A 57064-nucleotide genomic window follows, 5' to 3' on the forward strand; every position below is an offset into this window, starting at 1 on the left:
CTCGTCGATGACGTCCTGCGTGGTCAGGGCGCCGAGGGTGTCGAAGACCGCCTGTGCCCAGGGGTTCATCTTCTCCGACTCGTTGCCGGGCAGGTACCCGAGGTCCTGGCCGCCGACGGCGTACAGCGGCCGGAACACGACCACCTTCTTGTGCACGCGGCGCTCCATAACCGCCTCCAGTCCCGCGCACAACGCCAACGCCGACTTGCCGGTGCCAGCCCGGCCGCCCAGCGAGACGATGCCGACCTCGTCGTCGAGCAGCAGGTCCAGCGCGATGCGCTGCTCGGCGGAGCGGCCGTGCAGCCCGAACGCCTCGCGGTCGCCGCGGACCAGGCGGACGCGCTTGTCCGCGGTCATCCGGCCCAGGCCGCTGCCGCGTTCGCTGTGCAACACCAGGCCGGTGTGGCACGGCAGTTCGCGGGCCTGCTCGAGGTCGGCGTAACCGGACTCGTACAGCTCGTCCAGCACGCCACCGGGGACCTCCAGCTCGGCCATCCCGGTCCAGCCGGACTCGATGACGGTCTCCGCGCGGTACTCCTCCGCGTGCAAGCCCACCGAGGAGGCCTTGACCCGCATCGGCAGGTCCTTCGAGACGAGGGTGACGTCGGCGCCGTCGGCGGCCAGGTTGCGGGCCACGGCGAGGATGCGGGAGTCGTTGTCGCCCAGGCGAAAGCCTGCTGGCAGCACCTCCGGATCGGTGTGGTTGAGCTCGACACGGACCGTCCCGTCATCGCCTACCGGCAATGGAACATCGAGGCGACCGTGCTCGACGCGCAGCTCGTCGAGCAGGCGCAACGCGGCACGGGCGAAGTACCCGAGCTCTGGGTGATGCCGCTTGGCCTCGAGTTCGGTGATCACCACGATCGGCAGGACGACCTCGTGCTCGGCGAAGCGGAGGATCGCGTACGGGTCGGCCAGCAACACGCTCGTATCGAGCACGTAGGTGCGGCGGGCCGGCTCAGGCCGGGTGGTGCGACGACGGGTCTGGTTCCTGGAAGAGGCCACGTCCGTCTCCCTCACGCCTGAGTGCACCCTGACGGCTCAGGCGTCTGTGTCGCGCGGAGTGCCGGGACCGAGCCCACTGGGCCGGGTGCCGGCCCTCCGTTCGCGCCTAGGTATCAGCACGTAGGACGGGCCTCCCGGACGGTCGGCTACTCACCGACCGCCGAGACCAAGATTAGCGCCGCGCCCTTCACCCGCGATAGGACACGCCTTGACCGTGACGTGAACGATGTGTTTCACGCGCGCCACCGCGCGTAAACGATCACGCCGGAGGAGCGACCGTCCGCACCTCCGGCGTTGCACGAGACCGAGACGACGTGGCGTCGCGGTCCGGCAGACAGCCCGACCAGCAGACCCACCTGGCGTGCCTGAGTTGACGCTGACCAGTCAGCGCTTGACCCCGATACCGCCCGCGATGCACTGCTGAGCCTGGTTCAACTCCTTGAGCTGCGGGCCGTCCGGCCACCACTTCGCACACAGCGTGACACCGGGCTCCACCAACTCCAGCCCATCGAAGAGCTCCTCGATCTCGCCCTTCGTCCGGAACGTCCCGGAGCCCATCGGGCTGGCGCGGAAGTGCTCCTCCATGTGCCGCGCGACCTCGGTGTACTCGTTCTCCGGGTCCAGGAAGTGCGAGATCGCCACGTACGAGCCCGGCGCCAGCGCGTCGATGAACGACTTCATGATCTGCACTGGACCCCCCTTCGGGCCTTCGAAATGGTGCAGCGTGCCCATCTGGAGGAACGCGACCGGCTCGGAGAGGTCGAGGTGCTTGCGCACCACCGGGTTCTCCATGACGCTCTGGGGGTCGAAGATGTCCGCCGACACGAAGTGGGTGTACTCGTTCTCCTCGAGCAGCGCTCGACCGTGTGCCAACACCACTGGGTCATTGTCGATGTAGACGACTCGCGCCTCCGGGTGGAACCGCTGGACGACCTGGTGGACGTTTTCCGCCGTCGGCAAGCCCGACCCGCAGTCGAGGAACTGCCTGATGTTCGTCTGCGCCGCCAGGAAGCGGCACGCCCGGATGAGGAAGTTACGGTTCTCCACCGCGAGGTCGTTCACCTCGGGCGCGGCCGCCGCCACTCGACGCAACACCTCGCGGTCGATCTCATAGTTGTCGTTACCGCCGAGGGCAGCGTCGTACACGCGAGCGATACTCGCGCGGCTCGGATCCACACCGACGGGCACGCGGCCGGTTTGAGGAGCACCAGGCATTGATCAATCCTTGCTGTAGACCCAGCAGTTCAGTCGCCCATAGCGTAGGTGCAGGTGATCAACTGCGCAACGGTCCGATTCGCCGATCGCGAGGGGATTTTCATCGGCATCTACCGTTGGGTCTGGATCATGAAGCGATGGCTCCGTAGGATGATGAGGTCTGCGGCAGGAAGGGCTCGGCCTCATCCGGTCCGAGTCGTCTCACGGGCGACCAATGAGGAAGGTACGCAGATGACGGGCGGCGACGCAGTGGGCACCAGCCCGCTAGATGCGCGCGGTAGCGCGCCAACAGCACGTCGGATGGTGCTGGGCGCGCAGCTGCGGCGCCTGCGTGAGGCCGCCGAACTGTCACGCGCCGATGCCGGCTTCACCATCCGCGCCTCCGAATCCAAGATGAGCCGCCTCGAGGCCGGCAAAGTCGGGTTCAAAGAGCGGGACGTCGCGGATCTGTTGACCACGTACGGCGTCAACGATCCGGCCGAACGTGAGGTGTTCCTCGAGATGGTCAAGCAATCCAACCAGCAGGGCTGGTGGCATCGCTACAACGACGTGATCCCGGGGTGGTTCAACGACTTCGTCGGGCTCGAGGAGTCAGCCTCCCTCATCCAGTCGTACGAGCACCAGTTCGTGCCTGGTCTCCTGCAGACGGAGGACTACGCCCGTGCGGTGATGACCCACGGGCGTCCGGAGCACGCCACGGATGAGACCGAGCAGCGGATCGGCCTGCGACGGCGTCGGCAGCGGATTCTCGCCCGGCCGGGCGCCCCGCGCCTGTGGGTGGTGCTCGATGAGTCGGTGCTGCACCGCCCGATCGGGGGCCGCAGTGTGCTCAAAGCGCAGATCAGTGCCATGCTCGACGCGACCAGCATGCCGCACATCACCGTGCAGGTCCTGACCCACGACCGCAACACCAACGCGGCCGAAGGTGCCTTCACCATGCTCCGGTTCGCCGAGAAGGATCTCCCCACACTCGTCTACATCGAGCATCTCACCGGGGCGCTCTACCTCGATCGACTTGACGAGGTGGAGACCTACGGGCGCGTCCTCGACACCCTCTCGGTCGATGCTGAGACGCCCGAGGACAGCCGGCAGCTCCTGGCGAAGCTCCGCGCGGACATCTAGCGACGCGCCGGTTGGCCGGCGCACGACATCAGGCCTTTCTCGCCCTCAACCCGGCCTGAGCGCATGGTGATGTGCTGAAGCGTCGGGCGGCTCGCAACAGTTTCCCGGATCCCCTCGCGCAGGCGTGCCTGGCTGGCGTGCAACAGACACGCCGACACCGATCGGGCGTGCAGCTGCACATGCAGATGAATCGTGCTAGATTCGTCTGCAACGCGCAGCTGCACGTGTAGACGGGTCGGCACTCTGGAGATGAGGCGGCATGGACAACATCGTCAATGGCATGTCGGCCTCGGACGTCCCCCACGCCGTGTGGCGCAAGAGCACCCGGAGCGGAGCGCAGGGCAACTGCGTCGAAGTGGCTCCGCTGCCCACCGGCACGATCGCGGTGCGCAACTCACGCCATCCCGACGGTCCCGCGCTGATCTTCACCCACGACGAGATAGCGGCATTCGTCGACGGCGCGAAGGCTGGCGAGTTCGATCTCCCCGCCGCACCTGAGGCGTCGCACGAGGCAACACCGGCACCGGGCGAGCCGGCGACCACGGACGATGACGGCACGCCGTCGCGCTACCAGGCGATCGGGAACGAGCTGCAGAATCTGACTGGGCGGCTGCTCGAGGGCGACAGCGTTCTGGACCGCGAGTCGTCGGAGCGGCTGCTGCGCATCCTCAGTGCTGTCGCCATGCTCCAGCAAGCGCACCGCGTCGACCGCAACGGCAACTGCACCATCTGCCGTACCAAGGCACGACGATGGCACCGGTCCCGGCACGACGTGTGCTCGGTCTATGCCGCACTGAGCATCTACTTGGGCCGGTCGCTGATGGTGCCCGCCACGCCGGACGAGACGGCCGAACAGCTCTGGCCGGCAGCCGGCGCTACCAGCAGCTCACCGGTGGTCGTCACGCCGCCGCACGGCAGGGGATCCCGGTCCCGGCGATGAGTGCCTCGAACGGGCTCCGCGACGTGAACGCGAGTCGTGACGCGAAGAGGATCACGACACCGAGCTCGCCGCCCGGCCGCGGACTCGTCGACTGGTCGACCGAACGGGTGGACGCGTACGCGGACGAGCTGCTCGCGACCCATCAGCAGGGCCGGTCGTGGCCGCCGCGCAGCACGCTCACCTGCCGACGGTGTCACGAACCCTGGCCTTGTTCGTCGGTCACCTGGGCCCAGCACCGGGCGGAGCGTCAGAGCCGGACCAGGCCATGAGCACCACGGGGAAAGAGACACCGGAGCAGCGCTGGGCGCCGGCGTACCGCGCTCACTGTCCGACCTGCCGCGAATCGGGGCGCGAGTTCTCGTCCTACGGGAACGCGGAAGAGGCGGCGCGGGGCCATGCCGGCAAGCACACCCACACGACGTACGTCGTCGACCAGTACGGCATCCGGATCATCGGATCGTTCCAGCGGCCGGGCGAACTCCAGGTGTGACGCCACACATGGAGCCGCGGCGACGCTGACCGGGCGGGCCGCTACCAAGCCCGCCCGCGCGGACGGCGTGCTCACCCCCGCCACGCACCCCGGGCCGCGGCCTCGGCCGCGTACGTCGCGAACCGCTTCGGCGCCCGCCCGGTGACCTGGCGCACGGCGTCGCTGAGCTCGGGGTCGCCCTGTGCACGCAGCGCCGCGAACGCCGCCACCGCCTGCTCGGCCTCGGCTCGCGGTACGCCGAGGGCCGCCTGCGCCACCAGGTACTCCTCGGCCGACCCGCGATACTGGACGCTGCGCCCGGCGGCCTGCCCGACCAGGTCGGTCGCGGCACCGAAGGACAGCGCCTCCGGTCCGGTGACCTCGTAGCCGCGGCCGGCGTGGCCGTCCTCGGTGAGCGCCGTGACAGCCACCGCCGCGATGTCGTCGGCGTCGACGAAGCCCTGCCGGTGGTCGTCGAGAGGTATGGCCAGCTCGCCGGCCATGACCGCGGGGCGGAAGAAGCCCTCGTCGAAGTTCTGGTCGAACCAGTCGGCCCGGACGATGGTCCACTCGGCGCCGGAGTCGCGAACGGTGCGCTCAGCGTCGAGCAGCCGCTGGTCGCCCATCGCCTCGATGCCCCGGCTGGACAGCAGGACGATGCGGCGCACCCCGGCGCCGACCGCGACGGTGACGAACGCGGGATCGACCGGCAGCTCGTGGGGCGCCATCAGATACATCCGGTCGGCGCCGCCGACCGCGGGCTCCCACGTCCGCGGCTCGGTCCAGTCGAAGCGGACCTCGCCGGTGCGCGCGGCCGCCCGGACCGGCACCCCGCGAGCACGTAACAGCCCGGCGACCCGCCGGCCGGTGGAGCCGGTGGCGCCGAGGACGAGCACGGGCGATTCAGTCATAGCCACAGTCAACCAGCGGGCTCCGACAAAGTTCGCCGGCGCCGATGAGTTCCGCCGGCCGCGGCGGTCTGTACCCACGAGGAGCCCGACGAGAAGGAGATCATCATGAGTGGAGCCGTCCTCGGCAGCATGCTGCTGTCCAGCACCGACCCCGAGCGGCTTGGTGCCTGGTACGCCTCGGTCCTGTCCCCCGTCGACGACGCACGGGTGGAGAACTACCGCATCCTCAGGTTCGGCGAGTTCTACCTGATGATCGACACCCGGGACGACATCGGTGCCACCAACCCCGAGCCTGGCCGCTTGATCCTCAACTTCGACGTCGCCGACGCCCGCGCCGTCGCCGGCCGGCTGGATGAGCTGGGTGTGACCTGGGTGGCGCCGCTGGAGGACCGCGACGGCAGCCTGTTCGCCACCGCCGAGGACCCCGACGGCAACTACGTGCAGATCATCCAGATCAGCCCGGAGCACCAGGCGCAGATGGCGGCGACGTCGGAGCGGTCGTGATCGGCGCCGGGGTCCGCGAACGTCGAGCGGACGTCGCTGGGACGACGTCGAGCAGACCTCGAGCGGACGCCGTCGTCGGCGTAGTGTCGACCCGGACGAAGGAGGCGACGGTGCCGACCACGACCGACCAGACCGCGGGCGACTTCCAACAGCTCGCCGATCCCTACCGGCGCGAGCTGCTGGCGCACTGCTACCGGATGCTCGGCTCCGTGCACGACGCGGAGGACCTCGTGCAGGAGACCTACCTGCGCGCCTGGCGGGCTTACGACCGGTTCGAGGGGCGCTCGTCCCTGCGGACCTGGCTCTACCGCATCGCCACCAGCGCCTGCCTGACAGCGTTGGAGAGCCGCGGCCGCCGGCCGATGCCGACCGGCCTCGGCGGGCCGAGCACGGAGCCCGCGGGCGACCTGATCGAACGCACCGAGGTGCCGTGGCTGGAGCCGCTGCCCGACGTCGCCGTCGGCGGCGACAGCACCGACGGCGTCGACCCCGCCACCGTCGTGACATCCCGCGAGAGCGTCCGGCTCGCGCTGGTGGCAGCGCTGCAGCACCTGCCGGCGCGGCAGCGCGCCGTCCTCGTGCTGCGCGACGTGCTGCGGTGGAAGGCCGCCGAGGTGGCCGACCTGCTCGAGACGTCCACCGCCGCGGTCAACAGCATGCTCCAGCGCGCCCACGCCCAGCTCGACAAGATCGCGCCGTCCGAGGACGACCTGGTCGGCGAGCTGACGCCGGAGCTGCGGGAGAAGCTCGACCGCTACACCGACGCGTTCGAGCGCTACGACGTCGACGCGATCGTGCGTCACCTCACCGCCGACGCGGTCTGGGAGATGCCGCCGTTCGCCGCCTGGTTCCGCGGGCCGGCCGACATCGGTGCGCTGATCACCATCGCCTGCCCGGCGAAGGCCTCCGGCGACCTGCGTATCGTGCCCACCTCCGCGAACGGGCAGCCGGCGCTGGCCCAGTACCTGCGTGGCCCGGACGGTGTGCACCGGCCGTTCGCCGTCCAGGTGGTCACGATGACGCCGGCCGGGATCTCCCACGTCGCCCAGTTCTTCGATGTGAGCCTGTTCCCGCTGTTCGGGCTGCCGGACACGCCGCCGGACACGCCGGTCCGATGACCGGGCCGCCGGGTCCGGAGGACGGCTCGGGCCCGGCCGGTGCCGGCCCTGCAGGCGCCGACGCGGCCAGCGGGGTCGAGCTGCTGGAACGGGCCGTCGCCTACGCGCTGGGCAGCCTCAACCTGGTCGCGCCGGCTCTGATGGTGCGGCCCACGCCCTGCGCCGGCTGGGACTTGCGCACGCTGCTGTGGCACGTCGACGACTCCCTGACCGCGTTGTGCGAGGCCGCCGGCAGCGGGTCGCTCGCCGTCGACGCCGTGCCCGCCGCTACCGGTGACCTCGACCCCGTCGAGGCGGTCAAGGCCAGCGCGTGCCGCCTCCTCGGCCGGTGCGCCGCCGCGGATGGCCCCGCCGTCGTCTCCGTCGGGGGACACCGGCTCGGGCTCGACGTCGTCGCCGGTACCGGCGCGCTGGAGATCGCCGTGCACGGCTGGGACGTGGCGCGCGCGTGCGGGCACGACCGGCCGCTGCCCCCGTCGTTCGCGGCGGACCTGCTGGAGCTGGCACGGCTGCTGGTGACCGACGCCGACCGGCCGGCCCGGTTCGCCGCGCCGATCACAGTCGCGGCGACGGACGGGCCCGGCGACCAGCTGGTCGCCTTCCTCGGCCGATCCCCCCGGCCTCAGCGGCCGTAGCGGCGCTCCCGCTCGCTGTACGAGCGCAGGGCACGGAGGAAGTCGACGCGCCGGAAGTCAGGCCACAGCGCTTCGCAGAAGTAGAACTCGGAGTTGGCGCTCTGCCAGAGCATGAACCCGGACAGCCGCTGCTCGCCGCTGGCCCGGATGACGAGGTCGGGGTCGGGCTGGCCCTTGGTGTAGAGGTGCGCGGCGATGCCCTCGACGGTGATCACCTCGGCCACCTCCTCCAGCGAGGCACCCTTCGACGCGTGCTCCTGCAACAGCGCCCGGACGGCGTCGGCGATCTCGTGCCGTCCCCCGTAGCCGACGGCGACGTTGACGTGCATGCCGGACAGGCCGCGGGTGCGGTCGGCCGCCTCCTTGATGACGGAGGCGGTGCGGTCGGGCAGCAGGTCGAGCGCGCCCATCGGGTGGACGCGCCAGCGGCCGGTGGCGGCGATGTCGTCGATGAGGTTCTCGATGATGCCCAGCAGCGGCACCAGCTCGTCCTCGGGGCGGTCGAGGTTGTCGGTGGACAGCATCCACAGCGTCACGACGCCCACGTCGAGCTCGTCGCACCAGCCGAGGAACTCCTGCGCCTTCTCCGCGCCGGCCTGGTGGCCGCTGGAGGTGGGCGCTCCGAACGCGCGCGCCCACCGTCTGTTGCCGTCCATGAGGACCGCGACGTGGCGAGGCAGGCGGTGCCGGTCAAGGCGCCGCCGAATGCGCTTCTCATAGAGTCGGTAGACCAGGTCGGATAGACCCATCGACCGCTGCACCTCCAGCATCGTCGCCCGCCGGGGGATGTCCCTTTCTCAGCCGAGAGACTACTCTCACCCGGGGCGGGCGCCCGAATTCGCGGGTACGGTGACATTCATGACGTTCGACGAGCACGTGCGCGAGGCAGTCGCGGCGGTCAAGCCCAGATTACGGGGCTGGCTGCATGCGGGGACCTTCCCGGTCGCGGTGCTCGCCGGCCTGGTCCTGGTGATCGTTGCGCCGTCGACGCAGGTGCGGGTCAGCAGCGCCATCTACACCCTGACCGCGGCGCTGCTGTTCGGTATCAGCGCCATCTACCACCGCGGCCGGTGGTCGCCGCGCACCCAGGCCGCCCTGCGCCGGCTCGACCACGCCAACATCTTCCTGATCATCGCCGGCACGTACACGCCGTTCACCGTGCTCGTCCTCCCGGATGGCCAGGCTCAGCTGCTGCTGTCACTGGTCTGGGCCGGTGCGCTGCTCGGAGTCGGTTTCCGGGTCCTGTGGGTGAGTGCGCCGCGCTGGCTCTACGTGCCCATCTACCTGGCGCTGGGCTGGGCGGCGGTGTTCTGGCTGCCGCAGTTCGCCAGCAACGGCGGCGCCGCGGTGGTGACGCTGATCATCGTCGGCGGCCTGATGTACACCGTCGGCGCCATCGTGTACGGCACGCAGCGGCCGAACCCGTCGCCGCGCTGGTTCGGGTTCCACGAGGTGTTCCACGCGTTCACCTTGGCCGGGTTCGCCAGTCACCACGTCGGCATCTGGCTGGCCGCGTTCGGTGTCGGGGCCGGCGCCGCCGTCACCACCTGAGGGCCGGCGGTACGCCCCCCGCCGGTCTGAGGTGGGCGCCCGCCCTCGTCGGGATTCGTGCGCCCGGCTCACCCGACGTGTCAGCCTGTGATCATCGACGATGGCTGCGGAAGCTGTCGCACAAGTCGGGGACCGATCGGTCGAGTGGAAACCAGTAGCGTCGCCAACTGTTGATGATCATGGGTCGGGGGTGGGGCCGGCCGAGCGCACCTCCTCGACGTGGGTCAGCGCCTGACGCAGGTCGGCCAGCCAGGTGTCGGCGTTCTTCGCCACCAGCTTGACGCACCACGCGAGGGCCTCGGACCGCGACCGCGCCACGCCGGCGTCCACCAGCGTGTCCAGGACCTGACGCTCCGGCTGGCGCAGCCGGGTCATGACCGGCGCGGCCAGCCGGGTGAACAGCTCCTGCCGGTCGCCGCACTCGACACCCCAAGCGACCTTGCGGCCGCTGCGGTGCTCGAGCTCACGGGCGATCTCGATGCGCCGCTCCCGAGTGCTCTCGCGGAACGCGCTGACCCGGCCCGAGAGCGCCGCTTCGCGTTCGACGTCGGAGACGCCCTCAGCCGTCGGCGGCGCCGGGATGCGGCCGACGATCGTGATCTCTTCGCGGTCGATGGTGACCTCGACGGGTCCTTCGAACCAGTCGTCCGGCAACCGGCCGGTGAGCCAGCCACGGACCTTCTCCACCTGTTCGTTGCTCATGTTGCGATGATTACATGATTACAGGGTTGCGGCCAGGCTCGTTTGCTCTGGGCGTACTCGGTTGTCGCGATCAGGGCGCGGCGACGCGTGCGGCCAGCCGCTCGGAGTCGGTGAGCGGCAGGTCGCAGACGAAGCCGCGGCAGACGTACGCGGCCGGCACACCACCGATCACGTCGCGGTCGCGCAGCAGCGGAATCGACCACACCGCGGGATCAGCGGGGTCGCCGGCCACCACGACCGCACCCGGCGAGGTGCCGCGCAGCGCGGCGGCGTGCAGCTCCCCGGTCCGCTCGTCGCCAGCCGGTCCAACGACCGCCACCTCGAGCGGCCCAGCCAGGTACGCCTCCGCCACCGCGAGCCCCCACCCGCCGAACCGAGGCGCCCGGGCGGCCAGTGCGTCGTAGATGTGCAGCGCGTCCGCGGCGGCCTCGCGGTGCCGGGCCGAGCCGGTGTACGCGGCGAAGCTCAGCAGCGCCCCGGCGGCGGCCGACCAGCCGGCGGGGGTGGCGTTGTCGGTCGGGTCCTGCGGCCGCCGCAGCCCGGCCAACCGCACGTCGGTGACGTCGGCGCCAGTGTCGAAGAAGCCGCCGACGGGGTCGGAGAACGCAGTCAGCACGACCTCGAGCAGCTGCTCGGCCAGCGACAGCCAGGCCGGATCGCCGGTAACCGCGAGCAGGGCGAGGAACCCCTCGGCCAGGTCGGCGTAGTCCTCGAGCACGCCCGGGTGACCGCCGGCGACGCCGTCACGGGAGACCCGTCGCAGCCGGCCCTGCTCGTCCAGGTGCATGCGAACCAGCAGGTCGGCGCAGGCCACCGCGGCGTCGATCCACGCGGGCTGGTCCAGCAGCGCGCCCGCCTCCGCGAGCGCCGCGACCGCCAGCCCGTTCCAGGCCGCGACCACCTTGTCGTCGCGACCCGGTCCCGGGCGCCGTCGCCGCGCCTCGAACAGCGTGCCGCGCACCCGTTCCCACCGGCCGACGTCGTCAGGCTCGGTGAGCAACCGCAGCGTCGACGCGCCGTGCTCGAACGTGCCCTCGGCCGTGACCCCGAACAGTGCCGCCGCCCAGGCGCCGTCGTCGTCACCCAGCTCCGCACCGAGCTGCTCTGGGGTCCACACGTAGAACGCGCCCTCGACCGGGTGCGCGCCGGGCGCTGGCGGGGAGTCGGCGTCGAGCGAGCTGGCGAAGCCGCCCTCCGCGGTGCCCAGGTCACGCAGGAGGAAGCCCGCGGTCTCGCGGATCACCCGCTCGGCCAGCACGGACCCCGTCGCGCGCCAGAGGTGGGTGTAGACCCGCAGCAGCAGGGCGTTGTCGTAAAGCATCTTCTCGAAGTGCGGAACCACCCACGAGGCGTCGACGCTGTAGCGTGCGAAGCCGCCGCCGAGCTGGTCGTAGATGCCGCCGCGGGCCATCCGCTCACAGGTCAGCTCGACGGCGGACAGCGCACCGCCGTCGCCGGTGCGGGCGTGGTGACGCAGCAGGAACTCCAGCGCCATGGACGGCGGGAACTTCGGCGCACCGCCGAACCCGCCGTCGACGGGGTCCAGCTCGGCCATCAGCCGGCTCGCCGCGGCGTCCAGGCGCTCCGGCGTCGGCGGCGCCTCGCCGGTGCCGATCCGGGCGCCGCCGCCGAGAGCGTCGGCGATCCGCGCCGCCGACTCCGTGACGTCGCCGCGCCGCTGCGTCCATGCCTCCTCGACCGCCTGCAGGACCTGCCGGAACGACGGCATGCCCAGCCGCGGCACCGGCGGGAAGTACGTCCCAGCGTAGAACGGCCGCCCGTCGGGCGTGAGGAACGCCGTCATCGGCCAGCCGCCCTGCCCGGTCAGCGCCTGCACCGACTCCATGTAGACGGCGTCGACGTCGGGCCGCTCCTCGCGGTCGACCTTGATGGAGACGAAGTGCTCATTGAGGTACCGGGCGACGTGCTCGTCCTCGAACGACTCGTGCGCCATGACGTGGCACCAGTGGCAGGCCGCGTACCCGACGCTCAGCAGCACCGGCACGTCCCGACCGCGCGCCTCCTCGAAGGCGTCGTCGCCCCATTCCCACCAGTCGACCGGGTTGTCGGCGTGCTGGAGCAGGTACGGGCTACGAGCGTCGCGCAGACGGTTCGTCATCCCACCCACGCTAGCCGCCATGTGCCGCGGCGGACGTACCGGCGACCGTAGCGCGGCAACGCGTCGACGGGTGAACCCGGCATGCCCGAGGCAACACGGCCACCGGAGCGCCATATTCGACAAAAGTCGAACATGCCAATCGCCCTTCGGCGTCGATGACGACACAATTCATGCCGACAGCATGACTAGTCGAGACCGACACCGAAGGGCGAGTGCCCCCCGGCTCTTGGCTTCTCAGCACCAATCAACGGTGCCCGTCAGGCCCTCGAAAGGCCGACGCGATGACCTGACGTCGGAGACTATGCACCATGTGATCGCTCTGTGTCAACGCAGGCCAGTCGCCCAGCGAGGCGTCGGGAATGTGACGGCCAATGTGACGAGAATTCAATTCGCCATCACAATTTCCCGACGCTCGGCGGGTCCCTTCTCAGCCCAATCGCAAGAGTGCTCCGGGGCCGAATACCGGCGCGGCCACATAGAGCTTTCCATGCAATCCGACGTCGACTCCGCCGGGCAGGATGAACGAGCCGGGGGCGATCTCGGAACGCGAACCGCCCGGCCGGACCTTGATCAGACCGCCGACCGGCGGGTCGACCAGACCCAGCTCCCACTGCAGCCAGCTCTGGTTGACCAGCTGGACCGCGTAGATGGTGCCGTGCTTGCCGCTGGCCAGATCGACAACGGAGGTCAGGCCGTCGGCGAAGCGCCTGCAGTCGCCCCTGTTCGGACGCTCGGGGTCGCAGACCGCGTCGACCGAGCCTGGCTTGATCCGCCAGATCTGCGAGGTGCCCGGCGTGGCTGGGAAGCCGCGTAGCTCACCGACGTACCAGTAGCCGTCGGAGCCGACGGTCACAGACGTCGCGACACCCTCGGACGGGATGCGCGCTCCGGCCGGCGGCAGCGGCTCGCCGTCCACCTCGTCCGGCAGTTCCTCCGGCACCTCGACCACCCGGTTCGCCAGCCGGGCCACCGTGACGATGTGCCCGTTCGGGTAGACGCGCAGGAGGTCGTTGCCGGCCGCGTCGGCCACCAGCACGCTGCCGTCCGTCAGCGCCGCCAGCCCGAACGGGTTCGTCTCCGTCGGGTTGTCCTCGAGGTCGAACGGATCGGGATCGTCCTGCTGGTAGGCGCCGATGTCGGCGATGACCTTGGGTGAGCGGCCCGGCCGCACCTGGTAGAGCGTTGCCGCGCCGGTGCCAGGCTCGCCGGCCGTGGTGAGGGCGAACACCCGTCCAGCCCTCGACACTGCCACCGCCGGCGCGATGAAGCCGGCTGGCACCTGGCCGAGCTCGTGCACCTTCGGCTCGCGCCCGCGATCGATGACGAGGCTGATGGTCCCGTCAGCTTCACCGACGACGATGCGTCCGGCCTGGTCGACCGCGACTCCGCGCGGACCGTCCAGCTCGACGACCGGCTTCGGCTCGGAAGACCCGTGCCAGCCACCGCCGGAGGCGTTGGCGGCGACCGATGCTCCGACCAGGACTCCACTGACGGCGACCACACCGGTCGCGAGTGCTGCTGCGGCACGAGCGCGCGACAAACGCACCATGACATTCCCCCCGTTTCCCCGTGACGCCCGCGCCCCCCTTTTGGGGCCGAAACCCCATGGCGCAAGCCCGCCAATGCCTAACACGATGATCATGGGGCGTCAAGAGAGGTCAGTGCCGCACGGCCACCGACCTCTCTTCGGATGGTCAGGAGTCGCCGGGCTCGAATGCCTCGCGCATGGCCTTCTGGTCCAGTGCCTTGTCGTTCAGCTCGTTGAGGCTGTACCAGTTCCCGGAGTTGTCGCGGAACACCGCCTCGACGCCGTACGGCCGGTCGGCCGGTTCCTGCAGGAACTCCACTCCCCGGGCGGTGTACTCCTCGAACGTTCGGCGACAGTCGTCGGTGTTCCACGCGCCCGCGCTCAACGCGCCCTTGGCCATCAGCTCACGCAGCGTCGCCGCCGTCTCCTCGTCGTGCATCGGCGGACCGGGGACCGTCAGGGAGAGCTGGAAGTCCGGGCTGGCCGGCGGGCCCACCGTCAGCCACCGGTAGCCGTTTTCCATGCGCACGTCGGAGCGCAGCTCGAAGCCCAGTTTGTTGATGAAGAAGTCGAGTGCTTCGTCGTAGTCGTCGACATACACGCCGGCGACACCCAGCTTGGTGATCATGATTCCTCCGTTCGCTCGGCACTTCGTCGTGCACGACGCTACGGGGCACCGTCGCCGTCGGGCTTCTCCGTCGTTGCTCTCTTCGACCGCGATGCCACCGATTGCTGGTGCGGCCCACTCCACATGAGGATGTAGCAGCCCGGGATCAGCGGCGGACCGGCTGCGTGGGCGTCGCGCTGGAAGCGCGACGGCGACACGCCGACCAGGTCGGTGAAGAGGCTGCTGAACGAACCCAGGCTGGAGAAGCCGACCAGGTGGCAGATCTCCGTGACACTGAGATCGGCGACGCGCAGCAGCTCCTGCGCACGCTCGACGCGCCGACGGGTGAGGTAGCGGCCCGGTGTCTCGCCGTACGCGGCCTGGAAGGCGCGGACCAGGTGGAAGCGCGAGTATCCGGCCGCGGCCGCGATGTCGGCCAGCTCGACGGGATCGGCGTACGAGCGGTCGATGAAGTCGCGGGCCCGCCGCACCGCGACCAGCGTCTGGACGACGGCGCTGCCGGCTCCGGTGCCGGCTCGCCGGCCGGACCGCGTCGCCATGCGGTCAGTCCGACGGCTCGCGGTGCCCGCGCATCCGCTCGGCGTCGGTGAGGCCCTCGTCGTCGAAGTCGACCTTGCGGATCTGCTTGCGCATGCTGCGGTACAGCACCAGCAGCGCCACCAGCAGGAAGATCACCACCAGGAATCCGAGCAGACCGGGGCCGATCTCGGCGTTCTCGGACTCTGCCTCCGCGGCGGCCGCCATCAGGTACACGGCGCCCACCTCCTCGTCGTCACGCCTTGCAGGCTCATTGTCGCACCGTTGGTCGTCAAAGGTCAGCGCAGCCCGGCGAAGAGGTCGTCCTCGGGGAGGTCGGTGGGAACGTGCGACGTGACCAGCTCGTAGTCCTCGGTGGGCCAGGCCGCCTGGTGGACCTCCAGCGGGACGGCGAACCACGGGCCGTCCGGATCGATCTGGGTGGCGTGCGCCAGTAGCGCGCGGTCGCGCACCGGGAAGTACTCGGCGCACTCCACCTTCGTGGTCACGCGGTCGTCCCAGGCCGTGTCGGTCCACTCCTCGAGCCTGTCCGCGTACGGCGACCGAAGACCGCGCCGCTCCATCTCCTCGTGCAGCGCCAGCATCCGGCCGCGGCTGAACGCGTGGTGGTAGTAGAGCTTGGCCGGCTGCCACGGCTCGCCGGTGCCGCTGTACTGGCCCGCGTCACCGGCAGCCTCGAACGCGGCCACAGTGACCTTGTGGCACATGATGTGGTCCGGATGCGGGTAGCCGCCGTTCTCGTCGTACGTGGTGACGACGTGCGGGCGGAACCGCCGGATCACCTCGACCAGCGGCTCGGCGGCCTTCTCGACCGGCATCAACCCGAAGGTCCCCTCTGGGAGCGGCGGCAGCGGGTCACCCTCGGGCAGGCCGGAGTCGACGAAGCCCAGCCACTCCTGCCGCACACCGAGGATCTGCCGCGCCGCGTCCATCTCCTGCCGGCGGATGGCGCTCATGTTCGCCAGCACGTCGGGCCGCTCCATCTTCGGGTTGAGGATGGAGCCGCGTTCGCCGCCGGTGCAGGTGACCACCAGGACGTCGACGCCCTCGGCGACGTAGCGCGCCGTGGACGCCGCGCCCTTGCTGGACTCGTCGTCGGGATGAGCATGGACGTGCATCAGCCGCAGCGGCTCTTTCACCAGGACCCCATCGTTCGCGTCGTATCCCGTGGACGGCTCGGTGCGGGGGAGGCTCGCCCCTCGGAACCATCCACGGGATAATGGTGCCGCACAGCACCGACAACCGATCCGCCAGCCCCTTGGACGCAGCCTGATGGCCGACAACCAGACCGAGCCGAGCGATCTCCTGGCCGAGCGGTACGGCCGCCGCCACGGCCGCGGCCGTGGCCCGATCGTCGCCGTCTCCGCCGCGTTCGTCGTCCTGGTGGCCGTGGCCTCGTGGCTCATCGTGCGTACCGTCAACTCACCGCTCGATGCGAGCCTGCACTCCTGGGACCCGCCACGTGGCGACGTCCTGCCCGTCACCGTCGAGCTGCGCCGCGACGCCGGCCTCGCCGTCACCTGCGAGCTCGTCGCCGTCGACGTGCGGCAGATCGTCGTCGGACAGCTCGAGCTCGACGTGCCGGCCGGGCCCGAGGAACACCTGCGGGTCGACGCCGAGATCCCTCTCCAGGGCGACGGCATCGCACCGGAGCTGACCGGGTGCAGCGCAGCCTCCGACTAGCCCGCTGAACTGCGAAAATCGTCGGGCCGCCACAAACCTTGTATCCTTGTGGATTCCCCCGTCACCTTCCTCCGGGCGGCTGGCCCGGCGGTGCAGCACACCCACGACGAGTGCGCACCGAACCCGATTGAACCCGAGGAGCAGTTGCCGTGACCGCTACGAGCGAAAACGTCGCCTGGCTCACCCAGGATGCCTACGACCGCCTCAAGCAGGAGCTGGAGCATCTGATGGGCCCGGCTCGGCTCGAGATCGCGAAGCGGATCGAGGAGGCGCGCGCCGAGGGCGACCTGTCGGAGAACGGCGGGTATCACGCGGCCAAGGAAGAGCAGGGCAAGCAGGAGGCCCGCATCCACCAGCTGCAGCAGCTCCTGCAGCGGGCACAGGTCGGCGACCCACCCGACGACGGCGTCGTGGAGCCCGGCATGATCGTCGAGATCCGCTTCGAGGGCGACGACGACGTCGAGCGCTTCCTGCTCGGCTCCCGCGAGCTCGCGTCCCTGGACAACTCCGTCGACCTCGACGTCTACTCGCTGAAGTCGCCGCTCGGCGCCGCCATCAGCGGCAAGAAGGTCGGCGACACCGCCTCCTACCAGGCTCCCAACGGCAGCACCATTACCGTCGAGGTCGTCAGCGCCAAGCCCTACGGCGCTTGACGCCACCGAGAACGCGGACGAGGTGCCGCTCGCGAAGATCGCGAGCGGCACCTCGTCGCGTGTGGGGCTGGGCCTCTGGTTACTTGCTGGAGGCGGCCTTGTACTTGCGGATCGCCAGCGGCGCGAAGACCGCAATGATCAGCAGGCACCACAGCAGTGCGGCCGCGACCGGGTTCTCCATCGGCCAGGCGTCGGAGTCGATGATGCCCTGGTTGCCGAACAGGTCGCGGGCACCGGCCACCATGGCGCTGACGGGATTCCACTCCGCGATGGCCTGAACGACGGACGGCATCGTGGACGGCGGCACGAACGCGTTGGACATGAACACGACCGGGAACAGCCAGATCAGCCCGGCGGACGCGGCCACCTGCGGGTTGCCGACCGACAGCCCGATGTAGGCGCCGACCCAGAGCATCGCGAACGCGAACAGCATCATCAGCCCGATCGCGGCGAGGAACTGGCCGAAACCGTTGTGGAACGTCCAGCCGACGATGAACCCGCAGACGATCATGATGACCAGCACGATGAACTGGTTCACCAGGTCGGCCACGACACGCCCGGAAATCACCGCGGAACGGGCCATCGGCAGCGACCGGAACCGGTCGATCAGACCCTTCTGCATGTCGTCGGCGAGACCGACACTGGCCGGCGCACACGCGAACGCCATGGTCTGGACGAAGATGCCGGCCATCAGGTACTCGGTGTAGTCGACACCGGGGGCCTGGATCGCGCCGCCGAACACGTAGGCGAACAGCAGCACGAACATGATCGGCTGGATGAACATGTAGATCTGGTTATCCGGCACCCGCAGGCCGGCCCGGATGTTCCGCCAGGTGATGGTCATGGCGTCGGTGAACGCCTGGCTGAGCCCGACCCGACTGGCGCTCGGCATGAGGTCGGTGGTGGTCACGATGCCCTCCCTGCCGGCTCGGTGGCCGGCGTCTCTTCTTCGGCGTGACGGCCGGTGAGCTTGACGAAGACGTCGTCGAGCGTGGGCCGGCGCAATGCGATGTCGTCGATGGCCACGCCGGCCTCGTCGAGGTCGCGGATCACCTGGATCAGACCCTTCGAGCCGGTATGGGTGGGAACGATGAGCTTGCGGGTGTGGTCGTCGCGCACACACTGCCCGCCACTGCCGAGGTTGAGCACCTGCTCGGCGGTGTCGAGCGCCTCGGCGTCACGGACCACGACCTCGATGCGCTCGCCACCGATCTGCGCCTTGAGCTGGTCGGCGGTCCCCTGGGCGATGATGTGGCCGTGGTCGATGACGACGATGTTGTCGGCCAGTGCGTCGGCCTCCTCGAGGTACTGCGTGGTCAGCAGGATGGTCGCGCCGTCGGCGACCCGCTCGCGGATGACGTCCCACAGGTCGAGCCGGCTGCTCGGGTCGAGGCCGGTGGTGGGCTCGTCCAGGAAGAGGATCTTCGGGTGCACGATGAGGCTGCCGGCGAGGTCGAGCCGCCTGCGCATGCCACCGGAGTAGGTCTTGAGCGTCCGGTCGGCGGCCTCGGTGAGGTTGAACTGCTCGAGCAGCTCTTCGGCCCGCTGGGACGCCTGCTGCCGGGAGAGCTGGTAGAGCCGGCCGAACAGCCAGAGGTTTTCGCGACCGGTGAGGTTCTCGTCGACGGCCGCGTACTGGCCGGAGAGGCCGATCTTGGACCGGACGGCCTGCGGCTCCTTGACGACGTCGTGGCCGGCGACGATCGCGCGTCCGGCGTCGGGCGCCAGCAGGGTGGTGAGCATGCGGACGGTCGTGGTCTTGCCCGCGCCGTTCGGACCGAGCATGCCGACCACGGTGCCCTCGGGCACGACCAGGTCGACTCCCCCGACGGCCTTCACGGCCTTCTCCCCGGAGCCGAAGGTCTTGACCAGACCCTCGGCGGTGATGGCGTTCACGGTGGTGTCCTCTCGTGTGAGTGGTGTGGGCATGGTGACAGGTGCCTCCGACAGGGTCAGGTCGCGACACCGCACCGCTCGGACGAGCTACCGGCACGCGCCAGAATGCCCGCCAACGCTTATATAAGTCAATCCTGATTTTTAACTGTTCGCGCTCAGCTCAACAGTTCGGTCGCCTGGTCCAGATCGAGCTCACCCGCGGCCAGCCGCCGCAGAACCGCTTCGCGATCGACGGCGTCCGCCTGGCTCGCGCCTGCCTCCACCGTCTCCTCCAATCCAAGCCGCGCCAGAAGCTCGGCGAACCGCTGCCGGGCCGTCGGGTAGCTGACGCCCAGCTCGCGGGCAAGCTCCTTCATATTGCCCCGGGAGACCAGGAACGTGCTCAGAATTTTCTGGTCCTGCGCGTTGAGCGCGCAGTAGGGGCACGACGCGAAGCGTCCGGACAGCTCCGTGCCGCACGAGTCGCAGCCCAGCCTGGTGACGTGCAGTTTCACGCCGCAGACCGGGCAGTCGGCGGGTGCCTGGTGATGCAGTGCGTGGGCGTCGGGACGGAGGTCGGAACTCATCGGCGGCCACCCGCCGGCAGCGTGACCGTGACGTCGCCCATGACGACCTCGACGTCGATCTCGGCGGCGCCTGTGCCGAGGACGACGTCACGGTCGCGGTCGCGTCCGGTGCGCTCGGGCACCGTGCGCAGGCGGCCGAGCTGGACGTCGGAGCGCACCCGGACATCGGACCCGTCGAGCAGGGTGAGCTGCAACGAACCGGACTCGCACCGCATCCGCGAGCGCCCGGCGAGCTGACGGGTCTCGACCTGTCCGGAGCCGGCCTGCACGAGCAGGTCGACCGGGCTCTCCAGGTCGTGGACTCGCAGCGACCCGGCGGTCACGCGGACGTGGTCGACGGCCGGAACCCTGCTGACCTGCAGCGACCCGGCGATGACCTCCACGCCGACGGCGAGCTCGGGGTTCACCCGGACCCGCAGGTCGAGAAGCTGCCCGGGGTTCTGGAACCGGGCGGCGACGTCGCGCCAGCGGCCGCCCGCCAGCAGGACGAACGCACCCTCGGTGGGCACCAGCTCGGACTCACCGCTGATGTGGAGAGTGGTGCCGTCGCGCCGGACGGTGTGCTGGCCGTCGACGGCGACGGTGGCGACGCTGGGGTCCCCAGTGACGACAACGCGCCGCGAGGTGGCCTGGACCTGGATGCGATCGATCTTCGGCGCGGCCACCGCCCTGCCCCCGCCGACGCGGCTGCCCGCGCCAGGCTCCGCGCTTCCGGCGGCCGTGCCGTCGTCGGCGGTGTCGTCGGCAGGCGCATTCCCCGACGTGTCGTCGACCTGGTCGAGCAGGACGGCCGCCTGGGTCGGATCGAGCCGGCCGTCGGCCACCTGCTGGAGGATCTCACGCACGCTGAGGGTGTTCATGCATCACATAGTGGAACTCGAACTATCAAATCGTCAAGTCCGATTGCCAGATTGGAAGGTCGACGCTCTGAACGGGAGACTCTCCGAACCGCGGGTTCGGACATCGCGAGGAAACCGCGTGAGGGTTCGTTCGCGCCGTGTTTCGAGCCTGCCCGGCCGGGCTGGGGCAACCGTGTGAGATCACTGTGAGCACCGTATGAGGGTGCGATCGCCCTGATCACGGCGATCTCACCGCGTCGATGCAGCGACCTCACATCGTCGCCTCGAACGGTCGGCGATTGATCGAGCGGGACGCTTCCACACCCATCACCATGCGTGCCCGACCCTCATGAGGCTTGCAAGCATGGTGCGACACGAGATTTCGTGCTGAACGTGATCATTTCGGGGGTCCGGTCCCGCGTCCGCGGGTCGGGATCAGCGCTCTGAAATGGCCACCGCGTAGCCCGACTCGCGCAGCTTGGCCAGCACCCGGTCGCAGTGGTCGGGTCCCCTGGTCTCCAGCTGCAACGCGATCTCGACCTCCTCGATCGACAGGCTCGCGCCGGTGCGCTCGTGCACCACGTCCAGGACGTTGGCGTTGACGGAGGCCAGCTCGGCCAGTAGCCGGGCCAGCCCGCCAGGGGCGTCGGGCACCCGCACCCGCAGCGACAGATAGCGCCCGGCGGACGCCATGCCGTGGCGGATCACCCGCAGCAGCAACAGCGGGTCGATGTTGCCGCCGGACAGCACGGCGACCACCGGCGGATCGTAGGACGCTGGATCGTCCAGCAGCGCGGCCACGGCGGCGCCGCCAGCCGGCTCGACCACGAGCTTGGCCCGCTCCAGCAGCAGCACCAGCGCCCGCGACAGCGACTCCTCGGACACGGTCACGACGGAGTCGACGTACTCCTGGATCATCCCGAACGGCACGTCGCCAGGGCAGCCGACCGCGATGCCGTCGGCCATGGTGGTCATCCGCTCCAGGGCCAGCGGCTGGCCCGCCTTGAGCGACTCCGGGTACGCCGCGGCACCCTCTGCCTGCACGCCGACCACTCGAACGCCTTGCTTGAGGTGGTGCGCCGCCAACGCGATGCCCGCCGTCAGCCCGCCGCCTCCGGTGCCCACCACGATGGTGCGCACGTCTGGGCACTGCTCGAGGATCTCCATGCCGACGGTGGCCTGGCCGGCCACGACGTCCGGGTGGTCGAAGGGGTGGATGAGGACGGCGCCGGTCTCGGCCGCGAAGGCACGGGCGGCCAGCAGTGCGTCGTCGATGCTGGCGCCGGCGAAGCGGACGTCGGCACCGTACGCGCGGGTCGCCTTCTCCTTGACGATGGCCGCACCCTCGGGCATGAAGACCGTCGCCTTGGTGTCGAGCATGCTGGCCGCGAGCGCGACGCCCTGGGCGTGGTTGCCGGCGCTGGCCGCGACGACACCGGCGGCCCGCTCCTGGTCGGAGAGCCGGGCGATGCGCACGTACGCGCCCCTGATCTTGAACGAGCCGGCACGCTGGAGGTTCTCGCACTTCAGGTGCACCGGGCCGCCGACCCGTCCGGCCAGCCAGCGGGAGTCCTCCAGCGGGGTGGGCCGCACGACGTCGCGCAACAGCTCGCGCGCGGCTTCGACGTCTGCCATCGAGACGGTACTCATGCCCGAATCCTGTCACTCCTGGTGCCTGACCGGTTGCCGGCCGCACCGTCCTCATAGAGTTGCCAGGGTGAAGCTTGCCTGGTTGTGCAGTCATGAGTCTTATCAGCCCGAGGCGCTGGTCCAGCACGCCGTCCTCGCCGAGCAGTCCGGCTTCGACGTCGTCACCGGCGCCGACCACTTTCACCCCTGGGTCGACGATGCCTCCGCGGCCAGCTTCGTCTGGACGTGGTTCGGCGCCGTCGCCCAGGCCACGACACGGGTCCAGTTGGCCCCCAGCGTCACCACCCCGCTGTTCCGCTACCACCCCGGCCTGATCGCGCAGGCCGCCGCCACCGTCGACCGGCTGTCGAACGGCAGGTTCATCCTCGGTGTCGGCACCGGCGAGGCCATCAACGAGGCACCGCTGGGCTACGAGTTCCCCGGCTACACCGAGCGCATCGCCCGGATGCGCGAGGCGCTGGTCATCATGCACGGGCTACTGGCCGGCGAGAAGCTCGACCTCCAGGGCGAGTACTACACCGCCCGCACCGCCAAGCTCTACAGCCCGCCGATCGGGCGGGTGCCGGTGTGGATGGCCGCCGGCGGCCCGAAGTCGGCGACGTTTGCCGGCGAGAACTGCGAAGGCCTCATCACCAGCGTCAAGGACCCTGACGAGACCGTCGCCAAGGTCATCTCGCCGTACCGCGAAGCCGCGGCCGCTCGCGGCGCCGACACCACGGTCATGGCGACCCGCTGGGTCGTGCTGGCCGGCGACGACGACGAGGCCTGGGAGGCGCTGGCGGCGATGCGGGGCCTGCGGGCGCCCGGACGGCTCGAGGTGGCCGATCCCGCCGTGCTGCGCGAGCGCGCGGACGCCATGGACCGGCAGGAGATCCTGAGCAAGTACACGATCGTGCGCGACCTGGAGCAGCTGGCTGAGGCGTACCGGCCGCTGGTGCGTGACGTCGGCGCCGACTACGTCGCGATCCAGGTGGCCAGCACCGACCCCGTCACGACCATCCAGAAGGTCGGAGCCGAGGTTCTGCCGGCCCTGCGCGACTGGGCCGCCTGACGATCCCTCTCGGTCGCTGAGCGTCCGCGAGGGAACATGATCATGGGGTGGGGACGGTGTAGACGTCCAAGAGCCGTCGCTCGGCGTCGGCGAGGGCGAGCCGCACGGCGCCCAGCGCGACCGCGTCGTCACCGAGGCGGGACAGCTCCAGCCGCGGCACCACCAGCGCGCGCCGGGTGAGATGCCGGCGGATGCCGTCCAAGATCGCATCGCCGGCCAGCGCGACGCCGCCGCCGATGATGACCAGCTCGGGGTCGATCGCCGACACGAAGGAGGCGAGGCCTCGCGCCAGCCGTGCGCACGCCTCGTCGACCACCCGGCGTGCCCGCGGGTCGCCGTCGGCCGCCGCCGTGAGGACGGCGGCGGCATCAGGGCTCTCGTCGTCGCCGAGGCTGCGCGCCCGGCGCAGCATCCAGGCGGTCCCGACCGCGGACTCCAGCGGGCCGAGCCCGTCGGCCTGCACGCCCTGCGGTTCCTCCTCGAGCTCGACGAAGCCGATCTCACCGGCCGCCCCGTGGGCGCCACGGTGCAGCTGCCCCTGCACCAGCACGGCCGCACCCACCCGGGCGCCCCACTGCACGAGGATCAGGTTGTCGGCATCACCGCCGGCACCGTTCCACCGCTCGGCCATGACGGCGAGGTTGACGTCGTTCTCCACGTGCACGGGACACTCGACACTGCGTCGGAGCAGGCTGCCCAGCTCGAGCGAGCTCCATCCCGGTACCGACGGTGCCTGCACGACGGCACCACGCCGCTCGTCCACGATTCCCGGCGTACCGAGGCCCACCGCCGCGAGCGCGGAAGACGGGACCGGCACGGCATCCAGCACCTCTCTCATGGTCGCTTGGACATGGTCGAGCAGTCCGGCCTGCGTGCTCGCCTCGGTGACGTCACGGCGCACGCGGGAGACGACGGTCCCGCTGAGGTCGGCGACCGCGCAGTAGATCTTGTGCGGCCCGACGTCGATCCCGAGCACGTACCGGGCGTCGGCGCGGAACCGCAGCACCCGCGCCGGCCGCCCCATGCGGGGCAGGTCGATGTCGGGTGCCTCGGTCTCCTCGACCCACCCGTCGGCCATCAGCGTCGAAACCGCCGCGCTGACCGTCGGACGCGACAAACCGGTCGCTCGCACGAGCTCCGTCACGCGCGCCGTCCCCGCGTCACGGATCGCGTCGAGCACCGCCGCGCAGTTCATGAGCCGCAGTACCTGCGGCCCACTGCCATGTCCGGATTGTGCCACTGTTAACCCCTTGACATCCGACGTCTGGTGCCAACATAGTGATCTTCCAGCAACATAGTGAAGGAAGTTTCTTTACTAAGTCTAGGTGGTGCTCTTCGTAGCCGTCAGCGGCCGACAACCCTGGGAGAGACCATGTCTGGTCAGCGATCCGTGTGCTTGCCGTTACTCCTGACGATGTCGATGTCGGCGCTGGGAGCGCACTCCTTCCGCCGCGGCTACAGCACCGGCCGATCCTCGGGCTCACTCCGCGGCCCGAGGGCCCAGGCACCCCGACATAACGAACCTGATCTCGGCGCAACTCGACATATGCAGGCAGCTTCTCTACTAAGTCCCCGCAGCGACAGTACGTCGGCACGGTGGTCATCGAGGTAGGACCGGCACCCCCCGGAGGAAGCCATGTTGCGTAAGCGATCCGCATCGTTGCTGTTGTTCCTAGCCCTGCTGTTGTCAATCATCGTCAGTCCGCCGGCCACCGCTCAGACGGTCGAAGCTCCGGAGGACTCCGGCGGCACCTTCGCCGAACTGTCCGCGGACGACCAGTTCGAGAAGGTCCTGCTGACTCCCGATGTCCCGCAGCCCATGTCGATGGACATCGCGGACGACGGCCGGGTGTACATGACCAGCCGTGACGGCGTGATCAGGGTTTATCACCCCGATACCGGCCAACTGACCGTCGCGGCTGAGCTGGACGTCTTCGACGACCACCCCTTGCCGCAGAATCCTGACTTCGAAGGGTCGAAGAACCAGGAGGGCGGACTCCTGGGACTGGCGTTGGATCCGGCATTCGAGACGAACGGCTGGGTGTACGTCTACTACACGAGCCGCGACGAGAACAGCCATTTCCTGTCCCGGTTCGTCGTCGTGGACGACGTGCTCGACGTGGCGTCGGAAATCGTCATGCTGAAGGTGCCGTACAACAAGACGCACTGCTGCCACGTGGCCGGAGACGTCGATTTCGACTCCGCGGGCAACCTGTACCTGAGCACCGGTGACGAGTCGCCGCCGGACCTGAACGAGCAGTACTCGCCACTCGACAGCCGCCCGACCCACTGGTACAACGACGACCGCCGGACCTCCGGCAACACGAACGACCTGCGCGGAAAGGTCCTGCGGATCACGCCGCAGTCCGACGGCACCTACACGATCCCGGAAGGGAACCTGTTCACGGGCGAGGAAGAGGGCGGCGGCAAGACGCGGCCGGAGATCTACGCGATGGGGTTCCGCAACCCGTTCCGGATCTCGCTCGACCCCGCGACCGATCGGCTGCACATCGGCAACTACGGCCCCGACCGGCTCGGCGAGTGGACCGAGCGTGGGCCGTGGGGCTTCGATCAGTACATGGTGACGTCGGAGCCGGCCAACTTCGGGTATCCGTTCTGCATCGGGAACAACTATCCCTACCGCCCGTGGGACTACGCGACGAACGAGCCGCTGGGCGACTTCTATGACTGTGCGAACGGCCCGATCAACGACTCGCCGAACAACACCGGGCTCGAGCAGACGCCGCCCGTGAAGCCGGCGACGATCTATTACCCGCGGAGCTGGGCGGGCTGGCCCGAGAGCTGGGTCGGTTGGCCGGCCCAGGAGATCAACCCGATCCCGGAGCCCTTCCTGAACATGGGTTCCGGCGCCGGTGGGCCGATGTCAGGGCCGGTGTACCGCTACGACGAGAGCCTCGAGTCCGAGACCAAGTTCCCCGAGCACTACGACGGACGCTGGTTCCTTCTCGACTACCACCGCGGCCACGTGAAGACGGTCGAGCTCGACGAGAACGAGACGGTCACCGCGATCGACGACTTCATGCCCGGGCAGACCTGGTCGGGTCTCATGGACGGGGAGTTCGGCCCGGACGGCTCGTTGTACGTGCTCGAGGGAGGTTCCTTCGGGAGCAGCCCGAACGCGGGGCTCTACCGGGTCGACTACGTGAGCGACGACGATCCCCCGCTCGGTGAGTGCGTGACTGACGAGTTCGCCGGGACCGAGCTCGATCGTGAGATGTGGTCGTCGATCGTCCGGGAGAACCCTGATGGTTATCGGCAGGTCGACGGCGCGCTCGAGATCGACATGCTGCAGGGAGACATGATCAGTAACCATCTGAGCGGCAACATCAACACCGACGCGCAGAACCTGATCATGACTCCGGTTCCCGATGAGCCATGGGTGGCCGAGGTGACCGTCGATCTGCCGGCGGAGTCGGTCAGTCATGACCAAGCCGGGTTCATCATCTACGAGGACGACCAGAACTTCACCAAGGCGGCGTTCTTCCCGCCGTACGTCGGCCAGGCCGATGGACGGATGGAGTACCTGTACCACGAGAACGGCGAGATCCGGTATCAGGGCGGTATCGACAACGCCACCATCACGAACGCGCCGCTGACGCTCCATCTCCGGCTGACCAGTGACGGCGACAACGTGCGGTTCGCGTACTCACGCGACGGTGAGACGTGGGTCAACGTCGGGCGACCGGCCCCGATCTCGCAGTACGAAGCGCCCCAGTTCGGCTTCATCGCGGCACATGGTCCGAATGCGATCCAGACTCCGCTGACCGCGACGTTCTCCGACTTCTCGCTGTGCGTTCCGGAGGAGCCGGCGTGCGCCGCCCCGACCGTCGACGACGGGTACCGGCCGTTGTGGGACGGGTCCACGCTGACCGGCTGGAACCAGGCCGGCCCAGGTGGGTTCGCCATCGTCCCGGACGCGGACCGTGCGGGTTCGTGCGCCCTCGAGTCGGTCGGAGACCCAGCCGGGCTGGGGATGCTGTGGCACGAAGAGGAGTTCGAGTCCTACCGGCTGCACGTCGACTTCAAGGCCGTGGCCGAGGAGGACAACTCCGGCGTGTTCATCGGGTTCCCCGATCCTGGCGACGACCCGTGGGTCGCGGTGCGCCAGGGCTACGAGATCCAGATCGACGACACCGGCGGCTCCCCTGGTGCCGCGGACAGCTCGAAGACCGGGTCGATCTACACCTTCCAGGCACCGACGTCGTTCCCGACCGTCGCCGGTCAGTGGAACGAGATGGAGATCGAGGTCGACGACCCGATGATCCGGGTGTGGATCAACGATGTGCTGGTCAACGAGTACCACAACCCCGAAGGCTCCGGACGTGACCTGGCCTCCGGGTTCGTCGGAATCCAGAACAACCGCGTGTCGGACAACGTGTTCTTCCGCGACATCTGGATCCAGGAGCTCGGCGGGGACCAGTGCCCCGAGCCGGAGACACCTCCGGCGGGCTTCGTGCCGTTGTTCGACGGCGAGACGCTGAACGGTTGGACTCAGGCCGGTCCCGGCGGCTTCGAGATCGACGAGTGCGGGCTGCTCCAGCCGCACGGCGGGATGGGTCTGCTCTGGTACGACGAGCAGACGTTCAGCGACTACGTCATGCGGGTCGACTTCCGGGTCCAGGCGCCCACCGACAACGCCGGCGTGTTCGTCCGCTTCCCCGGCCCACAAGGTGATCCGTGGAACCCGGTGAACGAGGGCTACGAGGTCCAGATCTACGAGGGCACCGACGACCCCCTGACCCGGACCGGTGCGATCTACACCTTCGCCCCGGCCGAACCCCTGGCCACCAACCCCATCGGCGAGTGGAACACGATGGAGATCGAGGTGATCGGCCAGGAGTACCGGGTGGTCCTCAACGGCACCGAAGTCGCCACCTACACCGGTGACGGCAGCCGTGGGCTCGAGGGCTACGTCGGCCTGCAGAACCACTCGGCAGGTCAAGCGGCGGGCGAGAGCGTGGAGTTCCGCAACGTCTGGATCAAGGAGATCGAAGACGAGCTGACGGTCGACGCCTCCGTGGAGCCGGCCGAGCCCGACGGCGACAACGGCTGGTACGTCTCGCCGGTCACGCTCGCTCTCGAGTCCAACAACCCCGATGCGGAGCTGCAGTGGCGTCCGAGGACCGACGAGACCGAGTGGCGGACGTGGACCGAGCCCGTGGTGTTCGACGCGGACGGCGTCTACAACATCGACTACCGGGCCGTGGTGGCTGGCGACGACGAGCCGGCCGAGAAGGAGATCCTGGTCGGCGCGGGCGGGTTCGGTTTCAGCGAGACCGAGTTCAGCGTGGAGCAGGGCGACACGGTCAAGTTCCAGTACGTCCCCGGATACCCACATGACGTGGTCGTCACGGACGCGAACGGCGTGGTGCTGGCATCTCGACCGCTGGGATCGGACTGGGAGGACGACCCGTTCTACTTCGAGGCGGCGGACGTGGGCACGTACTACGTGTATTGCACCCCGCATTCGAACCGGCCGGACCCGGGTGATCCGACGACGTGGACCGGAATGGTGTCGACGTTCGAGGTGACTCCGTCGAGTGGCGAGCCGCCGGTGGAGACCGGGATCGAGGAGATCGAGTTCCTGATCGACCAGACGGTTCCGGCCACCACGGCATCCCTGACGGGCGAGCAGGACGGCGACGTCTTCACCGGCCCGGTGACGGTGACGCTCGACGCCCAGGACGCCACATCCGGCGTGGCGGCGACGCACTACCGGATGGCCGGTGAGGCGGAGCCGACGGCCTACGAGGAACCGGTCGTCGTGAGCGAGCCCGGCACGCACACCGTCGAGTTCCAGTCGGTGGACCTGGCCGGCAACGTCGAGGACTGGCAGCCAATCGAGTTCACCATCTCCGACGGCGGGCCGAGCGCCTGCCCGCAGCCGGACCTGCGCGAGACCGTTATGATCGGCCAGCTCGACAGCGGAGTGGTCAACCACGCCCGCGACGACGGATGCACGGTCAACGATCTCGTCCTCGACGACGGTGACTGGACGAACCACGGAGCCTTCATGAGACATGTCAGGGAGGTGACCAACCAGCTGGTGACCGATGGCGTGCTCAGCACCAGGCAACGAAGCGCCATAGTCAGCACCGCGGCACGCAGTGACATCGGACGCCAAGGAGTTCTGAGCCCAATGTGGCTGTCCATGCCCTGAATCCACTGACAGCCGACGTCCGGTGCCGGTCCGCCCCGTGGTGGCCGGCGCCGGACAAAGGCTTTCCAGCCCTTTTGAGCATCACGGGAGGTCTCATGTCGAACCGACTCGGCTGGCTCGCACCGGCGGCGGGCGCCGTCCTGGTCCTCGCCGCCTGTGGCGAGAGCGTCGATCCGCGAGATAACACCGACGCCGCCGACAGCGAGGACACCGGCGGCGGTGGCCAGGTCACGCTCCTCATGGAGAGCTGGCGCAACGACGACCTCGCGATCTGGGAGGACGTCATCTTGCCGGCCTTCCACGAACAGCACCCGGACATCCAGGTGAACTTCCAGCCGACCGCGCCGGACGAGTACGATGCCGCGCTCGACGCCAAGCTCTCCGGAGGAACGGCGGGCGACCTGATCACCTGCCGTCCGTTCGACGTCGCACTGCGCCTGTACGAGGAGGGCCATCTCGCGCCCTTGACGGACCTGGAAGGTATGGAGGCCTTCGACGACGTCGCGCGCAGCGCGTGGTCGACCGACGACGGCTCGCAGACGTTCTGCGTCCCCATGGCGTCGGTGATCCACGGTTTCCTCTACAACACGGAGATCTTCGACGAGCTCGGTATCACGCCGCCGGAGACGGAGGAGCAGTTCCACGAGGTCCTCGACCAGATCGCCGCTGACGGCTCGTACTCCCCGCTGGTGATGGGGACCGCGGACCAATGGGAGGCGGCGACCATGGGCCTGCAGAACATCGGCCCGAACTACTGGAACGGCGAGACCGGCCGTCAGGGCCTGATCGACGGGACCGAGAGCTTCGACGACGAGCAGTACGTCGCCGCCTTCACCGAGCTGGCTTCGTGGGCGGACTATCTGCCCGATGGCTACGAGTCGACCACCTATCCGGACGCGCAGAACCTGTTCACCCTCGGCAGGGGTGCGATCTTCCCGGCCGGTTCCTGGGAGATCGCGCTGTTCAACGAGCAGGCCGACTTCGAGATGGCGGCGTTCCCTCCCCCGCTGCCGGAGGGTCAGGACACGTGTTACATCAGTGACCACACCGACATCGGCATCGGCATGAACGCGGCCACCGACCATCCGGAGGAGGCCAGGACCTTCCTCGAATGGACGACCTCGGCGGAGTTCGCCGACCTGTACGCCAACTCGCTGCCGGGGTTCTTCCCGATGTCCGACCACGACGTCGAGGTGGACGACCCGTTGGCGCAGGAGTTCCTCAACTGGCGCGACGAGTGCGAGTCGACCATCCGCAACTCGTACCAGATCCTCTCGCGCGGCGAACCCAACCTGGAGAACCAGCTGTGGGACCTCAGCGCACAACTGCTCAACGGCACCGTCGAACCGCAGGAGGCCGCCGCTCGGGCCCAGGACGGGCTGGAGCGCTGGTACCAACCGCAGCAGCCGTAGGTCGGGGGGTTCCGAGTGTGGGGCGGTCGCCGGGCGGTCCGCCCCACACCCTCACCTCCGGGAAGGAGCACACATGAGCCGACTGCGGACAACGAGTCAGCCGGCCGGGACAAGTGCCGGCACCACAACGGCAAGCACCGAGGCCGTCCCGCCCGCGGGCCCCGTCGCCCGGTCACGTCGACGCCGGTTCCCCACGCATCTGGTCGTCTTCATCGCGCCGGCGGCCGCGATCTACACGGTGTTCATGGTCTACCCGTTGCTCGACTCGCTGCGGCTGAGCATGTTCGCTCCGCGCGACGGCGTCCAGGTCTTCGTCGGACTCGACAACTTCGTCCACCTGCTCACCGACGATCTGCTGTCCGACGCCTTCTGGAACGCGGTGTGGAACAACCTGGTGTTCTTCGCCGTGCACTTCCTGGTGCAGAACCCGATCGGACTGCTGCTCGCGGCGTTGCTGGCCACGCCGACGCTCAGCGGACGGGGAACCTACCGCACACTGCTGTTCCTCCCGACGACCCTGAGCGTGGTCATCGTCGGATTCATCTGGCAGCTCATCATCAGCCCGGTGTGGGGGTTCGTCGACACGCCGTTGCTCGGCCAGTCCAGCACCGCACTGGTCACGCTCGCACTGATGTCCGTGTGGCAGTACATCGGCATCCCGATGATCCTGTTCTACGCCGTCCTCATCAGCATCCCGGACGAGCTCACCGAGGCGGCGACCGTCGACGGCGCCAGCGCCTGGACGACGTTCTGGCGGGTCAAGTTCCCGCTGCTCCTGCCCACGGTCGGCATCGTCTCCGTCGTCACCTACGTCGCCAACATGAACGCGTTCGATTTGATCTACACCGTGAAGGGCGCCCTGGCCGGGCCGGACTTCGCCTCGGACATCATGGGGACGTTCTTCTTCCGGACCTTCTTCGGCTTCCAGCTCCAGCAGGGCTCCAGCACCATGGGCGCCACGGTCGCCACCATGATGTTCCTCCTCATCCTGGCCGGCGTGCTCCTGTACTTCTACGGCTGGCAGCGCCGTGTCGAGAGCTACGAACTGTGAGGAGCCCAAAGTGAGCGCTGTGAACACGCCGGTCCGCGGTGTCACGCGGGCGCCGGCCGCGGGCCGCCCGTGGCGGGCACGGGCCGGAGCGGTGGTTCCGCACGTCATCCTGCTCGCCTACGTCGTCGTGGCCTGCGGGCCGATCGCGCTGATCGTCATGAACTCGCTCAAGTCCCGCGAGGCGATCTTCGAAGGGCCGTTCGTCTTTCCGACTCCCGACACGTTCGACCTCGCCGGCTTCGAGACTGTGTTCACCCGGGCCCGGTTCGAGTTGTACTTCCTCAACAGCTTCATCGTCACCGTCGGCACGGTGTTCCTGGTGCTGCTGCTGGGGTCGATGGCGGCCTTCGCCCTGGCCGAGTACCGCTTCGCTGGCATCACCCTGCTCTCCATGTACCTGGCCGTGGGGATCATGATCCCGATCCGTCTCGGCACGGTCGGCATCCTCGACCTCATGGTCCGGCTGGGGCTGGTGAACTCGCTGGCCGGCCTGGTGCTGGTGTACACCGCGATGGGGCTGCCCCTTGCGGTGTTCGTCCTGACCGCGTTCTTCAAACAGGTGCCCGGCGACCTGAAGGACGCCGCCCGGATCGACGGCGCGAGCGAGTACCGGGTGTACGCCCTCGCCGTCCCGCTCGTGCGACCGGGGCTCGCCGCCATCGGCGTGTACACAATGCTGCCGATCTGGAACGACCTCTGGTTCCCGCTGATCCTCACGCCCAGCGAGAACGTGCGCACGGTCACCCTCGGCACGCAGCTGTTCCTCGGACAGTTCATCACCGACTGGAACGCCGTTCTCGCGGTGCTCACGCTCGCGGCGCTGCCCATGCTGGCGCTGTTCATCATCTTTTCGCGACAGTTCGTCCGCGGCCTGACGTCAGGAGCGGTCAAATGAAACGCACGCGGGTCGGCATCGTGGGCGCGGGCTTCATGGGGTCGGTTCACGCGGCGGCGTGGGCGGCCTGCCCGGACGCCCGGCTCACCGCGGTCGTGGCCGGCCGAGGCAGCCCGCCGTCGCGGCTGGCGCACCAGTACGGCATGCACGCGTGCACCGGTCTCGACGAGCTCCTCGACCAGGTCGATCTCGTCGACGTCTGCGTCCCCACCGACCTGCACCACGAGATCGCCGTCCGCGCGGCCCGAGCAGGCTGCGCCGTGGTCTGCGAGAAGCCGCTGGCCCGCACGCCTGACGAGGCAGCGGACATGATCGCGACGTGCCGGGAGGCAGGGGTGCCGCTCCTGCCCGCTCATGTCGTGCGGTTCTTCCCCGAGTACGCGGCGGCGAAGGCCGCGGTCGACGCCGGCGTGATCGGCGAACCGGCGGTGGTCCGGCTGACCCGGGCGACGTTCCAGCCGGCGAAACCGGCGGGCAACTGGTACCTCGACGAGGCACGGTCCGGCGGCCTCCACCTCGACCTGATGGTGCACGACTTCGACTACGCCCGATGGGTCGCCGGTGACGTCGTGGGCGTGCACGCGCGCGGTGTCCGGGCGGCCCGCCCGGACGCGCGCGCCGACCATGTCCTGGCCATCCTGCGGCACTCGTCTGGCGCCATCAGCCACGTCGAAGGCTCGTGGGCGCACCCGCCGCCGAGCTTTCGCACCCGGGCGGAGATCTCCGGCTCCGGGGGCGTCCTCGAGTTCGACTCCGACCGCAGCGCCCCGGTGCGCCCGACCCTGCGGGCCGGCTCGCGTCCCGGTGAGATGCCGCTGCCTTCCAGCCCACTCGCCGAGACGCCATACACGGTCCAGCTGCGGCATCTCCTGGACGCCGTCCGCGGCACGGCGGCGCCGATCGTCACCGCCGAGGACGCCCTGGCCGCGGTGCGGATCGCGGCGGCTGTCGGGCAGTCGATCGCCACCGGCCGGCCCGCGGACGTGGAGGCAGTCGCATGAGAGTCGGGTTCCTGTCCACCGCACACGTGCACGCCGATGCGTACGTCGACAACGTCCGGGCCGCCGGTGCCGAGGTGGCCGGCGTCACCGACGACGACGCCGATCGCGGCACGACGTGGGCGACCGCGCACGCGGTGCCGTGGTTCTCGTCGCCGCAGCAGCTGCTGGACGCCGGGGTCGACGCCGTCGTCGTCTGCTCGGAGACGGTCCACCACCGCCGGCTGGTGGAGCTGGCGGCCACGGCCCGCGTCGCGGTGCTCTGCGAGAAGCCGCTCGCCACGAGCGACGACGATGCGCGCGCCATTGTCGAGGCGTGCGCGAGCGCCGGCGTACCGCTGATGACGGCGTTCCCGATGCGGTTCAGCCCGCCGATCCAGGAGGCGGCCGCGCTGCTCGCGGACGGCGCACTGGGCCAGGTCTATGCGTGCACCGGCACCAACCAGAGCGTGCTGCCCACCCGGCACGCCGCCTGGTTCGCCGACGCCGTGCTGGCCGGCGGCGGCGCGATCATGGACCACACGGTCCATCTCGCCGACGTCATGCGCTGGTACCTGGGCCAGGATCCCGTGGAGGTGTACGCGGCGACGAACCGGGTCCTGCACCGCGACGCCGTCACCGTGGAGACCGGCGGACTGGTCATGCTCAGCTATCCCGACGGCGTGTTCGCGACCATCGACTCCAGCTGGAGCCGCCCCGAGGGTTATCCCACGTGGGGCGGGCTCACCATCGAACTGGTCGGCGAGCACGGCACGATCGCCGTCGACGCCTTCAGCCAGCACCTCACCGTCCACGGCGGACCGCACGGGCAGCTCGGCTGGCCGATGTGGGGCTCGGACGCCAACCAGGGCATGATCGACGAGTTCCTCGACGCGGTGCGTGAGCGTCGCACGCCGGCCGTCACCGGCGAGGACGGGTTGGCGGCCACGCGCGTGGCGCTGGCAGCGTACCGGTCGGCCGCCACCGGCCAGCCCGTCGCTCCGTGATCAGTGCGGTGGGTCGCTGGGCGCGGGTGGGACAGGCGGAGGCGCGGGGACGGCCCCGGGCGGCGGGCCGTACGGGGTGGCCTCCGCGCCGGGCGGCATGGGCCACGCGGCGTACGACGGCGCGGTGGGGCCACCAAGGCGCGCCAGCCGCTGGCGCAGCGCCTCGTCCTGACGGTCGGACAGCCGCCGCACCATGACCACGGCCAGCACCGACGCCGCGATGAACGCCATCTCCGCGGCCACCCCCAGGCTGTCCGCGGTGCGCAGGCCGCGCAGGTAGTCGTAGCCGAGCCCTTCGGGTTCGTAGGTGGACACCGCCCGGTTCAGCGTCGACGCCAGTACCAGGCACAGCCACCATCCGACGACGACGCCTGCCGCGCGGCCCCGCGGATCGGAGAACCGGCTCGACACGTACACCTGCCGTGCCGGGATGAAGAGGTTGGCGATCGGGATGAACCAGCCGCCGACGGCCCAGCCCGGGCCCCACATGACCGAGCCAAGGAGCCGCGCGTTCTTGGCGTGCCGGTACTGCCAGACGATGAACACCGGCGCGATCGCCAGCAACATCAGGGTCCATAGCACGACGCACGCCGCCATGAACGCGTCGAGCGCGTCGGCGCGGTCGGGGTCCGCCCCGCCGTCATCGAGCACGTCGACGACGTAGGCGATCCGCAGCAGGTATGCCACCACGGTGACGGCGCTGATCGCGGCGATGATGGCCAGCAGCACCGTCAATGCGGTGCGCAACCCGCCGAGGCTGGCCGGATCGCCGGCCCGCGGTGCCGGACGCAGGTCAGCGCGGTCCCACTGGTGGTCCGGATTGTCGTAGAAGCTCACATATACCCCGATTCGAGAAGGCGACGCTCAACCTAGCGGTCCGCACCTCGTCGGGGAAAGGGTCAGCCCAGTGCCTGCCGGAGATCGGCGAGGATGTCGTCGACGGTCTCGATGCCGACGGACAGCCGCACGAGGTCGGCCGGGACCTCCAGCGCGCTGCCGGCGGCACTCGCGTGGGTCATCCGGCCGGGGTGCTCGATGAGCGACTCGATGCCGCCGAGCGATTCGGCCAGCGTGAACAGCCGGGCACGGTCGCAGACGTCGACCGCGGCCTGCTCGCCGTCGACCATCCGGAACGACACCATGCCGCCGAACCGGCTCATCTGCTTGACCGCGACGTCATGGCCGGGGTGCTCGGCCAGGCCCGGGTACAGCACCTGCGAGACCCGCGGGTGCTGGAGCAGGAGGTCGACGACCCGCTCGGCGTTGTCGCAGTGCCGGTCCATGCGCACGGCCAGGGTCTTCAGCCCTCGCGACACCAGCCAGGCGTCGAACGGTCCGGCGATGGCCCCGATGGCGTTCTGGTGGTAGGCGAGCTCGTCGCCGAGTCCGGCGTCGGAGACGACCAGGACACCGCCGACGACGTCGGAATGGCCGCCGCAGTACTTGGTGGTGGAGTGGACGACGACGTCGGCGCCGAGCGAGAGCGGCAGCTGCAGGTACGGCGTCGCGAACGTGTTGTCGACGACGAGCAGGGCCTCGGCATCGCGGGCCACGGCCGAGAGGGCGGCGATGTCGGCCACGCCGAGCAGCGGGTTGGTGGGTGTCTCGACCCAGATGACCTTGGTCTCCGGACGGACCGCCGCGCGCACCGACGCCACGCTGGCGACCGCGGCCGGCGTCCAGCTGATGCCCCACCGCTCGGCGACCTTGCTGATGAGGCGGAACGTGCCACCGTAGGCGTCGTCGGGGATGACGACGTGGTCGCCCGGCCGAAGCACCGTGCGCAACAGGGTGTCCTCTGCCGCCATGCCGCTGGCGAACGCGAGCCCGCGGCTACCGCCCTCGAGCGCTGCCACACACTCCTCGAGCGCGGTACGGGTGGGGTTGGCGGTGCGGCTGTACTCGTACCCCTCGCGCAGCCCGCCGACGCCGTCCTGCGCGTAGGTGCTGGTGGCGTAGATGGGCGGGATGACAGCACCCGTCCGGGGGTCGGGCTCCTGCCCCGCGTGGATGGCTCGCGTCTCGAATCCGTGCACGAGATGCGACTCTACGTCGCCTGCGGCACCGGGGCGACGGGAACGGGTTCACGCACCTCCAGCCGCGGCAGCAGCAGGTGGACGAGCGGGCCGATCGACAGCGCATACACCGCGGTCCCGACGCCGACGGTGCCGCCGAGCAGCCAGCCGGTGGCCAGCACCGTGACCTCGATCGTGGTCCGGACCAGCCGGACCGACCGGCCGGTCCGGCGGACCAGTCCGGTCATCAGTCCGTCCCTCGGGCCGGGACCGAGCCGGGCCCCGATGTAGGCCGCGGTGGCGACGGCGTTGAGCGTCACACCACCCACCACGAAGGCGATCCGCACGGCCAGGACGTCCGGCGATGGCACGACCCAGATGGTCGCGTCGACCGCCAGCCCGATGACGATGACGTTGCTGATGGTGCCCACACCGGGCCGCTGCCGCAGCGGGATCCAGGCCAGCAGCACCAGAGCGCCGACGATGATGGTGACCACCCCGATGGTCAGCGACGTGCGTTCGGCCAGGCCCTGGTGGAGGACGTCCCACGGGTCCAACCCGAGGTCGGCCTCGACGAGGAGGGCCATGCTGAATCCGTAGAGGACCAGCCCGGCATAGAGCTGGACAAGACGTCGCACCATCACAGCGCACATCCTCCGCGAATCTGGCCTGTGAATCCATAGCCAATCGTGAAATAGTGGCCTGGTGCGCAGCCTGACAGGATCGCAACTGGCCCGACAGCTCGGCGACTGGTCGGGCGCCCTGCCCGCTGGGCCGGCCTACGCGCGGGTCGCGGCAGGGATCCGGCTACTCGTCCTCGACGGCCGGGTCGCGCTCGACACGCGGCTGCCCGGCGAGCGCGAGCTGGCCGCCGCGCTCGGAGTGAGCCGCACCACCGTCACCGCCGCCTACGACTCCCTGCGCGCCGCCGGGTACGCCGTCAGCCGGCAGGGGTCGGGCACGCGGGCCGCGCTGCCACGGTCGCGGTCCGGTGACTCCGCCAGCGCCGGCTGGACACCGTTCGGCCCGGACGGCTCGGACCTGCTCGACCTCGCGCACGCCGCGCCGGAGGCGCCGACCCACGCGCTGCGGCGGGCCTACGACGTCGCCCTCGAGCAGCTGCCGCGGCATCTGCCGACCTGCGGCTACAACCTGTTCGGGCTGCCGGACCTGCGCGCGGCAGTCGCCGCCCGCTACACCGCGCGCGGGCTGCCCACCAGGGCCGACCAGGTACTCGTCACCGCCGGGGCGCAGCACGCGTTCTCGCTGGTGCTCGCCCTTGCCACCGGACCGGGCGATCGGGTGCTGGTCGAGCAGCCGACGTACCCAAACGCGCTGGACGCCATCCGGCGGCACGGTGCGAGCGCCGTCCCCGTTCCCCTCACCCCCGACGGCTGGGACGTCGACGCCGTCGCCGCCGCCGTCCGGCAGACCGCGCCGCGGCTGGCCTACGTCGTCCCGGACTTCAACAACCCGACCGGCCTGCTCGCCTCGGACACCGAGCGCCGCGGCCTGGCGAGGAGCCTGGGCCGCAGCCGAACGCTCACCGTCGTCGACGAGACCCTGGTCGAGCTGGCGCTGGACGGCGCGACGCCACCGCCGCTGGCGACCTACCTGCCAGCGGACCTGAGCGTCACGGTCGGCAGCGCCAGCAAGACGCTGTGGGGCGGGCTGCGGGTCGGCTGGCTGCGCGCGGAGGAGTCGCTGGTGCGCCGGCTGGCGGCGGTGCGCGCCAGCGTCGACATCTCCTCGGCCGTCGTCGAGCAGCTGACCGTGGCCGAGCTGCTCGGCTCACTCGACGCGGTGCTGCCGAGCCGGCTTGCCGAGCTGCGGACCCGGCGCGACGCGCTGGCCGCCGCGCTGGGCCGGCTGCTGCCGACGTGGCGGTTCCGGATGCCCGACGGCGGCCTGGTGCTCTGGTGCGACCTGGGACGACCGGCCTCGAGCCGATTGGTCGCGGCCGCGGAGCACCACGGCATCCGGCTGGCCGCCGGCCCTCGCTTCGGTGTCGACGGCGCCTTCGAGCGGCGGCTCCGGCTGCCGTACACCTACCCGGTCGACGTCCTCGAACGGGCGGCCGAGCAGCTGGCCCAGGCGTTCGCGACGGCGACCGCGTCCAGCGTCGCGACTCGACCCCTGGTGGACTCCTTCGCGTGACACCTCTCCCCGTGATCATCAACGGTTGGCGACGTCATGGCGTCGCCAACCGTTGATGATCATGGGGAAGGGAACGTACCGGTCCGGCGCGGTGTTGTCGATGACGGAGGTGCGCGATGTCGCTGTTCGATCGATTGACCAAGACGAGGAAGGTCAGCTCCGAGGAGGCGCTGCCCGGCCGCACAGCCCGGCCGTTCGGGCTGGCCGGTACGCACACCGTCCTGGGCACGCCGATCCAGGGCGAGCCGCCCGCGGGCTACCAGGAGGCCGTCTTCGGGATGGGCTGTTTCTGGGGCGCCGAGCGGATCTTCTGGCGGTTGCCCGGCGTGTGGACGACGGCGGTCGGCTACGCCGGCGGGTTCACCCCCAACCCCACGTACGAGGAGGTGTGCACCGGCCGCACCGGGCACGCCGAGGTGGTGCGGGTGGTCTTCGACCCGGCCGTGATCAGCTTCGCCGACCTGCTCAAGGCGTTCTGGGAGGAGCACGACCCCACCCAGGGCATGCGCCAGGGCAACGACGTCGGCTCGCAGTACCGATCCACGGTCTACACGACGACACCGGCCCAGCTCGAGGCCGCCGCGGCGTCACGCGACGCGTACTCCGCCAAGCTGCGCGCCGCCGGCCATGGTGACATCACCACCGAGATCGAGCCGCTGCGGCAGTTTTACTACGCCGAGGACTACCACCAGCAGTACCTCAGCGACGCCAAGAACCCGAGCGGCTACTGCGGTCTCGCCGGCACCGGCGTGTCGTGCCCCATCGGCACCGGCACGTCGCTCGAGTGAGGCTCGACGCATCCCGGAGCGGCACGAGATACGCATCGATCTGTGTTAAGTCGACCATGACATTCCGAGCGGATGCCGATGACATTCCGAGCGGATGCCGATGTCGATCGGGCGCTGGCGGACCTCACATCCGGTGACCGCGATCGCTCGCAGGTCGTCCGCGAGGAGATCCTCGCCGTTTGGCGCGTCCGGCGGGACCAACTGTTGCGCGCAGAGGCAGGAGCCGTTGCGAACGACCACGACGACGTTGCAGAGGCTCGCGCGGGCACGAGCGCGGCAAGCGGTACGCCGTCGTGGTCCAATCCGATCTGCTGCCGCTGTCCACGTGGCTCGTCGCACCGACGTCGACCAGCGCCCGACCCACCAGCTTCCGCCCCGAGGTGGAGATCAGCGGCAAGACCAATGTTCTCGGTCGACCAAACCCTTCTCACAGTTTCCCAGCCTGGCCGTCCGTGCATGTCGCAAAGCCGATGGCCCGATCACACCATTGCGGCTAGGCTGACCCGAAGATCGGTTGAATCACGCTTGACTGATTGGTGCGTCTCCGCAGGGCGGCCGTCGCGAGGGGGCGAACGGCGTGGCGATTCGTGTTCTGCTTGGCTATCGGGGTGCGCTCGTGCGTGAAGCGCTGAGCGCCGCCCTCTCCCGTGAACCCGATCTTGACGTCGTGGACGAGCTGGCGCGAGCCGATGACGTGTTCGCCGCCGCCCGACGGAGGCGGGCCGAGGTCGCCGTGCTCGACGCGCTGCTGCCCGGCACGGTCGACGTACACGCCGTGTGCGAGAAGCTTCCGCGGCTCGGCATCCTCATGCTGCTGGATCGATACTCGTCCGGCGTGGCCAGCCTCTCACTCGCCCGGCTGGCACCTCGGGTGGGACTCATCGCCATCGACGCGTCCCTGGCCGACCTGATCGAGGCCATCCGGCACCTGGTGCGCGGGGAACCCGTGCTTGACGCCGAGCTGGCCCTGGCCGCCCTCACCGCGGACGAGAGTCCCCTGACCAACCGTGAACGCGACGTCCTGCGGCTGGCGATGACGGGCGCGCCACCGCAGGAGATAGCCGAGACGCTGTTCCTGAGCCCCGGCACGGTCCGCAACTACCTCTCGCACGTCCTGGTCAAGACCGGGGCGCGCACCCGCATCGAGGCGATTCGCATCGCTCAGGACGCCGGCTGGATCTGACCGGAGCCCTCCGTCGCCGCGACCGTCCAGTGACCGAGGAGCTCCCGGTACAACGGTGAGGCGAGTTGCAGCTCGTCGTGGCGCCCTACCGTCGCCGACGCGCCGTCGAGCACGAGGATGCGCCGGGCGTGCAGGGCGGAGCTGATGCGGTGTGCGATGACGATCAGCGTGCCGCCACGGCGGGCGAAGGCCGCCTCGGCCAGCCGCTCGGCCACCGGGTCCAGATGACAGGTGGCCTCGTCGAGGACCGCCAGCGGCGCCGGCGAGAGGTAGGCGCGCACGAGGGCGAGCAGCTGGCGTTCGCCGGCTGAGAGCTGCTCCGGCCGCACGAGAGCGGCGACTCCTCCGAGCCTGCTCAGCAGGGCCCCCGCACCGACGGCCTCGACGGCGTCGCTGATCTCGGCGGTCGTGGCGGTCGGCCGCAGGTATGTGACGTTGTCGCGGATCGTCCCCTCGAAGACGTAGGCCTCCTGCGGGATCAGCACCCGGGTGGCCGCGAGTCGCTGTGCGGGCAGGTCGGCGGCAGGCACCCCGCCGAGCAGGACGCGCCCCTCGTCCGGGCGCAGCAGCCCGCACACGAGCGCCGCGAGTGTGGACTTGCCGATTCCGCTCGGGCCGACGATGGCCAGGTGGTCACCGTCGTCGACGACGAGGTCGAGGTCGCGCACCACGGGTTCGGCGTGTGATCCATAGGCGAAGCTGGCCGCGTCGATGGCCACGGCGTGCCCGTTGGGCGCCGCGGTGAGAACCGGCGGCCTAGCCGCGGGAATCGTGGTGGCGTCGAGGATGCGGCCCAGGGTCACGACGTACCGCAGGCCGCTGCCGCTGAGGGCGCCCATGGCGGTCTCGAGCGCCGGATGCAGCCCGACCAGCACGTACGTCAACCCGCCCATGATCGCTCCGGCGCTCACCCCTCGCTCGACCAGCCACGGACCGGCGGCCAGCAGGATCACCAGGGGCAGCCAGCCACCGAGGGCGAAGCACAGGGTGCGTAGGGCTCCGACCCGGGCCAGCGCCCGCTCCGCGGCGGCGTGCTCGCCGACCGGTCCGGCCACCAGGGCCATCGCGTACCCCTCGGCGCCACGGGCGACCACGTCCCGGGTACCGGCGACCACGGCTCCGGCCGCAGTGGCCGCGCGCTCGTCCGCCCGAACCGACGTGCGCACGCGGGCCGCCGCCACGCCGAGCGTCAGCACGGCGACGGCGAACCCGAGCAGGAACGGCGGCAGCACGAGGACGACGATGACCGGCGCGATGGTCAGCAGGCCGGCCACGACACCGACGACCCTGACCACGAAGTCGCGGGCCACGACGATGAGCCCGGCGTAGGTGTCCCTGACGATCTCCACCTGGCGGGTCAGCCGCGCCACGGCACCGTCGTCGGGGCGGCCGGCAACTCCCTGCCGCAACGCGGCGGTCACCACCCGGCGTACGAGGTCGTCGCGGACAGGCTCGACCAGGTCGCCCAGGCGGCGGAACACCTGGCGGGACCCCACCGCGCCGAGGCAGGCCGCACCGACGAGGACGGCCAGCCAGGCCAGCCCCACTCCGGGACGGCCGGCGAGGAAGCCCTCGTCGACGGCGCGGGCGATCGCCAGCCCGTAGATCGCGGTGGGCACCGCGTCGGGCACAGACCACGCCGCGAGCTCGAGCAGCGGCCGGCGACGCAGCGACGCGACGCCGAATCGCAGCTCCCGCCTCATCCGAAGACCTCCCGATAGGCCAGGTCGTCCCACAGCTGGGCATGCGGGCCGCACGCACGCACCCGCCCGTCCTCCAGCCACACGACCAGGTCGGCGCGCGCGGCAGTGGCGGCACGGTGGGTGACGATCAACCGGGTGCGCCTGCCCAGGTCGCCGGTGAGGGTGCGGCTGATCTGCATCTCGGTGACCGTGTCGAGGCTGGAGGTGGCGTCGTCGAGGACGAGCAACCGGCCGGCATGCCACGCCCGGGCCAGTCCCACCCGCTGGCGTTCGCCGCCGGACATGGGGGCGTCGTGCAACGCAGTGTCGAAGCCCTCGGGCAACCGGCTGACGAACTCGTACGCGTGGGTGGCGTGCGCCGCGGCCACCACCAGCCCACGTTCCAGCCCGAGTCCGATGGCGTCGCCGGCGGTCGCGCCGACCAGCTCCGGCTCCTCGAAAGCGCAGCCGACCGCGGCCCGCAACGAGTCGTGGCCGATCTCGTGCAGCGGCACTCCGTCCAGCAGCACCTGGCCTTCGTCGGGATCGCGCAACCTGCCCGCGACAGCGGCGAGGACGGACTTGCCCGCACCGGACCGGCCGACGACGGCGACCGCCGCTTCACCCGGCACGACGAGGTCGACCCCGTCGAGCAGCACCGAGTCGTCGCCGCGGACGGTGACACCGCGGAACTCCAGCCGCCCCGGGCCGGGCGGAAGCTCTCGCCGGCCGTACCAGATCGGTGGCACGTCGAACACCTCGGCGGCACGTTGGACGCCGGCCCGGGCCCGCGCCAGCTCCGCGAAGACACCGGTCAGGGCGCCCAGCCCGGCTCCCATCACCGCGTACTGGCTGGCCGCGAAGAACTCGCCGGCCGTGATCCGCCCGTCGACCAGTTGCAGCCCTCCCGCCGCCAGCACCGCCACCAGCACGATCGGCCCGACGACGGCGGCCTGCGCACTCGAGCGGGCCAGCACGCTCCAGGTCCGCATCCCGTGGTCGTGGAGACCGGGCAGTGGCTGGAGCACGCGCTCGTCCTCGCGGTCGACGGTTCCGGCAGCGGCGATGGTGCGGATCCCGGTGAGCGACTCGGTGAGCCGGGCGGCGATCCGGCCCTGCGCCTGCTGGTAGGCCAAGGCCACCTCGGCGGTCCGGCGTGCGAAGGCCAGCAGGACGAGGGCGACCAGCGCGACCCCGGCGAGGAAGGCGGCGGCGAGCCACACGTCGATGTAGGCGAGCAGCACCAGACTGCCCACCGGAGGCAGTGCCGCCGCACCGACCGTCACCGAGCTCGGACCGGCTCGGGCAGCGTCTACGGCGTTGCTGGAGACCCGGCTGACCAGGTCTCCCGTGGTGAACCGGCGGGTGCCCACGGGGCCGATGGCGAGCACGTGCCGGATCAGGCGGTGGCGCAGCCAGGCGGTGGTGCCGGCGCTGCAGGCGGCGTCGGCGAACGTGTCGACGAGGTCGCTCACGATGCTGACAACGATCAGTCCCGTGGCCACGAGCAGCCATCGGTTGACGTCCCCGCCCCCGACGATGGCGTCCACCGTGCGGCCGAACACGAACGGCAGTGCCAGCATGGCGAGGCTGTCGACCAGGGCGGCGATCCCGATCAGCGGCAGCCAGCGGCCCCCGTGCAGGACGACGGCGCCGAAGGTGAAGTCCCGTCCCGCTGGCCGCGGCCGTTCGCGCTCACCACGCGGTGTCATGCCGCGCCACCTCCTGCGGGCTCGAGCCCGGTGTTGGCCGCGACGAAGGCGAGGATGTCCGCGGCGAGCGAGACACCGCGGCTGGCCGCCGAGTCGGCGTGGCCGGCCTCGTCCTCCAGACGCACCAGGATCGGACGCGAGCCCACCGTCGCCCACTGCAGGGCCGCACACATCTTCCGGGCGTGCAGAGGATCCACCCGCGAGTCGTTGCCGAAGGCGGTGAACAGGACCGCGGGATAGTCGACGCCCGCACGGACATGGTGGTACGGCGAGTACGCGAGCAGCCACTGGAGCTGGTCCGGGTCGTCGGCGCTGCCGTATTCGGCTCGCCATGCCGGACCGAGACCGAAGTTCTCGTAACGCACCATGTCGAGCACCGGGGCCGAGCACACGGCGGCAGCGAACAGGTCCGGTCGCTGGGTCAGTGCCGCGCCGACGAGGAGGCCGCCGTTCGACTCGCCGCAGATGCCGAGCTGATCGGGGGTGGTCCAGCCCTCGGCGATCAGCGTCTGAGCCGCCGTGACGAAGTCGTCGACGGCGTTCTGCTTGCGCTCACGCATGCCGGCGCGATGCCACTGCTCACCCTCCTCGCCGCCGCCCCTCAGGTGGGCGATCGCGAAGACTCCGCCCGACTCGACCCAGGCCAGGGTGAAGCTCGAATAGGCCGGCGTCATCGGCACACCGAAGCCGCCGTAGCCGTAGAGGATGGTCGGCCGTGGACCGGCCCCGCCGGTGGACCGGGCCAGGACCACCATGCGCACCGGCGTGCCGTCGGCCGACGCGTAGACGATCTGGCGGCCCAGCACGTCGGGAACGACCGCGGAACCGGGCGACCGGGCCCAGGGCGTGGTTTCGCCGGTGCGGGCGTCGTACCGGTACACGGCTCCCGGTGTGGCGCTGTCGGTGTAGGTGAACCAGGTCTCGTGCGCGCCTGTGAGACGTCTGGTCAGTGGGCCGATCGACCCAGGGCCGGGGAGTGGCACCTGCGCCAGCCGCTCACCTGTGACGAGGTCGTGCACGCTGATCTCGCTCAACGCGTGCCGCGTCCAGCCGACGAGCAGCACGGCCCGCTGGAGATCGGGACCGTCGAGAATGACGAAGTCGGTGAGCACCGCCTCCGGATCGGCGGGAACGAGGTCGAACCACGACCCGGGGTCCGGACGTGCTGGGTCACCCACGCACAGCCGGCCGCGAGGTGCTCCGAGCGTCGTGACGACGTACATGCGCCCGTCGCGGCCGACGTCGAGCACCGTTCGGGCGTCCACGCCCTCGTGGACGACCCGAAGAGCCGGATCCGCCCACGTCGAGGTGGAAAGGTCGGCGAGCCAGACGTCGTTCGAGCTCGCGGTGCCGCGGGACGCCGAGATCGCCAACCAGCGACCGTCCTGACTCATCCCGAGACCGAACGAGGTCCCCTCGTCCCGGCCCGACCCGAAGATCGGAACGTCGTCCGCGGCCGGCGTACCGAGCCGGTGGAGGTAGACGCGCCGTGAGTCGGCCGGTGGCTCGGGGACGGCACGGACGTAGAAGAAGGCCGTCCCACCGGACAGCCAGGCCACCGGGGAGTACCGGCAGCGATCGATCGGCCCGTCGACCACGTCCCGCGACGCGACGTCCATGACGTAGAGCTGCGACCGCTCGGTCCCGTATCGCGACAGCTGAAAGGCCAACAGCCGGCCGTCGAGGTCCGGCTGCCAGTGATCGAGCGTGGTCGCGCCGGACGGGTCGATGGTCATCGGATCCACCAGGACACGCTCGTGGTCGTCCGGCGCAGCGGTGTAGAGCACTGGATGTTCCTGCTGGGCAGCCTGCCGCAGGAAGAACCGGCGGTCTCCGCGCCACATCGGGGCCGTGATCATCCCCACGTCGGACAGCTCGGTGATGCGGGCGCGCAGCCGGGCACGGCCGGGGAACGACGCACGGAAACGCCGCCACAGCTCGTCCTGGGCGGCCTGCCATTCCCGCGTCTGCGGGCTCGACTCGTCCTCCAGCCACCGATATGGATCGCGCACGACGTGCCCGTGAAGCCGGTCGGCGATCGCCTGACGCGCTGCCGCCGGGTAGGCGACGACGGACATCCGATCCGTCGAAGACACCGGCCCCTCCCTCCCGGCCGTATGGGTCCTGGGCGAGGTTCAGCCGTCGCCCAGGACCCCGGATCGGTCAGTGACACAACGCGACACTGAGATTGCTCGGCTTGACCGAGCCACAGGTCAGTACGGTCAGCGTGCTACCGCCGCCATGACCCTTGCGGCCAGGAGCCTCCATTCCCTGAAGGTCCAGGAGCGCCATCGTCTACACCTCCTTCCAGAGCTCGTGGGATCAAGAGTGCGTAGTCGTGCGCACCTCCTTCCGGGCCTCGTCCGCGAGTGGCCGGTTGGCCTCGCGCGGGGTGGATGACGGGGCCGTGGTCGTTGCCGGCGCGGCCGGCTCGAGGAACGGCAGGAACACCGGACGGTCGTGGAGCGCCGAGCCGAGCGCCAGCAGGACGCCCGCCGTTCCGGTGGCCAGGTCCATCGAGAGTCGTAGTAGCTGGTTGCCGGGAAATGCGAGGCCGCCGCCATAGGGCAGCGCATGCCAGTCCAGCCGGCGGACCAGGTCGGGCAGCTCCGAGGGCTCGGCCGTCTCGGCGCCGGTGCGCGCCAGCATGCCGACGCCGGCGATGATTCCGGCCCGCCCGGTGAACAGGCCCGGCTGCACGAAGAAGCCGGCCCGCGCCACCCGACGCAGTGCGTCGAGCGCCGTCGCGAACGCCTCGTCCTGGCGATGGGTCAGGTAGCGAGCGAGGACCACGGCAATCCCCATCGAACCCTCGTCGAGGTAGGGCAGCGTCCGCCAGCCTTGGGTGACCTGCATCGTCCCGTCCTCGTCCCGGATACACCGGCGCAGGTCTTGCCGCAGCGCCGTCGCGGCCAGGTCGAGCAGCGCCGTGTCACCGGTCCGCTCGTAGGCGCGGATGAACAGCAGTGCCGGCCCGGACGAGCCGAACATCAGCCCGGCCCGTGGGTTGTCCCCGCCACTGACCTCAGGCACGTCCTCGGGTCCGCCGAGACGCTCGGCAACGGCGTCGATCACGTCCGCCGCCTGAGCGGCGAACTCCCGCTCACCGGTGCGTTCGCTGAAGTGCAGCAGGTTGAGGCCGATCCCGGCCAGCCCGGAGTACAGACCGAGCTCCAGAGACCGCCAGTCGCCGGCCAGGCACAACCGCAACGTGTCGAGCGCGTCCTGCCGGCGTCCGAGCACGTCGAGCACGTGAGCCACCCCGTGCAGGCCGTCGTAGAACCCGATCCCCGTTCCGCGGGCGGGCGCGGCGGCGTGCGCACGCAGCCACTCCTCGTACTCGGGGAACCGGCCGGCGTCGGTCCGAGCCAGGGCGTACAGAACGCCCGCCGCCCCGTAGGCCAGGTTGATGCCCCCGCCGGCCTCGAACTGGGCGATGTCGCCGGGGAAGAGCCGGTCCTCGCGGCCAGGGGTGGCGCTCTCGACGATCGCCCGGCACATCGACGCCCGGACGCGCTCCCAGCTCGCGACCCCGGGCATCGGCAGCTCGCGCATCGTGCTCGCGTCGGCGTCGTCCGCCGATCCGAGGATCGTCCCGACGACGGCCTCCACCGTCCTGGCCGGCACGGGAAAGATCTCCCTGACGAGCTCGGCCACCTGGACCGCCTTGGCCGGATGAAGTGGCAGCATGATCGTCGTCTGGGGCGCGAACAGCCCGAAGAACAGGCACGCCAGGGCATAACGATCCACGTCGATGCCGTGCCGGTTCGGCGGCGCGCCGTATCCGGGGTGCGCCAGCGCCGATCGTCCATCTGCCTCGGCGAAGGACGACACCTCGAAGTCGACGAGGACGATGCGGCCGTCCTCGGCGACCAGGATGTTGTCCGGATGCAGGTCTCCGAAGACGACGCCGCGACCGTGGACGGCGTCCATGGCCTGATTGACCCGGGCGAGCATGCCGAGCGCCCAGTCCGCGTACGCGGTCACGGTCTCGGGCGACGGATCTGGATGGGTCAGCGGATACCGATCCACGACGAGACGCTGCAGCGGGTTCCCGTCGACGAACTCCATGACCAGGAAGTGGTGCCCGCCCAGGGTGAAGTAGTCGCGCACGGCGGGTACGGCGGACAGCCTGGCCAGCCGGCCCAGGATGTCCCGCTCGTGCGACACCCGGGCCACGGCGTCGCGGCCGGCGACGTCGAGTCCAGCCAGCGGGCGCCCCTCCTTCAGCACGACGCGCTCCCCGGTGCTCCGGACGCGCCCGAGGTACACCCCGCCGCCGTTGGAGAACTGCACGACGCTCTCGATCTCGAAGGGCAGGCCCTCGACCGTCACCGCGTTCCGGGCCGCCAAGTGCGGCTCGAGGAACTCCGGCAGCTCGACCCACGGCGGACAGGCGAAGACCGGTCCGCGGACATCGGGAACGAGCCGTCCCTGGTCGTCCTCGATCGCGAGAACCCGTTCGCCGCTCGCGTCTACGCAGTGGAGTTCGGCGAAGGCGCCATACCGGACGAAGAGCGGGCCGTCCCCGTATCGCAGGTCGCTGAGGATGTACGGGCCGTCGATGCCATGCAGCACCTGGTCCAGTTCCTTCAGGACGAGCTCCAGCTGGGCGGTGTCAGCCGGATAGATGGTCACGAGCTTTCCGCTCGATCCGCGGAAGGCGGACTTGGAGTTGAACATGACCATGACCGGCCGGCTGCGGAGGAACTTGAAGGCCAAGCCGCGGGGGACGCAGTAGTGCCACACCGCTTCCAGCACGCGGTCGGCGGCGTCGAGGCCGCACGAGACGTGGATCTTCCAGCCCTGCGACGGAAGCGACTGCTCCCGCGGCGCGTAGTTCATCCAGACGTCGCTCGCCTGGCGTTCCCACTCCTCCGGGACCGGCCGCCCCGCGATGGCGAAGTCCGGGCCGCCGGCGTCCGTGTTGGCCGGAGCGTCGTAGAAGGCCTGGTCAGCCAGGCAGTAGAGCTCATACTGGTCGATCACAGGGCACTCCCGCGATCGAACCGGGCACGACCGTCAGGCCTGGCGCCGGCGCGGCGGGCGGAGGTTCGCGCAGCGGGTCGCCGGCCCCTCGGGCCGAGCCCGGCGCCTGGTCGGTAACGGGAACTCGCGTCGTCAGGCGCCAGCGCCGCCGACGGTCGGCGGAGGCCCAGAACAGGACACTGGTCGTACAGAACGCCTCATCCTGGCCGCCCATCTGGATCCCCCCGACGCTGTGGTTGCGTCGACATCCTCTGCCCAGGCCGGACGCGGCCACAGTAGCGAACGTCACCAATCCGTTATGAACCCCTCATTTCACGACGTGAGGAACTCACGGCCCGATGGAGGATGAATTACCGGTGGTCAGGCCACTGGTTCAGACGCGGCACCGCCGCGTCACGGACGGCGCGACCTAGGGATAGGGCCAGGAGTTCGGCAGGCAACCGTCCAGGCTGTAGGTCTGCTGCAGCATGACGGGGGCCACCTCGCCGGCGCCCGGGCAGGCCACGTGGCCTTCGCCGAGGGCGTGGCCCACCTCGTGGTTGATCACGTACTGGCGGTAACCGGCCAGGTCGCCGTCGTAGTGCGGGACGGCGAACCCCCACCGCAGCGCGTTGATGACGACGTTGTCGCCGTTGCGACACGACACCTCGCCGTGCGTGTTCAGCGGCGCGCACAGCTCGTCGGTGGTGCCCGGAGTCGCGATCAGGATACGAAGGTCGCCGTCGGACGGGACGCGCTGGAACGCGTGGACACCGTCGGCGATCCAGCTGCGCGGGTCGGCCAGGGTGGCATCGACCACGGCGGCCACCTCGATCGGGTCGAACGGCAGTCCGTCCTCGACTTCCACCGTGTAGGTGCTGCGGGTGCCGCCTGTGCCGGCGAGGGCACTCTGGCCCGGCGTGACGGCGAACGTGCCGGGCCCGGTCTGCGGGATCTGCGGCGTCGGCGTCGGCGACGGCGACGGCGACGGGGTCACCGTCGGCTCGCGGGACGGCCCTGCGGCGGTCTCGACGGCGTCGAGGCTCGGCTCGGCGCCGACGGCGTCACCGGCACCGCGGTCGCCCGGGACGACGGCGAAACCCACGGCCAGCAGCGCGACGCCAACCAGCGCGAACCCGCCCAGCCCCCACGGGCGGCGTCCGGACGACCGCGGCGGACGACGCCTGCCCCGCGCCGGACGACCGGCACGACGAGCTGCGGGGACCATGCCGTTCATGATCGCATATGCCTTCTCGGAGAAGTATCAGTGGATCAGGCACCCATCGACAATGAATACAAAACTCCCAACAATCAATAAACTGCGACCATGCAATCGTTGTGGGACTGGTTCAGCGACCACGCGTGGGTGGTCGCCTGGGCCGGCACCGCATTGGTGCTCGGCACCATCGAGCTGACCACCCTCGACTTCTTCTTCCTCATGCTGGCCATCGGCGCAACGAGCGGGGCGGTCGCGGCCGCACTGGGTGCGGAGTTCCTGCTGCAGCTGCTCGTGGCCATCGGGGTCAGTGTCGCGCTGCTGGGTGTCGTCCGCCCGATCGCCAAGCGCCGGCTGCTCAAGCCGACACCGTCGTCGTTCGGGGCGGCCGCGCTGGTCGGGCAGCACGGCGTGGTCATCGAGCGGGTCGACGCACACAACGGCCTCATCAAGCTGGCCGGCGAGGTCTGGACGGCGCGTAGCTACGACGGCCGCTCGATCTTCGAGGAGGGCGCCACCGTCGACGTGGTCGAGATCCGCGGCGCCACCGCTCTCGTGCTGGACGAGGGGTGACCACCCTCGACGGCTGGGCTGCCCGGTCTCGGTCGTGACGCTGGAGATGGGCGCGCACAGCCAGCGGCTACGAGCAGCCTGCGCGGCCGCGTTCGAGTCGTGGGTCGCGCCGCTGGCCGAACACCTCGTCGCCGGAGACACCCGCCGGAAGCAGCACGGACGCTGGCGACGGTCGCGGCGAGCTCGGTCGAGGGGTGCGGTGATCCTGTCCCGCGCCCGGCGGAGTGGTGCGGGACCGCCGGGGTCAGCCGGCGACGACGTAGCCCAGCAGGTCGGTCCTGGTGAGGACGCCCACCGGCTTGCCGTCGTCGACCACCAGTAGGGCGTCCGCGGAGCGCAGGGTCTCGACCGCGGCACTGACCGCCTCGCCGGCACCGAGCATCGGCAGCGCCGGCGACATATGCTGCTCGACCCGGTCGGTGAGCGCGGCGGCGCGGGTGAACAGCGCGTGCAGGAGGTCGCGCTCGACCACGGCGCCGGCGATCTCCGCGGCCATGACCGGCGGCTCGGCCCGGACCACGGGCATCTGCGACACGCCGTACTCGCGCAGGATGTGCACGGCGTCGGCCACGGTCTCACCCGGGTGGGTGTGCACCAGCGCCGGCATCTCGCCGGACTTGCGGTGCAGCACGTCGCCCACCGTCACGCCTTCGACCGGCGGCAGGAAGCCGTACGACGTCATCCAGGAGTCGTCGAACACCTTGGACAGGTATCCGCGGCCGCCGTCGGGCAGCAGCACGACGACGACGTCGTCCGGCCCGGCATGCTCGGCCACCCGGAGCGCCGCGACGACCGCCAGCCCGCACGAGCCGCCGACCAGCAGGCCCTCCTCCCGCGCCAGCCGGCGGGTCATCTCGAAGGAGTCCTTGTCCGACACGGCGATGATCTGGTCGCAGACGCCCGCGTCGTAGGTGGTGGGCCAGAAGTCCTCGCCGACACCCTCGACGAGGTACGGCCGCCCGCTGCCGCCGGAGTAGACCGAGCCCTCCGGATCGGCGCCCACCACCGTGACCCGGCCGCCGGACACGTCCTTGAGGTACTTGCCGACGCCGGTGATGGTGCCGCCGGTGCCGATGCCGGCGACGAAGTGGGTGACCGCGCCCGCGGTCTGCTTCCAGATCTCCGGGCCGGTGGTCTCGTAGTGCGAGCGCGGGTTGGCCGGGTTGGCGTACTGGTCCGGCTTCCAGGCACCCGGGATCTCGCTGACCAGCCGGTCGGAGACGGAGTAGTACGAGTCCGGGTCCTCCGGCGCGACGGCGGTGGGGCAGACGACGACCTCCGCGCCGTAGGCGCGCAGCACGTTGCGCTTGTCCTCGCTGACCTTGTCGGGGCAGACGAACACGCAGCGGTAGCCGCGCCGCTGGGCGACCAGCGCCAGCCCGACGCCGGTGTTGCCGCTGGTCGGTTCGACGATGGTGCTGCCGGGCCCGATGCGGCCGGCCTTCTCCGCGTCGTCGATCATGCGGGTGGCTATGCGGTCCTTCACCGAGCCGCCGGGGTTGAGGTACTCGACCTTCGCCAGCACGGTGGCCTCGGTGTGGCCCGTGACGGTGCCCAACCGGACCAACGGGGTGTCGCCGATCAGGTCGACGACGTTCTCGTAGTACTCCACGCTGCGACCTTATCCCTCCCACCTCCCACCCCGGTTGATCTTGGAGCCTTCGCGGAATCCATCGGACATTTCACCCGCCGATTCCGCGATTTCTCCAAGATCACGGGTCGGGGCGGCGGCGGTTCGGCGGGGGTGCGCGACACGGCTTCGCTAGAGTCGATGCGTGGTCGGCATGCTCAGCGCTCGCACGGCGCGTCGGATCGCAACGGCCGCCGCGTACGGCGGCGGAGGTCTCAGTCTCCTGGGCGCCAGTGTCTACGGTCTGCTCCGGCTGCAGGCCACCGTTGCCCGGCGCACCATCACAGGGCGCCCGCTCGGCGGGCCGCCCGACCCCGACGGCATCTACGGCACCGGGGACGGCCCGCCGCTGTCGTTCGTCGTCATCGGCGACTCCGCGGCCGCCGGCTACGGCGTCGAGACGCCCGAGGAGACACCGGGCGCGCTGCTGGCCGCTGGACTGGCCGAGGTGGCGCACCGGCCGGTCGCGCTCACCACCGTCGCCCAGGTCGGCGCGCAGAGCACCGACCTCACCGACCAGCTCGACAAGGCGATAGTCGCCTCACCCGACGTCGCGCTGGTGATCGTCGGCGGCAACGACATCACCCACAAGGTCCGGCTCACCGACTCCGTCCGGCTGCTCGACGAGGCCGTCCGCCGGCTGCGCGACGCCGGCTGCGAAGTCGTCGTCGGCACCTGCCCCGACCTCGGCACCATTCGGCCGATCCGCCCGCCGCTGCGGTGGCTGGCCCGGCGGGCGAGCCGCCAGCTGGCCGCGGCGCAGACGGTCGCCGTCGTCGAGGCCGGCGGCCGGACGGTCTCGCTCGGCTCGATCCTCGGGCCGGAGTTCGAGGCCGCGCCGGGCGAGCTGTTCAGCGAGGACCAGTTCCATCCGTCGTCGGCGGGCTATGCCCACGCCGCGGCGGCCGCGCTGCCGTCGATGGTCGGCGCGCTCGGACTGTGGGCCGCCGACGAGGACCGTCCCGAGCTGGTCCGCGGCGACAGCGTGCTGCCCATCTCGATCGCCGCGGTGGCCGCCGCCGACCACGCCGGCACCGAGGTCGCCGCCGCGACGGTGGGCGGCGACGCCAGCGGGCCGCGTGGGCGCTGGGTACTGCTTCGCAACCGCCGGCGGCGCCCGCTGCCCGACGCGGTGGAGGCACACCGGGCGTAGTGGGGAGGGTCGCGTGTAGCCTGGAGTTACCAATCGGTAACACCGGTCGAGGAGCCCGCCATGCCCGAGGCAGTCATCGTCGCCACCGCCCGCTCTCCCATCGGCCGGGCCTACAAAGGGTCGCTGGTCGACGTCCGTCCCGACGATCTCGCCGCCACCGTCATCGACGCCGCGCTGAAGCAGGTCCCTTCGCTCGACCCCGCCACCCTCGACGACATCTACGTCGGCTGCGCGGAGCCGCGCGACGAGCAGGGCGGCAATGTCGCCCGTCGCATCGCCGTCCAGCTCGGGCTCGACGACATCCCGGCGGCGACGATCAACCGGTTCTGCGCGTCGTCGGTGCAGACCGCCCGGATGGCCTTCCACGCGATCAAGGCCGGCGAGGGCGACGCGTTCGTGTCGGCCGGGGTGGAGTGCGTCTCGCGGTACGTCGGCTTCGGCGGCGCCGGCGTCGACCCCGAGTCGACGCAGAACCCGATCTTCGCCGACGCCAAGGCGCGCACCGCCAGGTACGCGGAGACCAACGAGACCTGGCACGATCCGCGCGCCGAGGGCCAGCTGCCCGATATCTACGTCCAGATGGGCCAGACGGCGGAGAACGTCGCGACGCTGTGCGGGGTGACCAGGACGGACCAGGACGAGTTCGCCGTCCTGTCGCAGTCGCGCACGGAGCAGGCGATGAAGGACGGCTTCTTCGCCCGCGAGATCGTCCCCGTCACCCGGCCGGACGGGCAGGTCGTCGACACCGACGACAGCCCTCGCCCGGGCACCACGCTGGAGAAGCTGACCGCGCTGGACCCGGTGTTCCGGCCGGCCGGCACCATCACCGCCGGCAACTGCACGCCGCTCAACGACGGCGCCGCCGCGGTGGTCATCATGTCCGACACCCGGGCCCGCGAGCTCGGGCTGACCCCGCTGGCCCGTGTCGTCGCGACCGCGGCGTCGGCACTCTCGCCGGAGATCATGGGGCTGGGTCCGGTCGAGGCGACCCGCCGGGCCTTGGCACGGGCCGGCATGACCATCGACGACGTCGACCTCGTGGAGATCAACGAGGCTTTCGCCGCGCAGGTCGTGCCGAGCGCGCGGCAGCTGGGCATCGACTACGACAAGCTCAACGTGCACGGTGGCGCCATCGCGCTCGGCCACCCGTTCGGCTCCACCGGCGCGCGCATCATGACCACGCTCGTCAACGGGATGCGGACCCGCGACGCCTCCATCGGCCTCGAGACCATGTGCGTCGGCGGTGGCCAGGGCATGGCGATCATCCTCGAACGCCTCTGATCACTCCGACGGCCCACGCAGGCTTCTGAGGGCCGCCACGACGGCGTCGAGGTCGGCCTCGTGCCCCGCCGCCAGCGCGTCGAGCAGTTCCCGTCCGACGACGGCGACCTGGTCGGCCAGCGCGTGGTCGGCGAGCCTCGGCACCGGGCGCCGCCGGTCGCCGCGAGCGTCGGCGGCCGCGTCGGCGAGCGCCTGCGCCAGCCGGTGCGCGGCGTCGGCGACCGAGGCGACCGCACGGTCACCGCGGCGCAGCTCCCGCACCAGGCGCTCGAGCTCCCGCCCCAGCGCCTGGGCATCCTTGCTGATCATTACGGCCGGTCCGATCTCCAGATGGTCTTGACGAAAGGGTTGTGCCATCCCGATGCGTCAGGCACAGTCGTGATACGGGAGTCCTCGAGAGCCGCGGAGGCAGCCATGAGCCTGAATCACTCCGACGAGACCCATCGCAACCTTCTCGCCCGGGTTCCAGGCATCACCGGACGAGACCTTCCGGAGTGGTTCGAGGCCCTCGAGGCCGGACCCGCCTTCCTGCGGTTCGACGATCGCGTGAGATGGCTCCGCGACGAGCACGGCCTGGCCCACGGCCACGCCACCGCCATCGTGCACGAGCACGACCTGCGCCGTGCGGCGCGCCTGTTCGGCTGACCCCGAACGCCCCCGCACCCTTCTACCTGGGGTTCGTGAACATCACCGGGACCTCTCGCGCATCACCAGTCACCCGGTGTCGTCGTGTCGGGCAGGTCTCGGCCACGGTCACGCTCGCTCCCTCGGGGGCAAACGGCTGGAATGATCACGTTCAGCAGGATCACCCGAGCCTCACCATGATTGCGAGCATGGTGTGACACGAGATCTCGTGCTGAACGTGATCATCTCGAGGCGGTCGGGCGGCGGAGAAGCGATTCGGCCCGCCTCGTGAGGTCCACGAGGCGGGCCGACGCGTAGTCACCGTCCGACGGCTGGGCGGGTCACTCTCCGCGGAGAATGGCCAGCAGCCGGAGGATCTCGATGTAGAGCCAGACGAGCGTGACCGTGAGGCCGAACGCTGCCGTCCAGGCGAACTTGGCCGGGATGCCGGCCTTGACGCCCTTGTCGATGAAGTCGAAGTCGAGGATCAGCACCAGCGACGCCAGGCCGACCGCGAACAGGCCGATCAGCGCGCCGAACGCGCCGTCGCGGAAGCCGAACGCGCTGTTGGTGTCGCTGAACACCATGAACAGCAGGTTGACCAGGCTGAACAGCGCGTAGCCCATCAGCGCGATCATGACGCCGCGCTGGAACTTCGGCGTCACCCGCACCTTGCCGCTGCGGTACACGAGCAGCGTGGCCGTGAAGACCGCGAGCGTGCCCAGGACCGCCTGGGCGACGATGCCGTCCAGCGGCTGCCCGCTGATGGCGTAGTTCTCGAAGACCTGGCTGATGCCACCGACGAACAGACCCTCGAACGCGGCGTAGGCCAGGATCAGCGGCGGCGACGGGTTGCGCTTGAACGCGTTGACCAGGCCGAGCACCAGTCCGACGATCAGACCGACGAAGGCGAGGCCGGGGTTGAACCAGCCCACCACGGCGCCGGCCAGCAGAACGGCGAACGTGATGCCGGTCTTCATGACGACGTCGTCGTAGGTCATCCGCCCGGTCTGCACGGGCGTCGCCGAGGGTGCGGCGTACATGTCCTGAAGCTCTTCAGCGCTCGGCGCGGCGGCGTCGTAGGTCGCGTGCCGTCCGTTGAAGCCCTCCGCCCGGCTGAAGATCGGGTTGTTCCCTTGCATCGCTCTCCTCCAACGCCCGCCATCGGGCGAATCAGATACGTATGGCAAGTCTACTGATCAGCGAGCCGAATCACGAGACCGCGTGCCGCCGGACG

52 protein-coding genes and 2 pseudogenes (1 of these 54 running past the window's edge) are annotated in these 57064 nt (G+C 70.3%); 25 read left to right on the forward strand and 29 right to left on the reverse strand.

Annotation, left to right across the window (positions count from 1 at the left end; genetic code table 11):
- A protein-coding gene (locus E1269_RS15380) for a PhoH family protein (RefSeq protein WP_131895989.1) crosses the window boundary here: on the reverse strand, positions 1-1005 show its 5' portion. It extends 333 nt beyond the left edge of the window; only the first 1005 of its 1338 coding nucleotides appear in the window; its start codon is at positions 1003-1005; the stop codon falls past the left edge of the window.
- 384 nt (positions 1006-1389) lie between these two features.
- The gene (locus E1269_RS15385) at positions 1390-2220 is read right to left on the reverse strand and encodes an SAM-dependent methyltransferase (protein WP_131895991.1); all 831 of its coding nucleotides are present in this window, start codon (positions 2218-2220) and stop codon (positions 1390-1392) included.
- Positions 2221-2451: 231 nt separating this feature from the next.
- Here E1269_RS15385 and E1269_RS15390 point away from each other — a divergent pair, with 231 nt between their 5' ends.
- The 3 genes and pseudogenes from E1269_RS15390 (at position 2452) to E1269_RS15400 (ending at position 4772) form a co-directional block, all read left to right on the forward strand.
- Positions 2452-3342 carry a helix-turn-helix domain-containing protein gene (locus tag E1269_RS15390; RefSeq protein WP_131895993.1) on the forward strand — a complete coding sequence of 297 codons (891 nt, stop codon included), beginning with the start codon at positions 2452-2454 and terminating at the stop codon, positions 3340-3342.
- Between the two features lie 259 nt (positions 3343-3601).
- Positions 3602-3823: pseudogene (locus E1269_RS34285) on the forward strand (DUF397 domain-containing protein); the annotation flags it as partial.
- Between the two features lie 724 nt (positions 3824-4547).
- Positions 4548-4772 (forward strand): hypothetical protein, encoded by a 225-nt coding sequence (locus E1269_RS15400; protein ID WP_131895997.1) that lies wholly within the window; start codon positions 4548-4550, stop codon positions 4770-4772.
- A 71-nt stretch (positions 4773-4843) separates the two neighbouring features.
- On the opposite strand, the gene E1269_RS15405 is transcribed toward E1269_RS15400, so the two are convergent.
- Positions 4844-5662, reverse strand: a complete 819-nt coding sequence (locus E1269_RS15405; RefSeq protein WP_131895999.1) for an NAD(P)H-binding protein — start codon at positions 5660-5662, stop codon at positions 4844-4846.
- 105 nt (positions 5663-5767) lie between these two features.
- On the opposite strand from E1269_RS15405, the gene E1269_RS15410 reads away from it, so the two are divergent.
- The 3 genes from E1269_RS15410 (at position 5768) to E1269_RS15420 (ending at position 7919) form a co-directional block, all read left to right on the forward strand.
- Positions 5768-6166, forward strand: a complete 399-nt coding sequence (locus E1269_RS15410) for a VOC family protein (protein ID WP_131896001.1) — start codon at positions 5768-5770, stop codon at positions 6164-6166.
- Between the two features lie 110 nt (positions 6167-6276).
- Positions 6277-7284: a sigma-70 family RNA polymerase sigma factor gene (locus E1269_RS15415; RefSeq protein ID WP_131896003.1), complete on the forward strand. Its 1008-nt coding sequence runs from the start codon at positions 6277-6279 to the stop codon at positions 7282-7284.
- Positions 7281-7919 (forward strand): TIGR03086 family metal-binding protein, encoded by a 639-nt coding sequence (locus E1269_RS15420; protein ID WP_131896005.1) that lies wholly within the window; start codon positions 7281-7283, stop codon positions 7917-7919. Before E1269_RS15415 ends, E1269_RS15420 begins: the two co-directional genes overlap by 4 nt.
- Here the strand turns inward: E1269_RS15420 and E1269_RS15425 are convergent.
- Positions 7907-8668 carry an isoprenyl transferase gene (locus tag E1269_RS15425; protein ID WP_131896007.1) on the reverse strand — a complete coding sequence of 254 codons (762 nt, stop codon included), beginning with the start codon at positions 8666-8668 and terminating at the stop codon, positions 7907-7909. The two genes, E1269_RS15420 and E1269_RS15425, sit on opposite strands and share 13 nt — an antisense overlap.
- 109 nt (positions 8669-8777) lie before the next feature.
- Here E1269_RS15425 and trhA point away from each other — a divergent pair, with 109 nt between their 5' ends.
- The gene (gene trhA, locus E1269_RS15430; protein ID WP_131896009.1) at positions 8778-9470 is read left to right on the forward strand and encodes a PAQR family membrane homeostasis protein TrhA; all 693 of its coding nucleotides are present in this window, start codon (positions 8778-8780) and stop codon (positions 9468-9470) included.
- A 177-nt stretch (positions 9471-9647) separates the two neighbouring features.
- On the opposite strand, the gene E1269_RS15435 is transcribed toward trhA, so the two are convergent.
- The 7 genes from E1269_RS15435 to mca all read right to left on the reverse strand — a co-directional run bounded on the left by E1269_RS15435 (position 9648) and on the right by mca (position 16123).
- Complete coding sequence (locus E1269_RS15435; protein WP_131896011.1) at positions 9648-10172, reverse strand: hypothetical protein; 525 nt, start codon at positions 10170-10172, stop codon at positions 9648-9650.
- Between the two features lie 70 nt (positions 10173-10242).
- Positions 10243-12291 (reverse strand): thioredoxin domain-containing protein, encoded by a 2049-nt coding sequence (locus E1269_RS15440; protein WP_131896013.1) that lies wholly within the window; start codon positions 12289-12291, stop codon positions 10243-10245.
- Between the two features lie 427 nt (positions 12292-12718).
- Positions 12719-13840, reverse strand: a complete 1122-nt coding sequence (locus tag E1269_RS15445) for a ScyD/ScyE family protein (RefSeq protein WP_162606436.1) — start codon at positions 13838-13840, stop codon at positions 12719-12721.
- A 145-nt stretch (positions 13841-13985) separates the two neighbouring features.
- Complete coding sequence (locus tag E1269_RS15450; protein WP_131896017.1) at positions 13986-14447, reverse strand: VOC family protein; 462 nt, start codon at positions 14445-14447, stop codon at positions 13986-13988.
- Between the two features lie 38 nt (positions 14448-14485).
- On the reverse strand, positions 14486-14986 hold the full coding sequence (locus E1269_RS15455) for a helix-turn-helix transcriptional regulator (protein WP_131896019.1): 501 nt from the start codon (positions 14984-14986) through the stop codon (positions 14486-14488).
- Positions 14987-14990: 4 nt separating this feature from the next.
- Positions 14991-15200 (reverse strand): hypothetical protein, encoded by a 210-nt coding sequence (locus tag E1269_RS15460; protein WP_131896021.1) that lies wholly within the window; start codon positions 15198-15200, stop codon positions 14991-14993.
- Between the two features lie 62 nt (positions 15201-15262).
- Entirely contained in the window at positions 15263-16123 is an 861-nt protein-coding gene (gene mca / locus E1269_RS15465) for a mycothiol conjugate amidase Mca (RefSeq protein ID WP_131896023.1), read from the reverse strand.
- A gap of 133 nt (positions 16124-16256) precedes the next feature.
- Between mca and E1269_RS15470 the strand changes: the two genes are divergently transcribed.
- Both E1269_RS15470 and greA read left to right on the forward strand, forming a co-directional pair.
- Positions 16257-16667: a DUF4307 domain-containing protein gene (locus E1269_RS15470; RefSeq protein ID WP_131896025.1), complete on the forward strand. Its 411-nt coding sequence runs from the start codon at positions 16257-16259 to the stop codon at positions 16665-16667.
- A gap of 149 nt (positions 16668-16816) precedes the next feature.
- Complete coding sequence (gene greA, locus E1269_RS15475) at positions 16817-17320, forward strand: transcription elongation factor GreA (RefSeq protein ID WP_131896027.1); 504 nt, start codon at positions 16817-16819, stop codon at positions 17318-17320.
- Between the two features lie 79 nt (positions 17321-17399).
- On the opposite strand, the gene E1269_RS15480 is transcribed toward greA, so the two are convergent.
- From E1269_RS15480 to ilvA, 5 genes are all read right to left on the reverse strand, one after another.
- On the reverse strand, positions 17400-18230 hold the full coding sequence (locus E1269_RS15480) for an ABC transporter permease (RefSeq protein WP_239000908.1): 831 nt from the start codon (positions 18228-18230) through the stop codon (positions 17400-17402).
- Positions 18227-19249, reverse strand: a complete 1023-nt coding sequence (locus E1269_RS15485; protein WP_131896029.1) for an ATP-binding cassette domain-containing protein — start codon at positions 19247-19249, stop codon at positions 18227-18229. Before E1269_RS15485 ends, E1269_RS15480 begins: the two co-directional genes overlap by 4 nt.
- A 122-nt stretch (positions 19250-19371) precedes the next feature.
- Complete coding sequence (locus E1269_RS15490; protein WP_131896031.1) at positions 19372-19782, reverse strand: DUF2089 domain-containing protein; 411 nt, start codon at positions 19780-19782, stop codon at positions 19372-19374.
- A complete protein-coding gene (locus E1269_RS15495) occupies positions 19779-20642 on the reverse strand; it encodes a hypothetical protein (RefSeq protein ID WP_131896033.1) in 864 nt (287 codons plus the stop codon). Before E1269_RS15495 ends, E1269_RS15490 begins: the two co-directional genes overlap by 4 nt.
- Positions 20643-21056: 414 nt before the next feature.
- Positions 21057-22271 (reverse strand): threonine ammonia-lyase, encoded by a 1215-nt coding sequence (gene ilvA / locus E1269_RS15500; RefSeq protein WP_131896035.1) that lies wholly within the window; start codon positions 22269-22271, stop codon positions 21057-21059.
- A 67-nt stretch (positions 22272-22338) separates the two neighbouring features.
- On the opposite strand from ilvA, the gene E1269_RS15505 reads away from it, so the two are divergent.
- Positions 22339-23322: a TIGR03557 family F420-dependent LLM class oxidoreductase gene (locus E1269_RS15505; RefSeq protein ID WP_203433637.1), complete on the forward strand. Its 984-nt coding sequence runs from the start codon at positions 22339-22341 to the stop codon at positions 23320-23322.
- 40 nt (positions 23323-23362) lie between these two features.
- Here E1269_RS15505 and E1269_RS15510 read toward each other — a convergent pair whose 3' ends face one another.
- Positions 23363-24562, reverse strand: coding sequence for an ROK family transcriptional regulator (locus tag E1269_RS15510; RefSeq protein ID WP_203433639.1), 1200 nt, complete (start codon positions 24560-24562; stop codon positions 23363-23365).
- A gap of 399 nt (positions 24563-24961) precedes the next feature.
- Between E1269_RS15510 and E1269_RS15515 the strand changes: the two genes are divergently transcribed.
- The 6 genes from E1269_RS15515 (at position 24962) to E1269_RS15540 (ending at position 34845) form a co-directional block, all read left to right on the forward strand.
- The gene (locus E1269_RS15515) at positions 24962-29503 is read left to right on the forward strand and encodes a 3-keto-alpha-glucoside-1,2-lyase-like domain-containing protein (RefSeq protein WP_131896113.1); all 4542 of its coding nucleotides are present in this window, start codon (positions 24962-24964) and stop codon (positions 29501-29503) included.
- 95 nt (positions 29504-29598) lie between these two features.
- Positions 29599-30915, forward strand: a complete 1317-nt coding sequence (locus tag E1269_RS15520; protein ID WP_131896039.1) for an ABC transporter substrate-binding protein — start codon at positions 29599-29601, stop codon at positions 30913-30915.
- A gap of 73 nt (positions 30916-30988) precedes the next feature.
- The gene (locus E1269_RS15525) at positions 30989-31966 is read left to right on the forward strand and encodes a carbohydrate ABC transporter permease (protein ID WP_131896041.1); all 978 of its coding nucleotides are present in this window, start codon (positions 30989-30991) and stop codon (positions 31964-31966) included.
- A 91-nt stretch (positions 31967-32057) separates the two neighbouring features.
- Entirely contained in the window at positions 32058-32861 is an 804-nt protein-coding gene (locus E1269_RS15530) for a carbohydrate ABC transporter permease (protein WP_420810642.1), read from the forward strand.
- Positions 32858-33862 (forward strand): Gfo/Idh/MocA family protein, encoded by a 1005-nt coding sequence (locus tag E1269_RS15535; RefSeq protein ID WP_131896045.1) that lies wholly within the window; start codon positions 32858-32860, stop codon positions 33860-33862. Before E1269_RS15530 ends, E1269_RS15535 begins: the two co-directional genes overlap by 4 nt.
- Positions 33859-34845, forward strand: a complete 987-nt coding sequence (locus E1269_RS15540; RefSeq protein ID WP_131896047.1) for a Gfo/Idh/MocA family protein — start codon at positions 33859-33861, stop codon at positions 34843-34845. The genes E1269_RS15535 and E1269_RS15540 overlap by 4 nt, the downstream gene beginning before the upstream one ends.
- Here the strand turns inward: E1269_RS15540 and E1269_RS15545 are convergent, their stop codons facing one another.
- The 3 genes from E1269_RS15545 to yczE all read right to left on the reverse strand — a co-directional run bounded on the left by E1269_RS15545 (position 34846) and on the right by yczE (position 37501).
- Entirely contained in the window at positions 34846-35682 is an 837-nt protein-coding gene (locus tag E1269_RS15545; RefSeq protein WP_131896049.1) for a DUF4328 domain-containing protein, read from the reverse strand.
- A 62-nt stretch (positions 35683-35744) separates the two neighbouring features.
- Positions 35745-36881 carry a cystathionine gamma-synthase gene (locus E1269_RS15550; protein WP_131896051.1) on the reverse strand — a complete coding sequence of 379 codons (1137 nt, stop codon included), beginning with the start codon at positions 36879-36881 and terminating at the stop codon, positions 35745-35747.
- A gap of 11 nt (positions 36882-36892) precedes the next feature.
- Positions 36893-37501, reverse strand: a complete 609-nt coding sequence (yczE, locus tag E1269_RS15555; protein ID WP_203433644.1) for a membrane protein YczE — start codon at positions 37499-37501, stop codon at positions 36893-36895.
- Between the two features lie 64 nt (positions 37502-37565).
- On the opposite strand from yczE, the gene yczR reads away from it, so the two are divergent.
- The 4 genes and pseudogenes from yczR to E1269_RS15575 all read left to right on the forward strand — a co-directional run bounded on the left by yczR (position 37566) and on the right by E1269_RS15575 (position 40988).
- Positions 37566-39017 carry a MocR-like transcription factor YczR gene (gene yczR / locus E1269_RS15560; RefSeq protein ID WP_203433646.1) on the forward strand — a complete coding sequence of 484 codons (1452 nt, stop codon included), beginning with the start codon at positions 37566-37568 and terminating at the stop codon, positions 39015-39017.
- A gap of 116 nt (positions 39018-39133) precedes the next feature.
- Positions 39134-39805, forward strand: a complete 672-nt coding sequence (gene msrA, locus E1269_RS15565) for a peptide-methionine (S)-S-oxide reductase MsrA (RefSeq protein ID WP_131896057.1) — start codon at positions 39134-39136, stop codon at positions 39803-39805.
- A gap of 242 nt (positions 39806-40047) precedes the next feature.
- A pseudogene (locus tag E1269_RS34290) lies at positions 40048-40215 on the forward strand (type II toxin-antitoxin system PemK/MazF family toxin); the annotation flags it as partial.
- 206 nt (positions 40216-40421) lie between these two features.
- Positions 40422-40988, forward strand: coding sequence for a response regulator transcription factor (locus E1269_RS15575; protein ID WP_203433650.1), 567 nt, complete (start codon positions 40422-40424; stop codon positions 40986-40988).
- Here E1269_RS15575 and E1269_RS15580 read toward each other — a convergent pair.
- From E1269_RS15580 to E1269_RS15605, 6 genes are all read right to left on the reverse strand, one after another.
- Positions 40967-42691 (reverse strand): ATP-binding cassette domain-containing protein, encoded by a 1725-nt coding sequence (locus E1269_RS15580; protein ID WP_131896063.1) that lies wholly within the window; start codon positions 42689-42691, stop codon positions 40967-40969. The two genes, E1269_RS15575 and E1269_RS15580, sit on opposite strands and share 22 nt — an antisense overlap.
- Positions 42688-44382: an ABC transporter ATP-binding protein gene (locus E1269_RS15585; protein WP_131896065.1), complete on the reverse strand. Its 1695-nt coding sequence runs from the start codon at positions 44380-44382 to the stop codon at positions 42688-42690. The genes E1269_RS15580 and E1269_RS15585 overlap by 4 nt, the downstream gene beginning before the upstream one ends.
- Positions 44379-46460 carry a prolyl oligopeptidase family serine peptidase gene (locus E1269_RS15590; protein ID WP_131896115.1) on the reverse strand — a complete coding sequence of 694 codons (2082 nt, stop codon included), beginning with the start codon at positions 46458-46460 and terminating at the stop codon, positions 44379-44381. Before E1269_RS15590 ends, E1269_RS15585 begins: the two co-directional genes overlap by 4 nt.
- 85 nt (positions 46461-46545) lie before the next feature.
- Positions 46546-46674 carry a SapB/AmfS family lanthipeptide gene (locus E1269_RS34295; protein WP_131896067.1) on the reverse strand — a complete coding sequence of 43 codons (129 nt, stop codon included), beginning with the start codon at positions 46672-46674 and terminating at the stop codon, positions 46546-46548.
- 30 nt (positions 46675-46704) lie between these two features.
- A complete protein-coding gene (lanKC, locus tag E1269_RS15600; protein ID WP_131896069.1) occupies positions 46705-49371 on the reverse strand; it encodes a class III lanthionine synthetase LanKC in 2667 nt (888 codons plus the stop codon).
- Between the two features lie 409 nt (positions 49372-49780).
- A complete protein-coding gene (locus tag E1269_RS15605) occupies positions 49781-50578 on the reverse strand; it encodes a DUF3152 domain-containing protein (RefSeq protein ID WP_131896071.1) in 798 nt (265 codons plus the stop codon).
- 99 nt (positions 50579-50677) lie between these two features.
- On the opposite strand from E1269_RS15605, the gene E1269_RS15610 reads away from it, so the two are divergent.
- Both E1269_RS15610 and E1269_RS34300 read left to right on the forward strand, forming a co-directional pair.
- Positions 50678-51139: an NfeD family protein gene (locus E1269_RS15610; RefSeq protein WP_131896073.1), complete on the forward strand. Its 462-nt coding sequence runs from the start codon at positions 50678-50680 to the stop codon at positions 51137-51139.
- Between the two features lie 13 nt (positions 51140-51152).
- A complete protein-coding gene (locus E1269_RS34300) occupies positions 51153-51461 on the forward strand; it encodes an LmrA/YxaF family transcription factor (protein WP_476702867.1) in 309 nt (102 codons plus the stop codon).
- Here E1269_RS34300 and E1269_RS15620 read toward each other — a convergent pair.
- Positions 51384-52751, reverse strand: a complete 1368-nt coding sequence (locus E1269_RS15620) for a cystathionine beta-synthase (RefSeq protein WP_131896075.1) — start codon at positions 52749-52751, stop codon at positions 51384-51386. The genes E1269_RS34300 and E1269_RS15620 overlap by 78 nt on opposite strands.
- 172 nt (positions 52752-52923) lie before the next feature.
- Between E1269_RS15620 and E1269_RS15625 the strand changes: the two genes are divergently transcribed.
- Positions 52924-53922, forward strand: coding sequence for an SGNH/GDSL hydrolase family protein (locus E1269_RS15625; RefSeq protein WP_131896117.1), 999 nt, complete (start codon positions 52924-52926; stop codon positions 53920-53922).
- Between the two features lie 60 nt (positions 53923-53982).
- On the forward strand, positions 53983-55203 hold the full coding sequence (locus tag E1269_RS15630; protein ID WP_131896077.1) for an acetyl-CoA C-acetyltransferase: 1221 nt from the start codon (positions 53983-53985) through the stop codon (positions 55201-55203).
- On the opposite strand, the gene E1269_RS15635 is transcribed toward E1269_RS15630, so the two are convergent.
- On the reverse strand, positions 55204-55512 hold the full coding sequence (locus tag E1269_RS15635; protein ID WP_131896079.1) for a hypothetical protein: 309 nt from the start codon (positions 55510-55512) through the stop codon (positions 55204-55206).
- A 105-nt stretch (positions 55513-55617) separates the two neighbouring features.
- Between E1269_RS15635 and E1269_RS15640 the strand changes: the two genes are divergently transcribed.
- The gene (locus E1269_RS15640; protein WP_131896081.1) at positions 55618-55848 is read left to right on the forward strand and encodes a DUF4287 domain-containing protein; all 231 of its coding nucleotides are present in this window, start codon (positions 55618-55620) and stop codon (positions 55846-55848) included.
- 320 nt (positions 55849-56168) lie between these two features.
- Here E1269_RS15640 and E1269_RS15645 read toward each other — a convergent pair whose 3' ends face one another.
- Positions 56169-56969 carry a Bax inhibitor-1/YccA family protein gene (locus E1269_RS15645; RefSeq protein ID WP_131896083.1) on the reverse strand — a complete coding sequence of 267 codons (801 nt, stop codon included), beginning with the start codon at positions 56967-56969 and terminating at the stop codon, positions 56169-56171.
- Positions 56970-57064 lie beyond the last annotated feature (95 nt).

Source organism: Jiangella asiatica, from assembly GCF_004349065.1.
GTDB lineage: Bacteria > Actinomycetota > Actinomycetes > Jiangellales > Jiangellaceae > Jiangella > Jiangella asiatica.

What these genes read in the sequence shown, in the direction of transcription:
- E1269_RS15385 (WP_131895991.1), bottom strand. Translation starts at nt 2,220, where the DNA reads ATGCCTGGTGCTCCTCAAACCGGCCGCGTGCCCGTCGGTGTGGATCCG.
- E1269_RS15390 (WP_131895993.1), top strand. Translation starts at nt 2,452, where the DNA reads ATGACGGGCGGCGACGCAGTGGGCACCAGCCCGCTAGATGCGCGCGGT.
- E1269_RS15400 (WP_131895997.1), top strand. Translation starts at nt 4,548, where the DNA reads ATGAGCACCACGGGGAAAGAGACACCGGAGCAGCGCTGGGCGCCGGCG.
- E1269_RS15405 (WP_131895999.1), bottom strand. Translation starts at nt 5,662, where the DNA reads ATGACTGAATCGCCCGTGCTCGTCCTCGGCGCCACCGGCTCCACCGGC.
- E1269_RS15410 (WP_131896001.1), top strand. Translation starts at nt 5,768, where the DNA reads ATGAGTGGAGCCGTCCTCGGCAGCATGCTGCTGTCCAGCACCGACCCC.
- E1269_RS15420 (WP_131896005.1), top strand. Translation starts at nt 7,281, where the DNA reads ATGACCGGGCCGCCGGGTCCGGAGGACGGCTCGGGCCCGGCCGGTGCC.
- E1269_RS15425 (WP_131896007.1), bottom strand. Translation starts at nt 8,668, where the DNA reads ATGGGTCTATCCGACCTGGTCTACCGACTCTATGAGAAGCGCATTCGG.
- trhA (WP_131896009.1), top strand. Translation starts at nt 8,778, where the DNA reads ATGACGTTCGACGAGCACGTGCGCGAGGCAGTCGCGGCGGTCAAGCCC.
- E1269_RS15435 (WP_131896011.1), bottom strand. Translation starts at nt 10,172, where the DNA reads ATGAGCAACGAACAGGTGGAGAAGGTCCGTGGCTGGCTCACCGGCCGG.
- E1269_RS15440 (WP_131896013.1), bottom strand. Translation starts at nt 12,291, where the DNA reads ATGACGAACCGTCTGCGCGACGCTCGTAGCCCGTACCTGCTCCAGCAC.
- E1269_RS15445 (WP_162606436.1), bottom strand. Translation starts at nt 13,840, where the DNA reads ATGGTGCGTTTGTCGCGCGCTCGTGCCGCAGCAGCACTCGCGACCGGT.
- E1269_RS15450 (WP_131896017.1), bottom strand. Translation starts at nt 14,447, where the DNA reads ATGATCACCAAGCTGGGTGTCGCCGGCGTGTATGTCGACGACTACGAC.
- E1269_RS15455 (WP_131896019.1), bottom strand. Translation starts at nt 14,986, where the DNA reads ATGGCGACGCGGTCCGGCCGGCGAGCCGGCACCGGAGCCGGCAGCGCC.
- E1269_RS15470 (WP_131896025.1), top strand. Translation starts at nt 16,257, where the DNA reads ATGGCCGACAACCAGACCGAGCCGAGCGATCTCCTGGCCGAGCGGTAC.
- E1269_RS15485 (WP_131896029.1), bottom strand. Translation starts at nt 19,249, where the DNA reads ATGCCCACACCACTCACACGAGAGGACACCACCGTGAACGCCATCACC.
- E1269_RS15490 (WP_131896031.1), bottom strand. Translation starts at nt 19,782, where the DNA reads ATGAGTTCCGACCTCCGTCCCGACGCCCACGCACTGCATCACCAGGCA.
- E1269_RS15495 (WP_131896033.1), bottom strand. Translation starts at nt 20,642, where the DNA reads ATGAACACCCTCAGCGTGCGTGAGATCCTCCAGCAGGTGGCCGACGGC.
- ilvA (WP_131896035.1), bottom strand. Translation starts at nt 22,271, where the DNA reads ATGAGTACCGTCTCGATGGCAGACGTCGAAGCCGCGCGCGAGCTGTTG.
- E1269_RS15520 (WP_131896039.1), top strand. Translation starts at nt 29,599, where the DNA reads ATGTCGAACCGACTCGGCTGGCTCGCACCGGCGGCGGGCGCCGTCCTG.
- E1269_RS15525 (WP_131896041.1), top strand. Translation starts at nt 30,989, where the DNA reads ATGAGCCGACTGCGGACAACGAGTCAGCCGGCCGGGACAAGTGCCGGC.
- E1269_RS15535 (WP_131896045.1), top strand. Translation starts at nt 32,858, where the DNA reads ATGAAACGCACGCGGGTCGGCATCGTGGGCGCGGGCTTCATGGGGTCG.
- E1269_RS15540 (WP_131896047.1), top strand. Translation starts at nt 33,859, where the DNA reads ATGAGAGTCGGGTTCCTGTCCACCGCACACGTGCACGCCGATGCGTAC.
- yczE (WP_203433644.1), bottom strand. Translation starts at nt 37,501, where the DNA reads ATGGTGCGACGTCTTGTCCAGCTCTATGCCGGGCTGGTCCTCTACGGA.
- msrA (WP_131896057.1), top strand. Translation starts at nt 39,134, where the DNA reads ATGTCGCTGTTCGATCGATTGACCAAGACGAGGAAGGTCAGCTCCGAG.
- E1269_RS15580 (WP_131896063.1), bottom strand. Translation starts at nt 42,691, where the DNA reads ATGAGGCGGGAGCTGCGATTCGGCGTCGCGTCGCTGCGTCGCCGGCCG.
- E1269_RS15585 (WP_131896065.1), bottom strand. Translation starts at nt 44,382, where the DNA reads ATGACACCGCGTGGTGAGCGCGAACGGCCGCGGCCAGCGGGACGGGAC.
- E1269_RS15590 (WP_131896115.1), bottom strand. Translation starts at nt 46,460, where the DNA reads ATGTCCGTCGTCGCCTACCCGGCGGCAGCGCGTCAGGCGATCGCCGAC.
- E1269_RS34295 (WP_131896067.1), bottom strand. Translation starts at nt 46,674, where the DNA reads ATGGCGCTCCTGGACCTTCAGGGAATGGAGGCTCCTGGCCGCAAGGGT.
- E1269_RS15605 (WP_131896071.1), bottom strand. Translation starts at nt 50,578, where the DNA reads ATGGTCCCCGCAGCTCGTCGTGCCGGTCGTCCGGCGCGGGGCAGGCGT.
- E1269_RS15610 (WP_131896073.1), top strand. Translation starts at nt 50,678, where the DNA reads ATGCAATCGTTGTGGGACTGGTTCAGCGACCACGCGTGGGTGGTCGCC.
- E1269_RS15625 (WP_131896117.1), top strand. Translation starts at nt 52,924, where the DNA reads ATGCTCAGCGCTCGCACGGCGCGTCGGATCGCAACGGCCGCCGCGTAC.
- E1269_RS15630 (WP_131896077.1), top strand. Translation starts at nt 53,983, where the DNA reads ATGCCCGAGGCAGTCATCGTCGCCACCGCCCGCTCTCCCATCGGCCGG.
- E1269_RS15635 (WP_131896079.1), bottom strand. Translation starts at nt 55,512, where the DNA reads ATGATCAGCAAGGATGCCCAGGCGCTGGGGCGGGAGCTCGAGCGCCTG.
- E1269_RS15640 (WP_131896081.1), top strand. Translation starts at nt 55,618, where the DNA reads ATGAGCCTGAATCACTCCGACGAGACCCATCGCAACCTTCTCGCCCGG.
- E1269_RS15645 (WP_131896083.1), bottom strand. Translation starts at nt 56,969, where the DNA reads ATGCAAGGGAACAACCCGATCTTCAGCCGGGCGGAGGGCTTCAACGGA.